The 53,096-nt window shown below is 70.3% G+C and carries 50 protein-coding genes and 1 pseudogene (1 of these 51 running past the window's edge); 22 read left to right on the top strand and 29 right to left on the bottom strand.

Going from position 1 to position 53,096, the window contains the following annotated elements; genetic code table 11:
• Window positions 1-178 precede the first annotated feature (178 nt).
• From tatC to DEJ30_RS07610, 4 genes are all read left to right on the top strand, one after another.
• Window positions 179-931 (top strand): twin-arginine translocase subunit TatC, encoded by a 753-nt coding sequence (gene tatC / locus DEJ30_RS07625; protein ID WP_110860107.1) that lies wholly within the window; start codon window positions 179-181, stop codon window positions 929-931.
• Window positions 928-3,366 (top strand): RNA helicase, encoded by a 2,439-nt coding sequence (locus tag DEJ30_RS07620; RefSeq protein ID WP_110860074.1) that lies wholly within the window; start codon window positions 928-930, stop codon window positions 3,364-3,366. The genes tatC and DEJ30_RS07620 overlap by 4 nt, the downstream gene beginning before the upstream one ends.
• Before the next feature lie 11 nt (window positions 3,367-3,377).
• Window positions 3,378-4,970, top strand: a complete 1,593-nt coding sequence (gene lnt / locus DEJ30_RS07615; RefSeq protein WP_258369861.1) for an apolipoprotein N-acyltransferase — start codon at window positions 3,378-3,380, stop codon at window positions 4,968-4,970.
• Between the two features lie 110 nt (window positions 4,971-5,080).
• Window positions 5,081-5,431 carry an RNA polymerase-binding protein RbpA gene (locus DEJ30_RS07610; protein ID WP_027465636.1) on the top strand — a complete coding sequence of 117 codons (351 nt, stop codon included), beginning with the start codon at window positions 5,081-5,083 and terminating at the stop codon, window positions 5,429-5,431.
• A gap of 372 nt (window positions 5,432-5,803) precedes the next feature.
• Here DEJ30_RS07610 and DEJ30_RS07605 read toward each other — a convergent pair.
• Window positions 5,804-6,685: pseudogene (locus DEJ30_RS07605) on the bottom strand (SPFH domain-containing protein); the annotation flags it as partial.
• 20 nt (window positions 6,686-6,705) lie between these two features.
• A complete protein-coding gene (locus DEJ30_RS07600; RefSeq protein ID WP_110860068.1) occupies window positions 6,706-7,179 on the bottom strand; it encodes an NfeD family protein in 474 nt (157 codons plus the stop codon).
• A 154-nt stretch (window positions 7,180-7,333) separates the two neighbouring features.
• Here DEJ30_RS07600 and DEJ30_RS07595 point away from each other — a divergent pair, with 154 nt between their 5' ends.
• The 5 genes from DEJ30_RS07595 (at window position 7,334) to DEJ30_RS07580 (ending at window position 12,176) form a co-directional block, all read left to right on the top strand.
• Window positions 7,334-8,095: an SDR family oxidoreductase gene (locus DEJ30_RS07595; RefSeq protein ID WP_110860066.1), complete on the top strand. Its 762-nt coding sequence runs from the start codon at window positions 7,334-7,336 to the stop codon at window positions 8,093-8,095.
• A gap of 10 nt (window positions 8,096-8,105) precedes the next feature.
• Complete coding sequence (locus DEJ30_RS07590; protein WP_110860064.1) at window positions 8,106-8,558, top strand: NUDIX hydrolase; 453 nt, start codon at window positions 8,106-8,108, stop codon at window positions 8,556-8,558.
• A gap of 91 nt (window positions 8,559-8,649) precedes the next feature.
• Window positions 8,650-11,043: an excinuclease ABC subunit UvrA gene (locus DEJ30_RS07585; RefSeq protein ID WP_110860062.1), complete on the top strand. Its 2,394-nt coding sequence runs from the start codon at window positions 8,650-8,652 to the stop codon at window positions 11,041-11,043.
• Between the two features lie 143 nt (window positions 11,044-11,186).
• The gene (locus DEJ30_RS18105) at window positions 11,187-11,342 is read left to right on the top strand and encodes a hypothetical protein (RefSeq protein ID WP_163343611.1); all 156 of its coding nucleotides are present in this window, start codon (window positions 11,187-11,189) and stop codon (window positions 11,340-11,342) included.
• A gap of 186 nt (window positions 11,343-11,528) precedes the next feature.
• The gene (locus DEJ30_RS07580) at window positions 11,529-12,176 is read left to right on the top strand and encodes a copper resistance CopC family protein (protein ID WP_110860060.1); all 648 of its coding nucleotides are present in this window, start codon (window positions 11,529-11,531) and stop codon (window positions 12,174-12,176) included.
• A gap of 16 nt (window positions 12,177-12,192) precedes the next feature.
• On the opposite strand, the gene DEJ30_RS07575 is transcribed toward DEJ30_RS07580, so the two are convergent.
• Window positions 12,193-13,224, bottom strand: coding sequence for an alcohol dehydrogenase catalytic domain-containing protein (locus DEJ30_RS07575; RefSeq protein ID WP_110860058.1), 1,032 nt, complete (start codon window positions 13,222-13,224; stop codon window positions 12,193-12,195).
• A gap of 210 nt (window positions 13,225-13,434) precedes the next feature.
• Between DEJ30_RS07575 and DEJ30_RS07570 the strand changes: the two genes are divergently transcribed.
• The gene (locus tag DEJ30_RS07570) at window positions 13,435-13,875 is read left to right on the top strand and encodes a GNAT family N-acetyltransferase (protein ID WP_110860056.1); all 441 of its coding nucleotides are present in this window, start codon (window positions 13,435-13,437) and stop codon (window positions 13,873-13,875) included.
• Between the two features lie 15 nt (window positions 13,876-13,890).
• Here the strand turns inward: DEJ30_RS07570 and DEJ30_RS07565 are convergent, their stop codons facing one another.
• Complete coding sequence (locus DEJ30_RS07565; protein ID WP_110860054.1) at window positions 13,891-14,571, bottom strand: SDR family NAD(P)-dependent oxidoreductase; 681 nt, start codon at window positions 14,569-14,571, stop codon at window positions 13,891-13,893.
• 102 nt (window positions 14,572-14,673) lie between these two features.
• Between DEJ30_RS07565 and DEJ30_RS07560 the strand changes: the two genes are divergently transcribed.
• The gene (locus DEJ30_RS07560) at window positions 14,674-15,507 is read left to right on the top strand and encodes a helix-turn-helix domain-containing protein (RefSeq protein ID WP_181420043.1); all 834 of its coding nucleotides are present in this window, start codon (window positions 14,674-14,676) and stop codon (window positions 15,505-15,507) included.
• On the opposite strand, the gene DEJ30_RS07555 is transcribed toward DEJ30_RS07560, so the two are convergent.
• Window positions 15,494-16,714 (bottom strand): beta-ketoacyl synthase, encoded by a 1,221-nt coding sequence (locus tag DEJ30_RS07555; RefSeq protein WP_110860050.1) that lies wholly within the window; start codon window positions 16,712-16,714, stop codon window positions 15,494-15,496. The two genes, DEJ30_RS07560 and DEJ30_RS07555, sit on opposite strands and share 14 nt — an antisense overlap.
• Before the next feature lie 54 nt (window positions 16,715-16,768).
• On the opposite strand from DEJ30_RS07555, the gene DEJ30_RS07550 reads away from it, so the two are divergent.
• A complete protein-coding gene (locus tag DEJ30_RS07550) occupies window positions 16,769-17,347 on the top strand; it encodes a TetR/AcrR family transcriptional regulator C-terminal domain-containing protein (RefSeq protein ID WP_110860048.1) in 579 nt (192 codons plus the stop codon).
• Window positions 17,348-17,389: 42 nt separating this feature from the next.
• On the opposite strand, the gene dhaM is transcribed toward DEJ30_RS07550, so the two are convergent.
• The 3 genes from dhaM to dhaK all read right to left on the bottom strand — a co-directional run bounded on the left by dhaM (window position 17,390) and on the right by dhaK (window position 19,824).
• Window positions 17,390-18,124 (bottom strand): dihydroxyacetone kinase phosphoryl donor subunit DhaM, encoded by a 735-nt coding sequence (gene dhaM, locus DEJ30_RS07545; protein ID WP_110860046.1) that lies wholly within the window; start codon window positions 18,122-18,124, stop codon window positions 17,390-17,392.
• On the bottom strand, window positions 18,121-18,747 hold the full coding sequence (gene dhaL, locus DEJ30_RS07540; protein ID WP_110860044.1) for a dihydroxyacetone kinase subunit DhaL: 627 nt from the start codon (window positions 18,745-18,747) through the stop codon (window positions 18,121-18,123). Before dhaL ends, dhaM begins: the two co-directional genes overlap by 4 nt.
• Window positions 18,748-18,822: 75 nt before the next feature.
• Window positions 18,823-19,824 carry a dihydroxyacetone kinase subunit DhaK gene (gene dhaK, locus DEJ30_RS07535; protein ID WP_110860042.1) on the bottom strand — a complete coding sequence of 334 codons (1,002 nt, stop codon included), beginning with the start codon at window positions 19,822-19,824 and terminating at the stop codon, window positions 18,823-18,825.
• Between the two features lie 315 nt (window positions 19,825-20,139).
• Here dhaK and DEJ30_RS07530 point away from each other — a divergent pair, with 315 nt between their 5' ends.
• Together DEJ30_RS07530 and glpK are read left to right on the top strand one after the other, a co-directional pair.
• A complete protein-coding gene (locus DEJ30_RS07530) occupies window positions 20,140-20,865 on the top strand; it encodes an MIP/aquaporin family protein (RefSeq protein ID WP_110860040.1) in 726 nt (241 codons plus the stop codon).
• Between the two features lie 80 nt (window positions 20,866-20,945).
• On the top strand, window positions 20,946-22,457 hold the full coding sequence (gene glpK / locus DEJ30_RS07525) for a glycerol kinase GlpK (protein ID WP_110860038.1): 1,512 nt from the start codon (window positions 20,946-20,948) through the stop codon (window positions 22,455-22,457).
• Between the two features lie 119 nt (window positions 22,458-22,576).
• Here glpK and trpD read toward each other — a convergent pair whose 3' ends face one another.
• Window positions 22,577-23,641 carry an anthranilate phosphoribosyltransferase gene (gene trpD / locus DEJ30_RS07520; RefSeq protein WP_110860036.1) on the bottom strand — a complete coding sequence of 355 codons (1,065 nt, stop codon included), beginning with the start codon at window positions 23,639-23,641 and terminating at the stop codon, window positions 22,577-22,579.
• 70 nt (window positions 23,642-23,711) lie between these two features.
• Between trpD and DEJ30_RS07515 the strand changes: the two genes are divergently transcribed.
• The 5 genes from DEJ30_RS07515 (at window position 23,712) to DEJ30_RS07495 (ending at window position 29,094) form a co-directional block, all read left to right on the top strand.
• Entirely contained in the window at window positions 23,712-24,350 is a 639-nt protein-coding gene (locus tag DEJ30_RS07515) for a heme-copper oxidase subunit III (protein WP_027465617.1), read from the top strand.
• Between the two features lie 21 nt (window positions 24,351-24,371).
• A complete protein-coding gene (locus tag DEJ30_RS07510) occupies window positions 24,372-25,181 on the top strand; it encodes a cytochrome c (RefSeq protein WP_110860034.1) in 810 nt (269 codons plus the stop codon).
• Window positions 25,182-25,214: 33 nt separating this feature from the next.
• Window positions 25,215-26,279, top strand: a complete 1,065-nt coding sequence (locus DEJ30_RS07505; RefSeq protein ID WP_027465615.1) for a ubiquinol-cytochrome c reductase iron-sulfur subunit — start codon at window positions 25,215-25,217, stop codon at window positions 26,277-26,279.
• Window positions 26,279-27,967 carry a ubiquinol-cytochrome c reductase cytochrome b subunit gene (locus tag DEJ30_RS07500; RefSeq protein WP_110860032.1) on the top strand — a complete coding sequence of 563 codons (1,689 nt, stop codon included), beginning with the start codon at window positions 26,279-26,281 and terminating at the stop codon, window positions 27,965-27,967. The genes DEJ30_RS07505 and DEJ30_RS07500 overlap by 1 nt, the downstream gene beginning before the upstream one ends.
• Before the next feature lie 167 nt (window positions 27,968-28,134).
• Complete coding sequence (locus DEJ30_RS07495) at window positions 28,135-29,094, top strand: phosphodiesterase (RefSeq protein ID WP_110860030.1); 960 nt, start codon at window positions 28,135-28,137, stop codon at window positions 29,092-29,094.
• A 501-nt stretch (window positions 29,095-29,595) separates the two neighbouring features.
• On the opposite strand, the gene DEJ30_RS07490 is transcribed toward DEJ30_RS07495, so the two are convergent.
• Genes DEJ30_RS07490 through DEJ30_RS07475 form a run of 4 tightly spaced genes read right to left on the bottom strand, consistent with a single transcriptional unit; the run spans window position 29,596 to window position 33,743 of the window.
• Window positions 29,596-31,149 carry a stealth conserved region 3 domain-containing protein gene (locus DEJ30_RS07490; RefSeq protein WP_110860028.1) on the bottom strand — a complete coding sequence of 518 codons (1,554 nt, stop codon included), beginning with the start codon at window positions 31,147-31,149 and terminating at the stop codon, window positions 29,596-29,598.
• A gap of 49 nt (window positions 31,150-31,198) precedes the next feature.
• Window positions 31,199-31,630 carry a DUF6804 family protein gene (locus DEJ30_RS07485; RefSeq protein WP_110860026.1) on the bottom strand — a complete coding sequence of 144 codons (432 nt, stop codon included), beginning with the start codon at window positions 31,628-31,630 and terminating at the stop codon, window positions 31,199-31,201.
• Complete coding sequence (locus DEJ30_RS07480) at window positions 31,630-32,214, bottom strand: GDSL-type esterase/lipase family protein (protein ID WP_071244688.1); 585 nt, start codon at window positions 32,212-32,214, stop codon at window positions 31,630-31,632. The genes DEJ30_RS07485 and DEJ30_RS07480 overlap by 1 nt, the downstream gene beginning before the upstream one ends.
• Window positions 32,211-33,743, bottom strand: coding sequence for an SDR family oxidoreductase (locus DEJ30_RS07475; protein WP_258369860.1), 1,533 nt, complete (start codon window positions 33,741-33,743; stop codon window positions 32,211-32,213). The genes DEJ30_RS07480 and DEJ30_RS07475 overlap by 4 nt, the downstream gene beginning before the upstream one ends.
• Before the next feature lie 43 nt (window positions 33,744-33,786).
• On the opposite strand from DEJ30_RS07475, the gene deoC reads away from it, so the two are divergent.
• From deoC to DEJ30_RS07460, 3 genes are all read left to right on the top strand, one after another.
• Window positions 33,787-34,518 (top strand): deoxyribose-phosphate aldolase, encoded by a 732-nt coding sequence (gene deoC / locus DEJ30_RS07470; RefSeq protein ID WP_083404120.1) that lies wholly within the window; start codon window positions 33,787-33,789, stop codon window positions 34,516-34,518.
• Between the two features lie 195 nt (window positions 34,519-34,713).
• A complete protein-coding gene (locus DEJ30_RS07465; protein WP_110860105.1) occupies window positions 34,714-35,667 on the top strand; it encodes an ROK family protein in 954 nt (317 codons plus the stop codon).
• Between the two features lie 196 nt (window positions 35,668-35,863).
• Window positions 35,864-36,436 (top strand): hypothetical protein, encoded by a 573-nt coding sequence (locus DEJ30_RS07460; RefSeq protein WP_181420042.1) that lies wholly within the window; start codon window positions 35,864-35,866, stop codon window positions 36,434-36,436.
• Between the two features lie 567 nt (window positions 36,437-37,003).
• On the opposite strand, the gene DEJ30_RS07455 is transcribed toward DEJ30_RS07460, so the two are convergent.
• From DEJ30_RS07455 to DEJ30_RS07380, 16 genes are all read right to left on the bottom strand, one after another.
• Entirely contained in the window at window positions 37,004-39,328 is a 2,325-nt protein-coding gene (locus DEJ30_RS07455; RefSeq protein WP_231495664.1) for a bifunctional (p)ppGpp synthetase/guanosine-3',5'-bis(diphosphate) 3'-pyrophosphohydrolase, read from the bottom strand.
• Between the two features lie 69 nt (window positions 39,329-39,397).
• Window positions 39,398-39,745 (bottom strand): rhodanese-like domain-containing protein, encoded by a 348-nt coding sequence (locus DEJ30_RS07450; RefSeq protein WP_110860020.1) that lies wholly within the window; start codon window positions 39,743-39,745, stop codon window positions 39,398-39,400.
• Complete coding sequence (gene secF, locus DEJ30_RS07445) at window positions 39,745-40,749, bottom strand: protein translocase subunit SecF (protein WP_110860018.1); 1,005 nt, start codon at window positions 40,747-40,749, stop codon at window positions 39,745-39,747. Before secF ends, DEJ30_RS07450 begins: the two co-directional genes overlap by 1 nt.
• Entirely contained in the window at window positions 40,749-42,500 is a 1,752-nt protein-coding gene (gene secD, locus DEJ30_RS07440) for a protein translocase subunit SecD (RefSeq protein WP_110860016.1), read from the bottom strand. Before secD ends, secF begins: the two co-directional genes overlap by 1 nt.
• Window positions 42,501-42,591: 91 nt before the next feature.
• Window positions 42,592-42,993, bottom strand: a complete 402-nt coding sequence (yajC, locus tag DEJ30_RS07435) for a preprotein translocase subunit YajC (RefSeq protein ID WP_051596726.1) — start codon at window positions 42,991-42,993, stop codon at window positions 42,592-42,594.
• Window positions 42,994-43,083: 90 nt separating this feature from the next.
• Entirely contained in the window at window positions 43,084-44,127 is a 1,044-nt protein-coding gene (gene ruvB / locus DEJ30_RS07430; protein WP_110860014.1) for a Holliday junction branch migration DNA helicase RuvB, read from the bottom strand.
• Entirely contained in the window at window positions 44,124-44,744 is a 621-nt protein-coding gene (gene ruvA / locus DEJ30_RS07425) for a Holliday junction branch migration protein RuvA (protein WP_110860012.1), read from the bottom strand. Before ruvA ends, ruvB begins: the two co-directional genes overlap by 4 nt.
• On the bottom strand, window positions 44,741-45,388 hold the full coding sequence (gene ruvC / locus DEJ30_RS07420) for a crossover junction endodeoxyribonuclease RuvC (RefSeq protein ID WP_110860010.1): 648 nt from the start codon (window positions 45,386-45,388) through the stop codon (window positions 44,741-44,743). Before ruvC ends, ruvA begins: the two co-directional genes overlap by 4 nt.
• A 2-nt stretch (window positions 45,389-45,390) precedes the next feature.
• The gene (locus DEJ30_RS07415) at window positions 45,391-46,158 is read right to left on the bottom strand and encodes a YebC/PmpR family DNA-binding transcriptional regulator (protein WP_017887357.1); all 768 of its coding nucleotides are present in this window, start codon (window positions 46,156-46,158) and stop codon (window positions 45,391-45,393) included.
• A 119-nt stretch (window positions 46,159-46,277) separates the two neighbouring features.
• Window positions 46,278-46,889 carry a pyridoxal 5'-phosphate synthase glutaminase subunit PdxT gene (gene pdxT, locus DEJ30_RS07410; RefSeq protein ID WP_110860008.1) on the bottom strand — a complete coding sequence of 204 codons (612 nt, stop codon included), beginning with the start codon at window positions 46,887-46,889 and terminating at the stop codon, window positions 46,278-46,280.
• On the bottom strand, window positions 46,879-47,799 hold the full coding sequence (pdxS, locus tag DEJ30_RS07405; protein WP_027465600.1) for a pyridoxal 5'-phosphate synthase lyase subunit PdxS: 921 nt from the start codon (window positions 47,797-47,799) through the stop codon (window positions 46,879-46,881). The genes pdxT and pdxS overlap by 11 nt, the downstream gene beginning before the upstream one ends.
• Before the next feature lie 13 nt (window positions 47,800-47,812).
• Window positions 47,813-48,466, bottom strand: a complete 654-nt coding sequence (locus DEJ30_RS07400) for an HIT domain-containing protein (protein ID WP_258369859.1) — start codon at window positions 48,464-48,466, stop codon at window positions 47,813-47,815.
• Window positions 48,466-50,487: a threonine--tRNA ligase gene (gene thrS, locus DEJ30_RS07395; protein ID WP_110860006.1), complete on the bottom strand. Its 2,022-nt coding sequence runs from the start codon at window positions 50,485-50,487 to the stop codon at window positions 48,466-48,468. The genes DEJ30_RS07400 and thrS overlap by 1 nt, the downstream gene beginning before the upstream one ends.
• A gap of 94 nt (window positions 50,488-50,581) precedes the next feature.
• Window positions 50,582-51,124 (bottom strand): adenine phosphoribosyltransferase, encoded by a 543-nt coding sequence (locus tag DEJ30_RS07390; RefSeq protein ID WP_110860004.1) that lies wholly within the window; start codon window positions 51,122-51,124, stop codon window positions 50,582-50,584.
• 176 nt (window positions 51,125-51,300) lie between these two features.
• Window positions 51,301-51,534 (bottom strand): hypothetical protein, encoded by a 234-nt coding sequence (locus tag DEJ30_RS07385; protein ID WP_146238520.1) that lies wholly within the window; start codon window positions 51,532-51,534, stop codon window positions 51,301-51,303.
• 615 nt (window positions 51,535-52,149) lie between these two features.
• Window positions 52,150-53,096, bottom strand: the 3' portion of a protein-coding gene (locus DEJ30_RS07380) for an ATP-dependent Clp protease ATP-binding subunit (protein WP_110860002.1). Its footprint extends 1,660 nt past the window's final position; 947 of the gene's 2,607 nt are visible here — the last part of the coding sequence; the start codon falls outside the window, past its right edge; it ends in the stop codon at window positions 52,150-52,152.

Here is a 53,096-nt window from a genome sequence, read left to right as displayed (position 1 = left end):
GCCTTCGGCGTCGGTCTTCTGGCGCCCCTGCCGCTTCGCTCGCCCGCCCACCACGCGGCCGCGCCGACCCCAGGCGGACTGTCGGTCCCGACCCCGTAAGATCGACGACATGGCTTCGACGACCGCGCGCGGGCGAGCGAAGCGGCAGGGGCGCCAGAAGACCGACGCCGAAGGCCGCATGTCGCTCGGGCAGCACCTCATCGAGCTGCGCAACCGGCTCTTCCGCGCAGTCGTGGCGATCGTCGTCGGTGCGATCGGCGGCTGGTTCCTCACCCCGTGGGTGCTCGACTCGCTGCGGGCACCGGTGACCGAGCTCGCCAAGGTCGGCGGACACACGGCCGAGCTGAACTTCCCGATGATCACCGGGGCGTTCGACCTCAAGCTGCAGATCGCGATCACCATCGGTGTCGTCATCGCGAGCCCGGTCTGGCTCTACCAGATCTGGGCGTTCATCGTGCCAGCGCTCGTCCGGCGCGAGCGGCAGTACGTCTGGGGCTTCCTCGGCACCGCGATCCCGCTGTTCTTCGCCGGGTGCTACTTCGGGTGGTACATCCTGCCGCACGTGGTCGGCATCCTCGGCAGCTTCGTGTCGAGCCAGGACACCTCGATCGTCGACGCGAAGGCGTACTACGACTTCGTCATCAAGCTCATCGTCGCGGTGGGCATCGCCTTCGTGCTGCCGGTCTTCATCGTCCTGCTGAACTTCGTCGGGGTCCTGTCGGCCTCCGCGATCATCAAGAGCTGGCGCGTCGCGATCCTCTGCATCCTGGTCTTCTGCGCCATCGTCACCCCGAGCGCGGACGTCATCTCGATGTTCCTGCTCGCCGTCCCGATGGTGGTGCTCTACATCGCGGCCTGCTTCATCGCGTGGATCCACGACCGCCGTCTGGCCAAGCGCCAGGCGAAGCTCGACGAGGAGTACGGCCTGTGAGCGGCACGAGTGCGGCCGAGCGGTTCGCCGCGGCCAAGGTGCGCAACCGGTCGCGCAACCTCGAGCTCTTCCGGACGGACCTGCGGTTCGACCTCGACCCGTTCCAGTTCGCCGCATGCGACTCGCTCGACCAGGGCCGCAGCGTCCTGGTCGCCGCCCCGACCGGAGCCGGCAAGACCATCGTCGCCGAGTTCGCCATCTGGCTCGCCATGCGCCAGCCGACGGCGAAGGTCTTCTACACGACGCCGATGAAGGCGCTCAGCAACCAGAAGTACGCCGAGCTCGTCGACGTCTACGGTGAGTCCGAGGTCGGGCTGCTCACCGGCGACACGAACGTGAACCCCCGCGCCCGCGTCGTCGTGATGACGACCGAGGTGCTCCGGAACATGATCTACGCGGACTCGGACCTGCTCGACGACCTCGCCTGGGTGGTCCTCGACGAGGTGCACTACCTCGCCGACCGGTTCCGCGGCGCCGTGTGGGAAGAGGTCATCCTGCACCTCCCGACCGAGGTCCGCCTCGTCTCGCTCAGCGCAACGGTGTCCAACGCCGAGGAGTTCGGCGACTGGCTGCAGACCGTCCGCGGCGACACCGACGTCATCGTCTCCGAAGACCGTCCGGTCCCGCTCGAGCAGCACGTCCTGGTCGGTTCGAAGATGGTCGACCTGTTCGACTCGAGCGGTGCCGCGGCGACGAACCGCGTGAACCCGGAACTGCTCCGGATGGTCGGCGGCGGCGCCCGGAGCGAGCGGAACGGCGGCGGCCACCGTGGCCGGCGCGGTCGTGGTGGCTACCCTGAGCGTCGCGGGCCCCGCACCGAGAAGGTGCACCGCGAGCAGATCGCGCACATGCTCGACGAGCGGATGCTCCTGCCCGCGATCTTCTTCGTGTTCAGCCGCAACGGCTGCGACCAGGGTGTCCGCAACGTCCTGCGCTCGGGCCTGTCCCTGACGACGGTGCAGGAGCGCAACGAGATCCGCGAGACGGCGGAGTACCACTGCCGCACCCTGCTCGACGAAGACCTGGCCGTCCTCGGCTACTGGGAGTGGCTCGAAGGGCTCGAGCGCGGGGTCGCGGCGCACCACGCCGGCCTGCTCCCCGCCTTCAAGGAGGTCGTCGAGAACCTCTTCCAGCGCAAGCTCCTGAAGGTCGTGTTCGCCACCGAGACGCTGGCGCTCGGAGTGAACATGCCGGCGCGCACCGTCGTGCTCGAGAAGCTCGAGAAGTTCAACGGCGAAGCCCGTGTGCCGATCACCCCGGGGGAGTACACGCAGCTCACCGGTCGTGCCGGTCGTCGTGGCATCGACGTCGAGGGGCACTCGGTCATCCAGTGGACCGACGGGCTCGACCCGCAGGCCGTCGCGTCGTTGGCCAGCCGTCGCACCTACCCGCTCAACTCGTCGTTCAAGCCGACGTACAACATGGCCGTCAACCTGATCGACCAGTTCGGCCGGCAGCGCACGCGCGAAGTACTCGAGACGTCGTTCGCCCAGTTCCAGGCCGACCGGTCGGTGGTGGACCTCGCCCGCAAGGTCCGCTCGCAGCAGGAGTCGCTCGACGGCTACCGCGAAGCGATGCAGTGCCACCTCGGCGACTTCACCGAGTACTCGGCGCTCCGCCGTGAACTCTCCGACCTCGAGCGCACGAACGTGCCCGGCGGTCGCGAGGCGTCGCACGGGGCCCGACAGGAACGCCAAGCCGCGATCACGGCGGTCCGCCGCCAGCTGCAGCGCCACCCCTGCCACGCCTGCCCGGAACGCGAGGCCCATGCCCGCTGGTCCGAGCGCTGGTGGAAGCTCAAGCGCGCCAACGACAAGCTCGTCCAGCAGATCCGGTCCCGCACGGGCGCCGTCGCGACGACGTTCGACCGCGTCACCGAGGTCCTGCTCGAGCTCGGCTACCTGGTGGACGCCGGCAACGGTGAAGCCACGGTGGCAGCGGGCGGCCGTCGCCTGCAGCGCATCTACGGCGACCGCGACCTGCTCGTCGCCGAGTGCCTCGAGGCGGGGGTATGGAAGGACCTCACCCCGGCACAGCTCGCCGCCATGGCCGCGACGATCATCTACCAGCCCCGCCGCGAGGACGCGCCCGGCACGGAGCATGCCCTGCCCCGTGGCGCGTTCCGCCCCGCGCTCGACGAGACGCTGACCATCTGGTCGCGCCTCGACGACATCGAGCGCGCGGCGCGCCTGGCCGGTTCGCAGCCGCCGACCCCGGCGATGGCCGTCGGCATGTTCCGCTGGGCCTCGGGCTCGGCCCTCGACGACGTCCTCCGCACCCTCGACCTGCCGGCCGGCGACTTCGTGCGGTGGTCGAAGCAGGTCATCGACCTGCTCGACCAGATCCGGAACGCCGGCGACGACGAGCTCGCCCAGACCGCCCGACGTGCGACGGACGCGGTCCGCCGCGGCATCGTCGCCTACGCGGCGGTCTGACAGGAGGCACGGTGCGGGTTCCGGAGACCAGTGTGCGCGGGCTGCCGGCGCGCGTCGGCCGCGGGGCGGTCGCGACCGGCCCGTTCGCCGCGTTGCCGCTGGGCACCGCGGTGCCGTTGGCCGTCATCGGTGGGATCCTCTTCGCCCTCGCGTTCCCGTCGCCCGGATGGTGGTTCCTCGCCTACCCGGCACTCGCCTGCATGCTGCTCGCGGTGATGGGGCAGCGAGCGCGGCGCGCGGCGTGGATCGGCTACCTCGCCGGCGCGGCGTTCTGGATCCCGGCCATCTCGTGGGCCGGCCGCTACCTAGGCCCGGTCCCGTGGTTCGCACTCGCCCTGCTCGAAGCCGCGTTCTTCGCACTCGGCAGCGTCGCCATCGCCCTGGCGTACCGCTGGGTCGCGCGCGTGGTGCGGTCGACCGCCGGACGCGTGTGGGGCCTCCCGGCCGTCGTCGCCGCACTCTGGACCGGACGCGAGTGGTTCTCGGGAAGCTGGCCGTACGGCGGTTTCGCCTGGGGGCGCGTCGGCCTGTCGCAGTCGCAGGGGCCGTTCACGCACCTGGCGGCGTACGTCGGCGTCCTCGGGCTGACGTTCGTCGTCGTGTACTGCGTCGCGGTCGTGGTGTCGCTCGCGCTCGTGGCACCCCGTGTTCCGGGCATCACGCTCCGACTGCCCGTGCGGGTGGCCACGGCGGGTCTGCTCGTCGCGGCGGTCCTGGCGGTGCCGGCGTGGCCGACCGCGACGAGCGGCACGATCCGGGTCGAGTCGGTGCAGGGCAACGGTCCAGCGGGCTACTTCGACCGTGCGGAGCCCGGCGACGTCCTGGCCGCGCAGGTCGCGGCGACGGACGTGGACGCGAAGGGTGTCGACCTCGTCGTCTGGCCCGAGGCCGGGGCGGAGTACGACCCGCGCCAGCAGCCGGTCATCGCCTCTGCCCTCGACTCGGTGGTGGGGTCGCTCGACGCCCCGATCGTGGCGGGTGCCATCACGCAGACCCCGTCGGGGGTGCTGCACAACACGTCGTTCGTGTGGACCGCCGACGGCTGGCAGTCGTCCTACGACAAGAAGCGCCCGGTGCCGTTCGGCGAGTACGTGCCCGACCGCTGGTTCTTCTCCAAGCTCGCGCCGTCGCTGATCGGACTGCTGCAGCGCGACTACACGCCGGGGACGAAGCCGAACGTCCTGTCGGTCGCGGGGATCCGTGCCGGCATCTCGATCTGCTTCGACATCGTCGACGACGGGCTGACCGCCGACATGGTGCGCGGGGGAGCGCAGGTGATCCTCGCGCAGACGAACAACGCCGACTTCTCGGGCACCGACGAGAACCTGCAGCAGCTCGAGATCGCCCGGATGCGGGCCATCGAGACCGGCAGGTCGCTCGTGAACATCTCGACCGTCGGAGCGTCGCAGGTCATCGACCCGAGCGGCCGCACGATCGACCGGGTGCCGGAGTACACCGCGACGTCGATGGTGACCGACGTGCCGCTCGGCACGTCCACCACCCCCGCGTCGATCCTGTCCGGCTCGATCACGCTCCTGCTCTCCCTCGGCGGGCTCCTCGTGCTCCTCGCCTGCGCACCCTGGGGTCGTCGCACCCGCTCCTGATCGGACTCGCCGCGCCCAGCCACTGGGAACGGACTGTGAATGCGCCGGTACGGGATTGATGGGGCGTGGGACAGTGTTGTGGAGGGCAGACGAGCGAGAGGAGCACACACATGGCTGATCGGAGTCTCCGCGGCATGCGGCTCGGGAGTCAGAGTCTCCAGAGCGAAGAGGGCGTCGAGCTCTCGGATCGCAAGCGTGCGGTCTACCAGACGGATTCGGGTGAGACGTTCGACATCGTCTTTTCCGCTGATGCGGACGTCCCCCAGACGTGGTCCGAGCCCCGCTCCGGTCGCGAGGGCCGGCTGCTCGGTGACGACGGGATCCCCGTCGAGGTCGCCGAAGAGGACGTGAAGGCGCCCCGCACCCACTGGGACATGCTGCTCGAGCGCCGCTCGCGCGAGGAACTCGAGGAGCTCCTCGAAGAGCGCCTGCAGGTCCTCCGCGCACGACGCGGCGCCTGACACCACCGAACACACGACGACGCCCGCCCCGGTTCCCCGGGGCGGGCGTCGTCGTTCGTCCGTGCCGGAGCGTCAGCGCCGACCGGAGCCGTCGCTGGTCCGGTGACCGGAGGCGTCGTCGCCCGGCGTGGGCGGAGTGTCCTCGACCTGCTCGGCGGTCGCGTCGTCGGCGGCCGCGAGGTGTGCGTCGACACTGCGGTTCGACTCGGCCAGGCGCGCGTCGAGGTCGGACTCGGGGACGATGTCTGCGGCGTTGGCATCCGCACGCGGCATCGTGGTGTCCGCGGCTGCGGTGTTCGCCAGGCTCTCGTTCGCGAGCTTCGAGATCCGGGACAGGAAGTCCGTCCCGCCGGCAGCGCCGCCGATCGGACCGGCACCACCGCCACCGCGGCTGGCACTGAAGCCCTTCGCGATGCCGGACAGGGCCTCGGTGAACTCGCTCGGGATCATCCAGAGCTTGTTCGAGGTGCCCTCGGCGATCTTCGGCAGGGTCTGCAGGTACTGGTAGGACAGCAGCTTCTCGTCCGGGTCACCGGTGTGGATGGCCTCGAACACGGTCGCGATGGCCTGGGCTTCACCCTCGGCACGCAGGACCTGCGCCTTCGCGTCACCCTCGGCGGCCAGGATCGCCGCCTGTCGCTGCCCCTCGGCCTCGAGGATCTGGGACTGCTTGGTGCCCTCGGCCTGCAGGATCGCGGCACGACGGCTGCGCTCGGCACGGAGCTGCTGTTCCATGGCGTCCTGGATGGACACGGGCGGCTCGATCGCCTTGAGCTCGACTCGGCCGACACGGATGCCCCACTTGCCCGTGGCTTCGTCGAGGACGACGCGGAGCTGGCCGTTGATGTTGTCGCGGCTGGTCAGTGCCTCTTCGAGGTTCAGGCCACCGACGACGTTGCGGAGCGTGGTCGTGGTGAGCTGCTCGACGGCGCCGAGGTAGTTCGCGATCTCGTACGTCGCGGCACGGGCGTCGGTCACCTGGAAGTAGACGACCGTGTCGATGGAGACCACCAGGTTGTCCTCGGTGATCACGGGCTGCGGCGGGAACGAGACGACCTGCTCGCGCATGTCGAGCAACGGCCGCAGGCGGTCGATGAACGGCACCAGGAGGTTCAAGCCCGGGTTGAGGGTCTTGTGGTACTTGCCGAGTCGCTCGACGATCCCCGCGGTGGCCTGGGGGACGATCCGGATCGCCTTCGCCAGGACGACGATCACGAAGATGACGACGACGAGGATGAGCACGAGCAGTGCGATCGTCCCCGGGGAGATGCTGGTCACGAGGTGGCCCTTTCTGCGAGGCGCACGACCGCGGTCGACCCCTCGATCGACTCGACGACCACAGGGGTCCCGAGTGGCGGTGTGCGGTCGACGGAGTCCGCGGCGAACCGGGCACTCCAGGTCTCGCCGTTGGCCAGGCGCACCTGACCAGGACTGGAGGAGGTGAAGGCGACCGCGACCGTGCCGGGGAGCCCGATGAGCCCGTCGACGTTGGTGCGGTGCGGGTCGGCACCGCGGCCGAGCGCCACGAGCAGGCGCGGTCGGACGAGCGACAGCAGCACGAGGGCGGCGACCGCGGCGACGATGGCGGACAGCCACCACGGGGCGCCGAGCAGCGCGGCGATCAACCCGCCGGCGGCACCCGCCGCGAGCATGATGAAGATGAAGTCGAGGGTGAAGATCTCGACCACGCCCAGGAGCAACACCAGTCCGATCCAGACGGTGCTCTGGATCCAATCGATTCCGTTCACGCGATCTCCCTCCCTCGGTCGCGCGCGGCGGCTCGCTGCGTCGCGACAGCCGGTACAACTCCGTTCAACATATCAGGGCCGTCCGACCCTCGTGCAGGCGATTGGTAGGCTCGGAGCGCCCGACCGGCCGGAACCAGACCTGGAGAACACGACTGTGAGCAACCCCCTCGCCCCCGGATCCCTCACCGACAAGCGCGCCGTCGTCACCGGTTCGTCCCGTGGCATCGGCGCCGACACCGTCGGGTACCTCGCCGAGGCCGGTGCGAAGGTCGTCGTGAACTATCGCAACAAGGCCAAGCGCGCGGAGCAGATCGCCGAGAAGATCGTCGAGGCGGGCGGTTCCGCCCTGGCCGTCGGCGCCGACCTGACCGATCACGCCTCCGTGCAGGCGCTCGTCGACACCGTCGTCCAGGAGTGGGGCGGCATCGACCTGCTCGTGCTCAACGCCTCCGGCGGCATGGAGTCCGGCGTCGGCGAGGACTACGCGCTCCGCCTGAACCGCGACGCGCAGGTCGACATGTTGCAGACCGCCGTGCCGCACATGCCCGCCGGCTCCCGCGTGGTGTTCGTCACGAGCCACCAGGCCCACTTCGTCGAGACCGCCGAGACGATGGACGAGTACGTCCCGGTCGCGAAGAGCAAGCGCGCCGGAGAACTCGCCCTCCGTGAGCTCATCCCGCAGCTCGAGGCCGCCGGCATCGAGTTCGTCGTCGTCTCCGGCGACATGATCGAGGGCACGATCACCGCGACGCTGCTGAACCGCCTGAACCCCGGCGCGATCGAGGGTCGTCGGCAGGAGGTCGGCAAGCTCTACAGCGTGTCCGAGTTCGCGGCCGAGATCGCCCTGGCCGCCGTCGAGCCGATCCCCGCCGACCACACCAAGCTGGTCGGCGACGTCAGCGGATTCGTCGGCTAACGTCGGGCGGGTGACCGCCAAACCCGGCCTGCGCCGCACCTCCCGCATCCTGCTGCTCGACCCAGAGGGCCGCGTGTTCCTGATGGACACGAAGTCGCCGTCGTCCGACGGAGCCCACCGCTGGATCACGCCTGGCGGTGGAGTCGACCCGGGGGAGTCCCACCGCGACGCCGCGATCCGCGAGCTGCGCGAGGAGACCGGGATCGTCATCGACGAACCCGGCGAACCGGTGTGGTCCTGGGACTTCACGGTCGAGTGGGACCTCGCCGACCACGACCGCGGGCACGCCGAGTTCTACGTCGTCCGCACGCGAGGCTTCGAACTGTCCGACGCCGAATGGACCGACGACGAGCGCGTCGACATCCTCGCCTCGCGGTGGTGGACCGCCGACGAACTCGACGCGACCGACGAGGAGTTCGAGCCCGCCGAGCTGCCGGACCTGGTGCGCCGTCACGGCGCCTGAGCACCGCACCACGGCCTGACGGCCGGCCCCGGACCGGACGGGAGGCCCGTGGCGGCTCCGCCACGGGCCTCCCGTCGGTACGCTGACCCGCATGCACACCGATCCGGTCGACGACGAGCCCACCGGCGCCGACGCGCACCCTGCCGACCGGCACGACCGGATCCGGGTGCGCGGTGCCCGCGCGAACAACCTGCGCGACGTCGACGTGGACCTGCCGAAGCGGCGGCTCACGGTGTTCACCGGGGTCTCCGGCTCGGGCAAGAGCTCGCTCGTGTTCGGCACCGTCGCCGCCGAGTCACAGCGGATGATCAACGAGACCTACAGTGCGTTCGTGCAGGGGTTCATGCCCTCGCTCGCGCGGCCGGACGTCGACCTGCTCGACGGCCTGACCACCGCGATCGTCGTCGACCAGGAGCGCATCGGCGCCGACCCGCGCTCCACCGTCGGCACCGCCACGGACGCGAACGCGATGCTGCGCGTGCTGTTCAGCCGACTCGGTCAACCGCACATCGGGGGGCCGAACGCGTTCTCGTTCAACCTCGCCACCGTGACGGCCGGGGGAGCGATCACGGTGCAGAAGGGTGCGGACGCGAAGGCCCAGCAGGTCTCGTTCACACGGCTCGGCGGCATGTGCGCCGAATGTGAGGGTCGGGGGCTGGTGAACGACATCGACCTGACGCAGCTGTTCGACGACACGAAGTCGCTCGGGGACGGTGCGCTCACGATCCCCGGGTACGGGACCGACGGGTGGAACGTGCGGCTGTACGCCGAGTCGGGCTACTTCGACCGGGACACCCCGATCCGCGACTTCACCGAGCAGGAGCGGCAGGACTTCCTGTACCGCGAGCCGACGAAGCAGAAGATCGCCGGCATCAACATGACCTACGAGGGGCTCGTGCACCGGGTCCGTCGGTCGTTCCTGCAGAAGGACCGGGAGGCGATGCAGCCGCACATCCGGGCATTCGTCGACCGTGCGGTGACCTTCACGACGTGTCCGGCCTGCGACGGCACCCGGTTGAACGACACCGCCCGCTCGTCGAAGATCGCGGGCCGCAGCATCGCGGACGTCTGCGCGATGCAGATCACCGATGCCGTCACCTGGCTGCGGGGTCTCGACGACCCCGGGGTCGGGCCGTTGCTCGAGGGGCTCCGCGACCTGCTCGAGTCCTTCGTCGAGATCGGACTCGGCTACCTGTCGCTCGACCGCCCGACCGGCACGCTGTCCGGGGGAGAGGGGCAGCGCGTGAAGATGGTGAAGCACCTCGGCTCCTCGCTCAGCGACGTCACCTACGTGTTCGACGAGCCGAGCACGGGGCTGCACCCGCACGACATCGAGCGGATGAACGAACTGCTCGTCCGGTTGCGCGACAAGGGCAACACCGTCCTGGTCGTCGAGCGCAAGCCCGAGGTCATCGCGATCGCCGACCACGTCGTCGACCTCGGCCCCGGTGCCGGGTCCGGCGGTGGGACGCTCTGCTACCAGGGGCCCGTCGACGGGCTGCGTGCCAGCGGGACCGTGACCGGTCGGCACCTGGACGACCGCGTCACCGTGAAGTCCGAGGTGCGTCGTCCGGGCGGGGCGATCGCGATCCGCGGTGCCTCGGCCCACAACCTGCACGACGTCGACGTGGACGTGCCCACCGGGGTGCTGACCGTCGTCACGGGGGTCGCCGGCTCGGGCAAGAGCACCCTCATCCACGGGTCGCTGGCCCGCCGCGACGACGTGGTCGCCATCGACCAGAGCGGGATCCGTGGCTCGCGGCGGAGCAACCCGGCGACGTACACCGGCCTGCTCGAGCCGATCCGCAAGGCCTTCGCGAAGGCCAACGGTGTCAAGCCCGCACTGTTCAGCGCCAACTCGGAGGGTGCTTGCCCGGCGTGCAACGGTGCCGGTGTCGTGTACACCGACCTCGGCATGATGGCGGGCGTCGCGAGCCCCTGCGTCGAGTGCGACGGCAAGCGGTTCGACCAGTCCGTGCTCGGGTACCACCTGGGCGGGAAGGACATCAGCGAGGTGCTCGGCATGTCCGTCGCCGACGCGCTGGCGTTCTTCGCGGCGGGGGAGTCCGCACTGCCGGCGGCCCACACGATCCTCGCCCGGCTCGCCGACGTGGGTCTCGGGTACCTGACGATCGGACAGCCGCTCACCACGTTGTCCGGGGGAGAGCGGCAGCGGCTGAAACTCGCGACGCACCTCGGTGACCGCAGCGGCGTCGTGGTGCTCGACGAGCCGACCACCGGCCTGCACCTGGCCGACGTCGACCAGTTGCTCGGTCTGCTCGACCGGCTCGTCGACGCCGGTCGGACGGTCGTCGTGATCGAACACCACCAGGCCGTGATGGCGCACGCCGACTGGATCATCGACCTCGGGCCGGGCGCCGGGCACGACGGCGGGCGCATCGTGTTCGAGGGGACGCCCGCCGAGCTCGTGGCGGCACGGTCGACGCTGACCGGGCAGCACCTGGCGGCGTACGTCGGAGCCTGAGCCGGGGGAACCTGTGAGTGGTGCGCGTCGCATCGTGAGCAGCAATGGTCGCGTCCAGCGGATGGACTCGACCATTGCTGCTCACCGGTGTCTCCGGCGCCGAGCTTGCCGCTGTTCAGGAACCCGGGCGTACCGTCCGGCGCATGAGCTACAGCCAGCCTGACCCAGCCGAAGAGACCACGCAGAGCGAGTCGCCGGAACAGCCCGACACCGACCAGGACACCCTGGAGGAACAGGGCGGCGAGCCGGCGGCGCTCGAGATCGACGCCGACGACGTCCCGACGAAGCCCGCCGACTGACGCCGTCGTCTCCCAGTGAGCAGAAGAGGTCGAGTCCGTTCGTCGGACTCGACCTCTTCTGCTCACGCAGGGCTCATCCGATGCACCCACCCGCGCGCCGATAATGCATATTATGTCAACTCAGAGATCACTACCGGGACCGCCCGGCTGACGGGACGCTCGACATCGCTTCCCTAGCGTGGACGCGTGCACGATCACCGAGATGACCAACGCCACTCACCAACCGCGACGCCCCGGGTCCTGTTCGCCGTCGCCCTGTCCGCGTTCCTCGTGCTGGTCGGCGCGACACCTGCCTCCGCGCACGCAGCACTGACCTCGAGTGATCCGGCGGACGGCGCCACGGTGGCCGCCAACCTCGAGCGAGTGACACTCACCTTCAACGAGGCGCCGTTGGCCGGGCTCGAAGCCGGTCTGCGCATCGAGGTTCGCGACGACGGCGGTGCCGACGAGTCCTCCGGAGCGGTGACCGTCGAAGGCACCTCGATGTCGAAGGCGGTGTCGCTCTCGACCGGCCCGCACACCGTCGTCTGGCGGTACGTCTCCCCCGACGGCCACCCGATCGAGGGGCAGCTCGCGTTCACGGTGGAACCGGCCGCATCGCAGTCCGTTCTCCCGCCCACGACCAGCCCGACGGCCGCGCCCGCACCCACGCCGTCCTCGGATCCCACGGCAGCGGCAGCAGCATCGAACACCGGCTCCGGCACCGGCACGCACGCGCACGGGCACGGCGGCCAGGCGCTCCTGTTCGGGGTCGTCGCGATCCTGGCGGTGCTGGTCATCGGCGCGGTCGTGCTCCGCATCCGCCGCGGCGCAGACGCGCGGACCGAGGGCTGACGGAAGCGCCCGAGCCTCAGAACACCGCGACGGTCATGCCCGACGACGTTGCCGGTCGGTCCATCGCGACGAGCGCCTCGGGCAGGTCGTCGAAGCCGATCGTGCGGCCGATCGTCTGCTCCGGACGCAGTCGCCCGGCCACGACGGCGTCGAGCATCGCGCCGTACTCCCCGACCGGTGCGCCGTGGCTGCCGAGCAGCTCGAGTTCGTCCGCGATGACCCGGCCCATCGGGATCGCCGGAGCGGCTTCGTCGTCGAGGAGCAGCCCGACCTGCACGTGTCGGCCGCGCGGACCAAGGGACGCCACGGCGGCGACGGAGGTGGCGCGGCTGCCGTAGGCGTCGAGCGAGACGTGCGCTCCACCGCCGGTGCGGGATCGGACCGCGGTGACGGCATCGGTGTCCATCAGCACGGTGTCGGCGCCCAGCGCGGCGGCACGTTCGAGTGCGGCCACGGAGACGTCGACGGCGACCACGTGCGCGCCGGCGGCCACGGCGACCATGACCGCCGAGAGCCCGACTCCCCCGCACCCGTAGACCACGACCCACTCCCCTGCGGCCACGCGCCCTCGGGCGTGCAGCGCGTGGAACGCGGTGCCGAACCGGCAGCCCAGTGCCGCCGCCACCGCGAAGTCCACGGCGTCGGGCAGTGCGACGAGGTTGAGGTCGGCGTGCGGGACGACCAGGGAGTCCGCGTACGAGCCCTGCAGGTCGAACCCGGGCTGCTGCTGGGCGGTGCACACCTGCGTGGCGCCGTCGAGGCATTCGGCGCAGGTCCCGCAGGCGAACACGAACGGGGCCGTGACGCGGTCGCCGACGGTGAAGCGCTGGACGCCCGCACCGATCGCCGCGACGACGCCGGCGAACTCGTGGCCGGGCACGTGCGGCAGCCGGACCGAGTCGTCGTGCCCCTTCCACGCGTGCCAGTCGCTGCGGCACACACCGGTGGCAGCCACCCGGACGACGACGCCGTGGTCGGGCGCGACCGGTTCCGGCAGGTCGACGATCGAGGGGACGGAACCGAACTGGGCGTACTGGACGGCGCGCATGCGGCCATCCTGACAGAAGACGGACGACGGACGCCGGACGGCGGACGAGGGGCGGCGGACCAGCGCGACCAACCGCCCGACGCGACCCGTGCGTCGGGGTCCCCACGGGCCTCCAGGTCGACAGCCACCCGTCCAACCGACCACGCGAGCGGTCCACCCCGACCCGATCGGCCGTTGCGCCGGGGGCGCGTCCGCCGGTTGACTCGTCGCGTGACCGATCTGCGCTTCTCCGCCGACCCCGACGACCTGGACGTCGACCGCGTGCACCGCTGGCTGAGCGAGGAGTCGTACTGGGCCCGTGGGCGTGACCGGGCGACGCAGGAGGCGATCGTCGCCGGCTCCCGGAACTTCGGCGTGTACGACGCGACGACCGGCGAGCAGCTCGGCTACGCGCGGGTGATCACCGACGGCGTGACGTTCGGGTGGCTCGCCGACGTGTTCGTGGACCCCGACGCCCGGGGCCGCGGCGTCGGGGTCGCACTCGTGCGCGGCGTGACCGAGGCGGTCGAGCCGCTCGGCTTGAAGCGCTTCGCCCTGTTCACCGCGGATGCCCACGGGCTGTACGAGCGGTTCGGGTTCCGCCCGCTGCCCGACCCGGACGGCTGGATGATGCGGCCCGGGCCGGGGTTCGGCGCCGACGTGCACGACTGACGCCAGCGCTGCCACTCAGTACTCGATGCGGCCCTCGCGGTTGTGGAACTCCCCCGTCGGCCCGTCGGTGCCGATCGTCGCGAGCATGACGGTGGCGTCGGTGCCCTCGGTGATCGTCTGGTGTCCGCCGAACCCGTTGAACTCCGTCGCGGTGTAGCCCGGGTCGCTCGCGTTCACCCGGAACCCGGGCAGGTTCTTCGCGTACTGCACGGTCAACGCGATCACGGCCGCCTTCGACGCCGCGTACGGCACCGCCGGGACCCCGTACTCGTCGTGCCCCGGCGTCGTCAGCCAGCGCGGGAACCCCACCCCCGACGAGACGTTCACGATGACGGGTGCTGCCGAGCGTCGCAGCAGGGGCAGCGCGGCCTGGGTCACCCGGACGATGCCGGTGACGTTGGTGTCGAGCACGGTCGCCATCGCGCTCGCGTCGAGGTCGTCGACCCCGAACGAGGTGCCGAGGATCCCGGCGTTGTTGACGAGGACGTCGAGCGCGGGGATCGTCGCGATCGCCGCGTCGATGCTGGCCTGGTCGGTGACGTCCAGCTGCACGACGTGGGCGCCGAGTGCGCGAGCGTCGTCGCCGCTCGCCGGGTCGCGCATGCCGGCGTAGACGGTGTGGCCGGCTTCGAGCAGTCGGCGTGCGGTCTCGAGTCCGAGGCTGCGGTTGGCCCCGGTGATCAGTGTCGTTGTCATGCGTCCAGCCTGCCCCCGCCGGCCAGGGTCCCCCAGGCACGGTGCGACGGTGGGACCGGCAGTACCAGGACGGACAGGAGGCGCGGGGCGATGATGGTGGACATGAGCGAGTTCGCGAACGTGTTGCGTTCCTGGCGTGACCGGGTGCGCCCCGAGGCGGTCGGCCTGCCGGCCGGCCCCGGCAGACGGACCCCGGGCCTCCGCCGTGAGGAGCTCGCCGCGCTGGCGGGCGTGAGTGTCGACTACGTCGTCCGCCTCGAGCAGGGCCGGGCGACGAACCCGTCACCGCAGCTGCTCGCCGCCCTCGCGACGGCGCTCCGGCTGTCGTCCGAGGAGCGGGACCACCTGTGCCGGGTGGCCGGCGTCGCCCCGCCGTCGCGTCAGGTGGTGCCGCGGCACATCACGCCCGGCGTGCAGCGGCTGGTGGACCGGCTCGGCGACGTCCCGCTCGCGGTGTTCACGGCGACCCACGACATCGTGCTCTGGAACGAGCTGTGGGCCGCGGTGAACGGCGACCCCTCTCGGTACGTCGGACTCGAGCGCAACCTGGTGTGGCGGCACTTCATGCAGGAGCACGACGGGGTGGACTGGGACGACGAGCACCAGGAGGAGTTCTCGAGCGACCTCGCCGCCGATCTGCGGCAGGCCTACGGCCGCTACCCGGCGGACCGTGACCTGGCGGACCTGGTCGAACGGCTGCTGCGGGAGTCTCCGGAGTTCGCCCGCCGCTGGGAGACCGGCCGGATCGCCGAGCACCGTGCGAGCCGCAAGGTCGTGCACACGCCGGTCGGGCCGGTGGAGATCGACTGCGACGTGCTGAGCGTGCCGGGCGGTGACCTGCGGATCGTCGTCTACACGGTCGTGCCGGGCTCCGAGGACGCCGCGAAGCTCGACCTGCTCCGGGTCACCGGCCTGCAGGAGCTCACGCCGCGGTGAACACCAGCGACGCGTTCTGACCGCCGAACCCGAACGAGTTGTTCAACGCCGCACGGAGCGGCGCCGTCCGGGCGGTGCCGGAGACGACGTCGAGGTCCACCGCGGGGTCGAGCCGGTCGAGGTTCAGGGTCGGTGGCACGGTCCCGGTCTCGAGCGCCCGCAGGGTCAGGATCGCCTCGACCGCGCCGGCGGCGCCGAACATGTGCCCGATCGCGCTCTTCGGTGCGGTGACCAGCGCGCCGGTCCCCACCGCACGACTGACGGCGGCCGCCTCGCCGACGTCGCCGACGGGGGTGCCCGTGGCGTGCGCGTTCACGTGGTCGACGTCGCCGCCGGTGAGTCCCGCCATCCGGATCGCGGCGCGCATGGCCCGCTCCTGCTCGCTGCCGTCCGTCAGCGGTGCGGTGATGTGGTGCGCGTCCGAGGTGATCCCCCACCCGGCGAGCGTGCCGTGCGACCGCTGGCCTCGGGCGGCGGCGTGGTCGGCACGCTCGAGCACGACGATGCCGGCGCCCTCGCCGAGCACGAAGCCGCGGCGGTCGGCGTCGAACGGCCGTGACAGGGTCGTCGGGTCGTCGCCGTCGGGCTTCGCGAGTGCCTGCGACTGGGCGAACGACGCCATCGTCACCGGGGTGACCGCGGCTTCGGTGCCGCCGGTGATGACGACGTCGGCCTCACCGGTGGCGATGAGTCGCGCGGCGGTGGCGATGGCCTCGGCACCCGAGGCGCAGGCCGACACCGTCGTGTAAGCGCCGCCCCGCGCCCCGTACGCGATGCTGATCTGCGCGGCGGCACCGTTCGCCATGAGCATCGGCACCGTGCGCGGTGAGACCCGCCGGGCACCGGACGCACCGAGCACGTCGTGGGCGTCGAGGAGCGTCTCCACTCCCCCGATCCCGGTGCCGATCACCACGGCGAGGCGGTCGCCCTCCACCGCGGGGGCACCGGCGTCGGACCAGGCTTCGTCCGCGGCGACGAGCGCCAGCTGCTGACTGCGGTCGAGGCGGTTCGCGCGGACGCGCCCGAGCGACCCCTCGGCGTCGAGTGCGGCATCGGCCCCGACCCGGATCGGCACCTGTTCCCAGAGCGCTCCGTCACGGTGCAGGGCTCGGACGCCGGAGCGACCGGCCACCAGGGCGTCCCAGAGCGGCGCGACGCCGTGGCCGAAGGGTGAGACCGCGCCGTAGCCGGTGATGACGATGTCCACGGGAACTCCTCTTGTACGTTGAACAAGTTGAGTTGTACCACGTACAATTCGGACATGGCAACCACGGTGGACGGCTCCGGCACGGCACGCGGCGCGGCGACCCGGGCGAAGATCCTCGCCGCGACGGCCGGACTGCTGAGCGCGGGTGCTCGGAGCATCACCGTCAGCGAGATCGCCCGGGCCGCTGGCGTCTACCCGAACCAGATCACGCACCACTACGGCTCGAAGGACCGCCTGGTGCTCGACGCCGCGTTCGCGCTGTTCCTCCGCGACACCACGCGACTGCAGGCGGCCGGCCGTCGTGCCCGCTCGCCGGGGTCGTTCCGCCAGGTCCTCGCCCGCACCGCCCTCGCGATGCCGTCGACCCCGCTCGTGGTGCGCGCGCTCGGGGCCGCCGGGGACGACCCGGCGCAGCGTGAGCGCGTGCGTCTGCTGCTCGCCGTGCTGTTCCGGCAGTCCGAGCGCTACCTGGAACGCGTCGTCGCCGACCAGGGCTGGACGAGCCCGAGCGGCGTCGCCCGTGACGCCCGCACGTTCTGGAGCGCCGTGTTCGGTGCCACCCTGCTCGCGGACGCCGGGGTCACCGGCGGCCCCTCGGACCTCGACCTGGCGGGGACGATTTCGATCCGTTGACCGGAGCGGACACCGCCGCCGGGGTCTCCCCCGGCGGCGGTGTCACTCGCCGAAGCCGGACCGGACCAGTTCCACCAGGGCGTCGACCGCGGCCCGGGCGTCCTGCCCGGTCGCGTCGATCGACACCGTCGCCCCCTTCGGCAGCGCCAGGGCCATGATCGCCAGCAGGCTCTTCGCGTCCACGCCGTTGACGTGCACGCTCGCGTCGTACTTCGCCGCCGTCTTCACGAACTCCGCGGCGGGCCGGGCGTGGAGCCCGGTCTCGTTCACCAGCTCGACCGACGCGCTGACGCGGTCGGAGCCGGCCGCGTCGTCGACGGGGGCAGCCCCGTCGGCCGGCCCCGTGCCTCCAGGCTGGTCGCCAGACGGATCGGAGGCGCTGCTCGCGTCCGCCTCGGAAGCCGCGGCCGATGCCGCGGCGGCCAGGACCGCGTCGGCGTCACCGCCGGTCTGGGCGGCGACCGCGGCGGCCACCGTCCCCTCGACCAACGGGGCCTGCGACACGTGGACGCGAGCACGGACGTCGTCGTCCAGGAAGTCGAGCGCGGTGTCGGTCGTCAGGTAGGCGGAGCCGAGGTCGCACAGCACCACGACGGCGTCCGCCTCGGCGAGCTCCTCGATGCCGGCGGTGATCGCCTCGAACGAGGTGCCGATCCCGCCGTCGTCCGTGCCGCCCGCGGCGACGAGCGGCACGTCCGCAGCCATCTGCCGGGCCAGCTCGACGGTGCCGGTCGCGATCGCCGCGCTGTGCGAGACGACCAGGATGCCGACGGTCACGCTGCGTCCACCGCTGCGCGCAGGATGTACGCGGTCGACTGCGCACCGGGGTCGCGGTACCCGATCGCGCGGTCGCCGAGGTAGCTCGCACGGCCCTTGTGGGCGACGAGCGGCTCGGTGTCCGCCGCACCCTGCGCGGCGGCGTCGGCTGCTGCGGCGAGCACGGCCTTCGGGTCGTCGCCGGCACCGGCCGCCGCAGCTGCGGCGTCGACCGCGGGGCTCCACGCGTCGACCATCGTCTTGTCGCCGACCGCGGCCTTGCCGCGGGACACGACCCCGTCGCGGGCGGCGGTGAGGACGGCGACGAGGGTGTCCGCGTCGAGCTCGGCCGCGTCACCGGCGGCCTGCGCCGCCTTCAGGTAGGCGGTGCCGAAGAGCGGGCCGGCCGCCCCGCCCACGGTCGAGATGAGCTTCGTCGCGATGGTCTTGAGCACGGCACCCGGGGTGTCGAAGGACCCGGAGTCGACGGCCTCGAGCACGGCCCGGAACCCGCGGTCGAGGTTCTCGCCGTGGTCGCCGTCCCCGATCTCACGGTCGAGCGTGACGAGCTCGGCGCGGTGTTCGTCGATCGTCGCGGCGGTGCGACGGACCCATTCGATGGCCCATGCGGTGTCGAGCGCCAATGCGGTTCCCTTCGTGTGTCCGGCCCGGGAGGCCAGGTTTCGTGGTCCGGTGGTCGAGCGGCCGTCCTCGATCGCTCAGCGTCCCCAGCGCATTGCCGGGGTCTCCACCGGGGCGTCCCAGAGGGCCGTGAGTTCGTCGTCGAGCACCGTGACGGTGAGCGAGAACCCCTGCATCTCGAGGGACGTGACGTAGTCGCCGACCAAACTACGCGTGACCCGGTAGCCGCGGTCGGAGAGGACCTCGGCGGCGCGTCGGTACGCGATGTAGAGCTCGGACAGCGGGGTGCCGCCCATGCCGTTCACCAGGAGCAGCACCGACGACCCGGCCGGGGCGTCGAGGTCGGTCAGGATCGGTTCGAGCACGCGGTCGACCAGCTCGTCCGCCGGTGCCATCGCGATCCGCTCGCGGCCCGGCTCGCCGTGGATGCCGATGCCGAGCTCGACCTCGTCGTCGGCCAGCACGAACGACGGCTCCCCCGCGTGCGGGACGGTGCCCGACGCCAGCGCGAGCCCCATCGACCGTGTGACGTCGTTGACGTGCCGGGCCACGGCGGCGACCGCGTCCAGGTCGTCCCCGCGCTCGGCGGCGGCGCCGGCGCACTTCTCCACCACGACGGTCCCGGCGACACCGCGGCGGCCGGCGGTGAACAGGGAGTCCTGCACCGCGACGTCGTCGTCCACCACGACGGACTCGACGCGGACGTCGTCCATCGCCGCGAGCTCGGCGGCCGTCTCGAAGTTGAGCACGTCGCCGGTGTAGTTCTTGACGATGTGCAGCACGCCCGCACCGCCGTCCACGGCCTTCGTCGCGGCGACGATCGGATCGGGCGTCGGGCTCGTGAACACCGGGCCGGGCACCGCGGCGTCGAGCATGCCGTACCCGACGAAGCCGGCGTGCAGCGGCTCGTGACCACTGCCACCGCCGCTGACGATCCCGACCTTGCCGGAGACGGGCGCGTCGGCGCGGTGCAGGTGGATCGGGTCCTCGACCAGGACGACGTGTCCGGCGTGTGCCCGGGCGAATCCCCGGACGGTCTCCTCGACCACGGCCTGCGGGTCGTTGATGAGCTTCTTCATGCGGTGCCTCCACGGGTACGAGGTCGAACCGTGGCGGTCACACCGCGCGTCGTCGACCGGAGTGCGCCCAATCTACATCGACGACACGGGCAGCCGTCCGCTCCCCGTGCACGTTCGTGCAGCGCCCCGAGGACGCGTCACCGGCTCGGGATCGTGCAGGGGACACTCGTCCTGCACGTTCGTGCACGATGTCGCACTTCGCCCACGAATTCATCGCCGGGCCGGGAACCGCATCACTATGGTTGGCCTCAATCACTCAACGGGGAGTGCGGCGCAGCACGGCCGGACCCCCACCTCACGCACTGGAGGTCACCGATGGACGACATCGGCGTCAAGTTCCTGTCCGAGCTCGTCGGTACGGCGATGCTCATCATCCTGGGTGGCGGCGTCGTCGCCGCCGTCTCGCTGGCGAAGTCGAAGGGCTTCGGAGCCGGGTTCCTGATGGTCACGATCGGTTGGGGCTTCGCGGTCTTCGCCGGTGTCACCGTGTCCTACAAGTCCGGCGGACAGCTCAACCCCGCGGTCAGCCTCGCGCAGGCGATCCTCGGCAACATCACCGTCGGTGAGATGTTCCTGTTCTGGCTCGCCCAGCTGATCGGCGCCGTCATCGGTGCGGTCATCGTCTGGCTCGCCTACAAGCAGCACTTCGACGAGGAGCCCGACGCGGCCGCCAAGCTCGGCGTCTTCTCGACCGGCCCCGCGATCCGTTCCTACGGCTGGAACCTCGTGACGGAGATCATCGGCACCTTCGTGCTGGTCTTCGTCGTCATCGCGTTCACGAACGGTCAGACCCCGTCGGAGCTCGGCGCGATCCCCGTCGCGTTCCTCGTGATCGCGATCGGTGTCAGCCTCGGTGGCCCCACCGGCTACGCCATCAACCCGGCTCGTGACCTCGGTCCGCGCATCGCCCACGCCCTCCTGCCCATCAAGGGCAAGGGCTCGAGCGACTGGGCCTACGCCTGGGTGCCGGTCGTCGGACCGCTGATCGGTGGCGCCATCGCCGCCGGCCTGTCCGTCGCCCTGCTGCCCGTCGTCAGCTGACCCACCCCCACCCCGAAGGCGTGACCGGCCGTTCCGCACGACCGACCGCGCACCGCACCGAACACCCGTAAGGAGCACCAATGGCCGACTACATCGTCGCCATCGACCAGGGCACGACCTCGACCCGAGCAATCGTGTTCGACCACTCCGGTTCGATCATCTCGACCGGGCAGAAGGAACACGAGCAGATCTTCCCGCGTGCCGGGTGGGTCGAGCACGACCCCGCCGAGATCTGGGACAACACCCGCGAGGTGATCGGTCAGGCACTGTCGCGTGCCGACATCACGCGCCACGACGTCGCAGCCGTCGGCATCACCAACCAGCGCGAGACCGCGGTCGTCTGGGACAAGACCACCGGCAAGCCGATCTACAACGCGATCGTCTGGCAGGACACCCGCACGCAGGCGCTCGTCGACAAGCTCGCCGACGGCGACACCGACAAGTACAAGGCCATCGTCGGCCTGCCGCTCGCGACCTACTTCGCCGGCACCAAGATCATGTGGATCCTCGAGAACGTCGAGGGTGCTCGTGAGAAGGCCGAGGCGGGCGACCTGCTCTTCGGCACCACCGACACCTGGGTCCTCTGGAACCTGACCGGTGGCGTCGACGGCGGCGTCCACAAGACCGACGTCACGAACGCGTCCCGCACGCTGTTCATGGACCTCGAGACGCTGCAGTGGCGGGACGACATCCTCGCCGACTTCGGCGTGCCGAAGTCGATGCTCCCCGAGATCGTCAGCTCCTCCGAGGTCTACGGCCACGTCGAGTCCTCGAGCCTGCTGCGCGAGGTCCCGATCGCCGGCATCCTCGGCGACCAGCAGGCCGCGACCTTCGGTCAGGCCGCGTTCGACCAGGGCGAGTCGAAGAACACCTACGGCACCGGCAACTTCCTGATCTTCAACACCGGTACCGAGATCGTCCGCTCCGAGAACGGCCTGCTCACCACCGTCGGCTACAAGCTCGGCGACCAGGAGACGCACTACGCCCTCGAGGGTTCGATCGCCGTCACGGGCTCGCTCATCCAGTGGCTCCGCGACAACCTCGGTCTGATCGGCAGCGCCCCGGAGGTCGAGGCCCTGGCCAAGACCGTCGAGGACAACGGTGGCGTGTACTTCGTGCCGGCGTTCTCCGGGCTCTTCGCGCCGTACTGGCGTCCCGATGCCCGCGGCGCGATCGTCGGTCTGACCCGCTACGTCAACAAGGGGCACATCGCGCGTGCCGCGCTCGAGGCGACGGCGCTGCAGACCCGCGAGGTGCTCGACGCGGTCAACGCCGACTCCGGTGTGGACCTGACCGAGCTCAAGGTCGACGGTGGCATGACCGCGAACAGCGAGCTCATGCAGTTCCAGGCCGACATCCTCAACGTGCCGGTGGTCCGTCCCGTCGTCGCGGAGACGACGGCGCTCGGTGCGGCCTACGCCGCCGGCCTCGCGGTCGGCTTCTGGGCCAACCTCGACGAGCTCCGTGCCAACTGGCAGGAGGACAAGCGCTGGGAGCCCCAGCTCGACGCCGCCGAGCGCGAGCGCACGCTCCGCCTGTGGAAGAAGGCCGTCACGAAGACCTTCGACTGGGTCGACGAGGACGTGCAGTAACGAAGCGGGCGCACGCTCACCGCGTGCACTGAACGCACCGACGGGAGGCCCGGTGCCGGTTCCTGGAACCGGCACCGGGCCTCCCGTGCATCGCGTCTCCTGCGTGCCGTCCGTAGCGTCTACTGCGCGTCGGTCGCGGTCGGGACCGCGACCCAATCAGCCAGTTTGCGCGCACCGGCGCCCGAGTCGATCGCCTCGGCGGCGACGACCAGCTGCTCACGGAAGCGCTGCAGGACCGGCCGGTCGGACTCGTTCGGGTCCTGCGCCAGCCGGAACGAGACGAGGCCGGCCGCGGCGTTCAGCAGGACGATGTCGCGGACGGGTCCGGTCTCCCCCGCGAGCACCCGGTGGACGACAGCGGCGTTGTGCTCGGGGTCGCCGCCGAGCAGGTCTTCCGTCCGGGCTCGGGCGATGCCGAGGTCGCGTGGGTCGAGGTCGTGCTCGGTCACGCGGCCGCCGGTGACCTCCCAGATGTGGCTGTGCCCGGTGGTGGTCAGCTCGTCGAGTCCGTCGTCGCCGCGGAACACGAGCGCCGTCGCCCCGCGCGTCTGGAACACGCCCGTGATGATCGACACGAGGTCGAGCTGGGCGACACCCACGGCATTGGCCTCGCACCGCGCGGGGTTGACGAGCGGGCCGAGGAAGTTGAACACCGTCGGCACGCCGATCTCGCGCCGGACCGGGCCCGCGTGGGCGAAACCGGGGTGGAACGCGTTGGCGAAGGCGAAGGTCAGGCCGACACGCCGGAAGGTGTCCGCGACACGCGCGGCGTCCATCGTGAGATCGAGTCCGAGGGCGGCGAGCACGTCGCTCGACCCGGACTTCGACGAGCTGGCCTTGTTGCCGTGCTTGACGACGGGGACCCCGGCGGCCGCGATCACGATCGCCGCCATGGTCGAGATGTTCACGGTGCCGACGACGTCGCCACCGGTCCCCACGATGTCGAGCGCCATCGGGTCGACGTCGAGCGGAACCGCGGCGTCCAGGATCGCGTCGCGGAACCCGACGACCTCGTCGACGGTCTCGCCCTTCGCGCGGAGCGTCACGGCGAAGGCCGCGATCTGTGCCTGGGTGGCGCGCCCGTGCACGATCTCCTCCATGGCCCATGTGGACTGCCTGATCGTCAGGTCCTCGCGCGCCATGAGCGCGCTGATCACCGCTGGCCAAGAAAGTGCGTCAGGCATGGGTCGATCGTAGTGAATTCGAGAGACCCGCCAGTCGCCTGCGAAAACACTGTCAGTGGTTTCGGTCATAATGGAGGACGTGACTAGCACCTCTCTCTCCAGATCAGCCAGCGGTCCGGCCCTCAACAGGCCGAACGCCGTGGCCGTGGGGACGATCGTGTGGCTGGGCAGCGAGGTCATGTTCTTCGCCGGCCTGTTCGCGATCTACTTCACGCTCCGCAGCACGTCCCCTGAGCTCTGGGCGACCGAGACCGCGAAGCTCGAGGTGCCCTTCGCCTCCGTGAACACGATCATCCTGGTGCTGTCCAGCTTCGCCTGCCAGTTCGCCGTGTTCGCTGCGGAGCGCTTCCAGGTGCACCGGACGAGCTGGAACCCGCGCCACTGGGGCATGACGGAGTGGTTCTTCGTCACCTACGCGATGGGTGCGATCTTCGTCTGCGGCCAGATCTTCGAGTACGCCAACCTCTGGCACGAGGGCGTGACGCTCTCCTCCAGCGCCTACGGCTCGGCGTTCTACATGACCACCGGGTTCCACGGGCTCCACGTGACCGGTGGCCTCATCGCCTTCCTGCTGACGCTCGGCCGCGGTTTCGCTGCCAAGAACTTCGGCCACAAGGAAGCGACCACCGCCATCGTCGTGTCGTACTACTGGCACTTCGTCGACGTCGTGTGGATCTTCCTCTTCGCCGTCATCTACCTTCTCAAGTAGGAACTGGACACCCCCCAGCACATGTTCAACAGAACCAAGTCCAAGAAGGGCCGCCGTTCACCGATGGCGACCGTGTCGCTCATCGTCGTGGGTCTCATGACCACCGGTGGCGCGTACGCACTGTTCAGCTCCACGGCGAACGCCGACGACAGCACGAGCACCGTCGCCGCCTCGAGCCAGTCGCAGGTGAACGAGGGCGAGAAGCTCTTCGCCTCGAACTGCGCCACCTGCCACGGTCTCTCCGCCCAGGGCACGAGTGAAGGCCCGTCCCTCATCGGTGTCGGGTCCGCGTCGGTCGACTTCCAGGTCGGCACCGGCCGCATGCCGATGGCCGCTCAGGGTCCGCAGGCTGAAGAGAAGCCCGCGCAGTTCACGGACGAGCAGGTCGACGCGCTCGCGCAGTACGTCGCCTCCCTCGGCCCCGGCCCGTCGGTCCCGTCCACCGAGCTCACCAACGGCGAGGAGGGCGACGCTGCCGAAGGCGCCGAGCTGTTCCGCATCAACTGCGCCATGTGCCACAACGTGGCCGGCGCCGGTGGTGCACTGACCGAGGGCAAGTACGCCCCGAGCCTCGAGACGGTCTCCGGCAAGCACATCTACGAGGCCATGCTCACCGGCCCGCAGAACATGCCGGTCTTCAACGACCTGAACCTGACGCCGGAGCAGAAGGCCGACATCATCACGTACCTCAAGTACGTGCAGGACAACAAGTCCCCCGGTGGCTTCGCACTCGGCTCCCTGGGGCCGGTCGCCGAGGGTCTGTTCATCTGGATCTTCGGACTCGGCGCGGTCGTCGCGATGACCGTCTGGCTGACCGCGAAGTCCAACTGATCGTCCGTGTCGAACGACACTGAAGGGAACACCATGGCAGAGCACGACGACGAGACGCTGAACTCGTCCTCGGCTGTCGAGAAGCACGGCACGACCACCTCCCCCGGGATCGCGGTCCTCCCCGTCGACCCGTTCGAGAACCCGGGCGAGCCGCCGCACCGCCCGCGTCGCACCGACGTCGACCCGAAGAAGCAGCGTCTGGCCGAGCGCCAGGTCGCCGCCTACTTCTACCTGTCGATCGTCGGCAGCGTCCTGTCGATCGCGGCGTACGTCGCCTTCCCGATCGACCCGAGCGACTTCGGGACGGTCCGCACCGCGAACCTCTTCTTGGGCCTGTCGATCGCCCTCGCGCTCCTCGCCCTCGGCCTCGGCGCCGTCTACTGGTCGAAGTCCCTCGTCGTCGACCGTGAGATCACCGAGCTCCGTCACGGCACCCGCGGCACCGACGCCACCCGCGCCAAGGCGGTGGAGGCGTTCCAGCTCGCCGACAAGGAGTCCGGCTTCAGCCGTCGCAAGCTGATCCGCAACTCGATGATCGGTGCCCTGGCCGCGTTCCCGCTCCCCGGCATCGTCCTGGTCCGTGACCTCGCTCCGGCCGAGGACCCCAACGAGCTGCTCCGCCACACCTTCTGGAAGCAGGGCCTGCGCCTGACGAAGGACCCGACGGGTCTGCCGATCAAGGCCTCGGACGTCACCATCGGTTCGGTGTTCCACGTCATCCCCGAGGGCATGCTCGAGTCCGAGCACATGCTGGAAGAGAAGGCGAAGGCCTCCGTCCTCCTGATGCGTCTCGACCCGAAGGACCTCAACCCGTCCAAGGGCCACGAGAACTGGGGCTACGACGGCATCGTCGCGTACTCCAAGATCTGCACCCACGTCGGTTGCCCCGTCGCGCTCTACGAACAGCAGACGCACCACCTGCTGTGCCCGTGCCACCAGTCCACCTTCGATGTCTCGAACAACTGCGAGGTCATCTTCGGTCCGGCAGCACGCCCCCTCCCCCAACTTCCGATCGCGATCGACGACGACGGCTACCTGGTTGCCCAGAGCGACTTCCACGAGCCGGTCGGACCGTCCTTCTGGGAGCGTGAACGCTGATGACCAGCACCACCACCACCGCACCGAACACGTCGACGAACAAGCCGGCGCCGGAGCGCGGATCCCGCATCATCGGCGGGGTCGCCAACTACATCGACGAGCGCACCAGCATCTCGGGCCTCGTCAAGGAAGTCGGCCGCAAGATCTTCCCGGACCACTGGAGCTTCATGCTCGGCGAGGTGGCGCTGTACAGCTTCGTCGTCGTGCTGCTCTCCGGGACCTTCCTGACGTTCTTCTTCCAGGCGTCCATGACCGAGGTCGTCTACAACGGCTCGTACGTCCCGCTCAAGGGCGTGGCGATGTCGACGGCCCTGCAGTCCACGCTCGACATCTCGTTCGACATCCGCGGCGGGCTCTTCGTCCGTCAGGTCCACCACTGGGCGGCCCTGCTGTTCGTGGCGTCGATCATGCTGCACATGGCCCGCGTGTTCTTCACCGGTGCCTTCCGCAAGCCGCGTGAACTCAACTGGGTCTTCGGCTTCCTGCTCTGGGTCCTCGCCATGGCCGAGGGCTTCACCGGCTACTCGCTCCCCGACGACCTGCTCTCCGGAAACGGTCTGCGGATCATCGTCGGCATGATCGAGGGTGTCCCGGTCATCGGCGTCTGGATCGCCTACCTGCTGTTCGGTGGCGAGTTCCCGGGGACCGACATCGTCGGCCGCCTGTACACGCTGCACATCCTGCTGCTGCCGGCGATCCTCGTCGCGGTGCTCGGTGTCCACCTCGTGCTCGTCGTGATCAACAAGCACACGCAGTTCGCCGGTCCGGGCAAGACCAACGAGAACGTCGTCGGTGTCCCGATCCTCCCGGCGTTCGCCGCGAAGGCCGGTGGGTTCTTCTTCATCGTCGCGGGCATCCTGGCCCTCATCGCGTCGCTGTTCACGATCAACCCGATCTGGAACTACGGCCCGTACGACCCCTCCCCGGTGTCCGCCGGTACCCAGCCCGACTGGTACATCGGCTTCGCCGACGGCGCGCTCCGACTGGTCCCGCCGCACTGGGAGGTCGTGTGGTTCGGCTACACGGTGTCGTTCAACATCCTGGCGCCGATCGCGGTCCTGGTGCTGCTCATTCTGGCGATCCTGCTGTACCCCTTCATCGAGGCGTGGGTCACGGGCGACAAGCGTGAGCACCACATCCTCGACCGCCCGCGCAACGCCCCGACGCGCACGGCGTTCGGTGCTGCTGGCATCACGCTCTACGCCAGCCTCTGGGCAGCAGCCTCGTCGGACATCATCGCGACGCACTTCCTGGTGTCGATCGAACACGTGATCCACGTGATCCAGGCAACGACGGTCCTCGGTCCGTTCGTCGCCTTCTGGATCACGAAGCGTGTTTGCCTCGCACTGCAGAAGAAGGACCGCGAGATCGTCCTGCACGGCTACGAGTCGGGCCGCATCGTGCGGCTCCCCCACGGCGAGTACATCGAGGTGCACGAGCAGCTCGACGAGTACGAGCGTTGGAAGCTCCTGCAGTTCAACGAGTACAAGCCGCTGATGATCCGCCCGAACGCCAAGGGCAAGATCACGGGTCTGCAGAAGGTACGCGCCGGCGTCTCCCGCTTCTTCTTCGAGGACCGCATCGAGCCGGTCTCGAAGGCAGAGCTCGAGGCAGCGCACGCCGCGCACCACGGCCCGAACCTCGAGGGTGGCCACCAGGCTCCCCAGGTCGGCCCCGGCGATCACTGATCGGTAGCGCACGAAGCAACCCCCGTCACGGAGTGGCGGGGGTTTCTTCGTCCACAACGCGAAACGCCGCCCCCAGTTCACGGCTGGTTCACTCTCGCGTGCTGGACTCGTCCAGGACGGTGTGGCAACGTGTTGCACCACGCATCCGCCAACGGAATGAGACCCCGATGGACAGCCGGACGGCCGAACACCCCAGGCCGAACCACTTCCTCCTCCACCTCAGCGACACGCACCTCGTCTCCGGGGACCGCGACCTGTACGGCGATGTCGACTCCGCCGCTCGACTCACGCAGATCGTCGCCGACATCGAAGCGTCGGGCACGCGTCCCGAAGCGATCGTCGTCACCGGCGACGTGGCCGACAAGGGCGAGCCGGGCGCGTACGCCCGTGTCCGCGAGATCCTCGAGCCGGCCGCGCAGCGCATCGGTGCACAGGTCATCTGGGCGATGGGCAACCACGACGAGCGCGGCGCGTTCCGTCAGGAGCTCTTCGGCCTGCAGCCCACCGATCGCCCGGTCGACTTCGTCTACGACGTCAACGGTCTCCGCGTGATCACCCTCGACACGAGCGTCCCGGGTCACCACCACGGCGAGGTCTCCCCCGAGCAGCTCGACTGGCTCGCCGAGGTCCTGTCCGAGGCTGCGCCGCACGGCACCATCCTGGCGATGCACCACCCGCCCGTGCCGAGCGTCCAAGACCTCACCGTCCTCGTCGAGTTGCGCGACCAGCAGGCCCTGGCCGAGGTCGTCGAGGGCAGCGACGTCCTCGCCATCATCGCCGGTCACCTGCACTACTCGACCAGTGCCGTGTTCGCCGGCATCCCGGTGTCCGTCGCCAGCGCCACCTGCTACACCCAGGACCTGACCGAGTACCAGGGCGGCACTCGCGGCCGTGACGGTGCGCAGTCGTTCAACCTCGTGCACGTCTACGGGCGCAACGTCGTCCACTCGGTGGTGCCGATCGGGCACTACGCCACCGTCGGACAGCCCGTCTCCGCGCTCGAGACCGAGGCGAAGCTCGCCGCGCACGGCGTGACGATTCCCGCGGCCGTCGAACCGGCACCGGTCACCTCGAGCATCCCGGTGTTCACGCTCGACTCGGTGCCCGTCTCCCCCGTCCACCGGTAGCGCCGCGCACTTCGAGTGCAGGAGAGGTCGCGTCCGTCATGCGGACCCGACCTCTGCTGCTCACCCCGCGCGGGCGCGTGCGGTCACGACTCCCCTTCACTCCGAGGCGAGTGGTCATGTTCCGTCGCCCGACGGCGCCGCAAGCAACAGTTCGTGACCGCTCGGCGGGCAGCCAACGGGGTGTCCTGACCGCGCGCCGGGGTACGTCCCGACGGCACGCCGGACGGCCGGGAGGCCCGTGGCGGGGCCGACTCGCGCCTCCCGGCCCGCGGAGTGGTCGCGACACACCGCCGGTGCTGCGGCGCGTGGTCACGTTCCGTCGTTTGCTGGCGGCGCAGGCGACGGCCTGTGACCGCTCGGCGTGTGGGTGGCGGGGAGTCGTGACCGGTCGAGGCCGGTTGAGGCCGGCTGAGGCCGGCGAAGGGTCCGAACCCGGTGGCTGGGGTCCGGCGCCGGGCTCGCAGGCTTGCCCGGAGCGCCCCAGCAGGACGCTGGCGCGTCCTAAGCGCTGGGGCGCTCCCACGGCGCGGGGAACGGGAAGTAGCGCTCCAGGAAGTCCGTCACGCGCTGCGTGCGCTCCTCGTCGCTGACCTCCGGGAAGCTGCCGTCGTTGAGGCAGAAGAAGTCGGCGTTCCGCTTCTTCAGCAGCTCGTCGAGCGACCGGAGCCCCGACTGCATCGTGGTGTCGATGTAGCGGACGTCGGCGGTCTCCTGCACGATGGCTCGACCGGTGAGCAGCGAGTAGTAGTGGTACAGCGAGTTCGTCACCGAGATGTTGTCCGCGGCACGGAAGCGCGAGGCTGCCGTCGACGCGAACTCGTCGGCGAACTCGTGCTCCATCTCGGTCATGATCGAGGCGCGCAGGGGCGTCGGGGCGTGCTCGAGGTGCCGGGTGGTCACCGCGCCGAAGCGCTGCTGCAGCAGGCGACGGTTCACGCGGGCGGAGTTCTCGAAACCGCTGCGTGCGGGGTTGTTCGACCCGAGCCCGATGCGGGTGGTGGCGAGGATGAACTTCGTCACCGACCCGGGGCTGAAGAACATCGACGGGTCGGTCAGGCGACCGAAGAACATGTCGTCGTTCGAGTAGATGAAGTGCTCGCTGATGCCCGGGATGTGGTGCAGCTGCGACTCGACGGCCTGCGAGTTGTGGGTCGGCAGCACGGACGGGTCGGCGAAGAACTCCTCGCTGCGGACGATGCGGACCTTCGGGTGCTCGGCGAGCCAGTGCGGCGCCGGGGAGTCCGTCGCGATGTAGATCTGGCGGATCCACGGCGCGAAGGTGTGCACCGAGCGGAGCGCGTACTTCAGCTCGTCGATCTGGCGGAACCGGGCCGGGGCGTCGTCGCCCTCGCCCAGGACGGCGTTCGACTGTGCGGCCTGGCGGGCGCGCTGGTACTCGATGGCGTTGCCGTCGACCCACGAGAAGACGATGTCGATCGGGAAGCGGATGTCCGAGACGTGGTCGTCGAACATGTGCTCGACGGTGCGCCAGGTGCGGCCGTAGCGTTCGATGTCGACGAGGACGAACTCGTCGATCGGGAGGCTCCGACGCATCAGGGCGTTCTCGACGGGAGCGAGGACCTCGGTGTCGGTGACGCGCCAGAACTCGAGCTGGACACTCGTCTCGGCGCCGTAGCGGAGGCGTCCGAGAGGTTCGAGCCGTGGGCGGAACACGCGGAGCACCGGTTCTTCGACGGAGCCGAGTCCGTCGTCCTGCACGAGTACGGCCGGCTTTCCCGGGGGCTTCGCGTAGAAGGGCTCGTTGACGGCCGCGGACATCACGGCGCTCTCGGCGCGCTGGCGGTCACGCTCGTCGAGGGCGATCACCGGGCGCTGGTCGTTGCCCCGGATGAGCAGGTGGTCGACGTCAGCCTCGGTGAGCGCGTCGTCGAGGAACAGCAGGTCCTCGATCATCGACTGCTGCGGCGTGAGGTGTCCGTTGATCAGGGTCAGTCGCCCCTTGCGGACGACGACGTCGGATCGGTCGAGACCGCCGGAGGACGGTCGAGGGTTCAGCAGAGGACTCTCGGTCACCGGCTCGGTCTCGTCGTTCATCCATGCCCTTCGGGTCGTGCGGTCGGGTCCTGTACCCGACCTGCCGATCCTACCGTCCGTCCGACTCGCGGGGCACCTTGACGACGATGCCCACCACGATGAACAGCGCGGCGGCCACCAGCTGCAGCGCCGCCCACACCTGTCCGGGGATCGGCACCGTGACGAGCGGGTTCCAGCAGACGGCGACGGCGGCCATGAGCAGGGCGGCCCACCAGACCTTCCCGCGCACGCTGAAGACGAGCACGATCAACGCGAGCACGGTGACGCCCCAGCGGGCGAAGACGAAGCCCGACGAGTCGACGATGGCGACGCAGGCCAGCAGCACGACCGCCGCGATCATCGACGGCGCCAGTGCCGGGCGGGTGAAGGGCGGCGTGGCACGGGCACCGTTGGCCGGTGCGACGGGTGCGGGTCGAGGGGACCCTGCGGGCACGCCGTGCTGGGACGACCCCACCGGGGGTCGCCCCTTGCGTGCGGCCATCAGTCCGAGGAACCGTCGAGGTCGATCGCCTGGATCGACCGCGACATCGGTGGCAGGTCGCGGACGCGCTCGAGCGCCGGCACCAGCTCCCCGACCAGCGCGCGGTAGCCCTCTTCGGTCAGGTGGAGGCCGTCCTCGGTGAAGCGGGCGTCCAGGTGGTCGCCGTCGGCCAGGGCGGGCCAGGCATCGAGGTACTGCGCGTGGCAGGTGGCGACGAACTGACGGAGGTGCCGGTTGGCCTGCTCGATCTTCGTGGCGTACTCGGCCTGCCGGGGCAGGATCGACACGAGCAGCAGACGCACGCCCGGCAGCTCGCGGCGGAGCGTGACCAGGATGGTCTCGACGTTGCGGACCACGTGCTCGGCGCTGGCGCGGTGGTTGCCGAAGTCGTTCGTGCCGATGAGCAGCACGATCACCTCGGGCTGTTCGGCGACGACGGCGTCGAGGCGCGTCAGGACGCCGTCGGTCGTGTCGCCGCCGATGCCCTGGTTCAGCGTGTGCTCGTCGGGGAGCCACGTGTCCCAGTCACCCTGTTCGGTGATGCTGTCCCCCAGGAAGAGGACGGGGCTGCGGTCGTCGGTCATGCTGCCTCCTCGTGCGCCGGCTCGGGGGTCTCGGTCTGCTGCGTCCGGTTGCGCTGCGTCGACTCGGTGTGGTCGGACTCCCGCTCGGCGGCGGCGGTGATGCGCTCGACCATACCGGGGAAGATGATGCCGTGGAACGGCAGGATGCCGTACCAGTACAGCCGGCCGGCGAGTCCCTGCGGGAAGTAGATCGCCCGCTGGTGGTAGTCGCTGCCGCCGTCGGGGTTCGGTGTGACGGTCATCTCGAGCCACGCACGGCCGGGCGACTTGAACTCGGCACGGAGCCGCAGGTACCGGCCGCGCTCCAGCCGTTCGACGCGCCACCAGTCGAGCGCGTCGCCCTGCTCCAGGCGCTGCTGGTCACGACGCCCGCGGTTCAGGCCGACACCGCCGGCGATCTTGTCCATCCAGCCGCGGGCGACCCAGGCGAGCGGGAACGAGTACCAGCCGTTCTCGCCGCCGATCGACTCGACGACGCGCCAGACGTCCTCGGCGGAGGCACTGGAGTGCCGCTTCCGGTCGTCGACGTAGACGGTGTGCCCGGCCCAGTCGGGGTCGTTCGGCATCGGGTCGGCCGAGGCGCTCGAGAGCGTCGCGCTGCGCCAGCTCGTCTGGACCTGACCGGCGCGCATCTTGTTGAGCGCGAGGCGGACGGCCCGACGGTACGAGGTGAGCCCGCCCTCGGGCTGCGGCACGACGTCGTCGATGTCGTGCTCGCGCTGCACGCACTCGAACTGCAGCGACTCGATGATCGGCGTCGCGAGCTTGCGCGGGATCGGGGTGACGGCGTTGAACCAGTGTGCGGCGAGGCGCGGGGTGAGCACCGGCAGGACCGTGATCGGGCGCTGGGGCAGCTTCGCCTCGACCGCGTAGCCGTTCAGCATCTGGCCGTACCGCAGGACGTCGGGGCCGCCGATGTCGAAGGTGCGGTTGACGTCGGCGGGGACGTCGAGCGCGGCCACCAGGTAGTACAGGACGTCGCGGACCGCGATCGGCTGGATGTGGTTGCGGACCCAGCGCGGCGCGGGCATCCACGGCAGGACGTCGGTCAGGTGCCGGATCATCTCGAACGAGGTGCTGCCCGAGCCGATTACGACCCCTGCCTGGTACGCCACCGTCGGCACGCCCGAGCCGAGGAGGATCTCCCCCACCTCCTTGCGGCTGCGGAGGTGCTTCGACAGCTCGCCGTCCGGGTGCAGCCCGCCCAGGTAGACGAACCGGCTGACGCCGGCCGCCTTCGCCTCGCGCGCCATGGTCTCGGCGGCCTCGCGCTCGGCCGACTCGAAGTCGCCGTCGGCCCCCATCGCGTGGGCCAGGTAGTAGACCGCCTCGATCCCGTCGACGGCGGCGCGCACCGCCTCGGCGTCCTGGAGGTCGCCCTGCGCGACGTCGACCTCACTGCTCCACGGGACGTCCTGGAGCTTCCGGGGATTGCGCACGAACACCCGGACGGAGTGGCCGGCTTCGAGGAGACGAGGGACGAGACGACCACCGATGTACCCGGTGGCGCCGGTGACGAGGACCTGCATGCCCTGCACGCTACGCGGCACGCCTGACGGGTAGGCTTGCCGGGTGGACAACGCAGCCTTCCCCGTCACCGTCGATGCCGTCCGCGGCCTCATCGACCACGCGATCCTGAAGCCCGAACTCACCCGCGCGGACGTCGACGCCCAGCTCGACGAAGCCGCCGCCCACCGCGTCTTCAGCGTCTGCGTCCGTCCGAGCGACGTCGCCCACGCCGTCGAGCGCCTCACGGGCACCGGCGTCGGCGTCGGCACCGTGATCGGCTTCCCGCACGGCACCACGTCCACCGCGGCGAAGGTCGCCGAGTCGCTGCAGGCCCTGGCCGACGGCGCGTTCGAGCTCGACATGGTGCAGAACATCGGCGCCGCGAAGTCGGGCGACTGGCAGCGCGTCGAGCAGGACGTGCGCGCGGTCGTCGACGCCGCCGGCGACACCGTCGTCAAGGTGATCCTCGAGACCGCGTTCCTGACCGACGACGAGATCGTCGCGGCGTCGCGTGCGGCACAGACCGCCGGCGCCGCCTTCGTGAAGACCTCGACCGGGTTCGCGGGCGGCGGCGCGACGGCCGAGCACATCGCCCTCATGCGCCGCACGGTCGGTGCCGACACCGGCGTGAAGGCCTCCGGCGGCGTCCGCGGGCTCGACACCCTGCTCGAGATGGTCGAGGCGGGCGCGAACCGCATCGGCACGAGCGCTTCGGCCCGCATCCTCGACGAGGTCGCGCACCGCGCCGAGACGGGCGCCGCGTCGGCGCTCGGCGACGACACGACGTCCTACTGAACCGACCGGGCTGAGCCGACCGGGCTGAGCCGACCGGGCTGAGCCGACCGGGCTGAGCCGACCGGGCTGAGCCGACGCGTCCAGCCCACCTGTCCCACCCAGCACGACCACACCACGACCAGGCCGGTGCCCACCGGACGCGGCGACGCGTCGGCGACCCGCACCGTGCCTCCAGACCGCCGCATCGGAGCGCGCATGTCCAGCACCGCACCCCAGTCCCCCGCCCTCGCCCTGGCCGTCGACCTCGGCGGCACGAAGGTCGAGGCCGCGCTCGTCACCGACCAGGGCGTCGTCCTGCCGGCGACCCGGTTCCGGAGCCCCACCGGGCCGCAGCGCACCTCGGACGAGCTGCAGGCCGCCGTCGACGAGGTCGTCACGGCCGCGCTCGGCGCGCTGCCCGCCGACGCGACGCTCGTGGGCGTCGGCGTCGGTTCCGCCGGGCCCGTCGACGAGGAGCACGGCCTCGTCTCCCCGCTCAACATGCCGGTCTGGCGTGGCCACCCGCTGCGCGACCGGATCGCGGCGCTCGTGCCGGACGACGTCCCGGTGACGCTCCGCATGGACGGCCTGGCGATCACCCTCGCCGAGCACTGGGTCGGCGCGGCCCAGGGCTACGAGCACGTCATGGGGATGATCGTCTCCACCGGCGTCGGCGGCGGGCTCATCCTGCACGGTCGCACCGTCAGCGGACCGACGGGCAACGCCGGCCACATCGGCCACGTCGAGTGCGGCGGCTACGACGACCCCTGCGCCTGCGGGGGCACCGGGTGCCTCGAGGCGATCGCCAGCGGCCCGAAGACCGTGGCCTGGGCACGTCGTCAGGGCTTCGCGGGCACGACCGGCGAGGAGCTCTCGGCCGCGTACGCCGCCGGCGACGAGATCGCCGTCGCCGCGGTCCAGCGGAGCGGCCGTGCCCTCGGGCAGGCCATCGCCGCCGCCACGAGCCTGGTCGACCTCGAGATCGTCGCCATCGGCGGCGGGTTCTCGCACGTCACGCCGGACCTGTTCGAGTACGCCCGGCAGGCCGTGGCGGAGCGCGTGGAGTTCGGGTTCGTCACGAAGGTGCAGATCGTGCCGACCGGGTTGTCCCAGGACGGTCCGCTCATCGGTGCCGCGGCGCTCGTGCACCGCGCCGACGTCCTGCGCTGAGCGCGCGCGTCGCGTCCGGCCGCGTCCGATCCGGCGCGCGGCCGTCGGCTGGGTGCGTCGTGGACGCGACCCACGCCGTGGACGTGACCGGCGACCGCCTGGAGGCGCGGTGCGGGCCCGCCACGAGCCTCCCGGCCGGTCCGTCGCTTGTCCACAGGCCTGTCGGTCGCGCGCGCAGGTCGGGCAGGATGTGCGGGTGCCCCGCCTGCGACTGCTGACCAGTGACGACTGGCCGGATCCCGAGCTGCGTGCGGCGGTCCTGGCCGGCGAGCTGGTCGCCGTCGGTCCGTGCTGGGCCTCCCCTGCCGAACCGCAGACGCCGTCGTTGCGCGCCGCCGCTGCCGCATGGGTCCTGCGGGACGCGCGCCTGATCGCCTGCACCCTGACCGCCGCGTGGATCTGGGGTGCGGTGTCCCGGCCGCCGGCGCCGCTCGAGGCCTGCATCCCGCCGCAGGTCCGCGTGCACGTCGGTCCGGACGTCCGCCTGCGGGAGGTCCGCATCGACGTCGACGACACCGTCGAGCTGTCGCGGCTGCGGGTCACGCTGCCGGCGCGGACCGCGGTCGACCTGCTCCGGACGCCGGGGCCGACGGCCGGTGCGTTCGGGGTGGCCGAGGCGACGGCCGTGCACGGGCTGCTCGCGATCGGGGCGGTCACCGCTGCCGAGCTGCAGGCGCGCCTGAGGTCCCTCGGGACGATCCCCATGGTGCGGCAGGCCGAGCGTCGGTTGCGGGGGCTGCCGGATGCGGCTGGGGGCGCTGGCCGCTAGTGCGTCGCGGGTGCGTTCGCCGAGTGGTCACGACACCCCGCTCGCGTTCGCCGAGTGGTCGCGGACTGTCGGTTGGCAGGGTCGCAGTCGACGGTTCGTGACCGGTCGACGGTGCCCGTGCGACGAGTCGTGGCCGGTCGACGGCCGACGGTCGACGGGCGGGAGGGGAGGCGCCGGGCGGGGCTGCCACGGGCCTCCGGTCCGGCGCGTGCGAGCGGTCAGGGCACCCTGCTCGCGTTCGCCGAGTGGTCGCGGACCGTCGGTTGGCAGGGTCGCAGTCGACGGTTCGTGACCGGTCGACGGTGCCCGTGCGACGAGTCGTGACCGGTCGACGGGCGACGGGCGACGGGCAGGAAGGGCCGGGAGGCGCCGGGTGGGGTTGCTACGGGCCTCCGGTCGGAGCGTGCGAGCGGTCAGGGCACCCCGCTCGCGGTCGCCGAGTGGTCGCGAACTGTCGGTTGGCAGGGCCGCAGTCGACGGTTCGTGACCGGTCGACGGTGCCCGTGCGACGAGTCATGACCGGTCGACGGGCGACGGCCGACGGACGGGCCGCGCGGGGCCCTGCCGCTAGCCGGCGCTGACGCGGTAGACGTCGTAGACGGCGTCGATGCGTCGCACCGCGTTCAGCACGCGGTCGAGGTGGATGGTGTCGCCCATCTCGAACACGAACCGGCTCAGCGCGAGACGGTCGGACGAGGTCGACACCGTCGCGGACAGGATGTTCACGTGGTGGTCGGTCAACACACGGGTGACGTCGCTGAGCAGGCCCGACCGATCGAGCGCCTCGATCTGGATCTGCACCAGGAACACCGACTTCGACGACGGAGCCCACTCGACCTCGATCATCCGGTCGGGTTCGTTCATGAGCGACTTCACGTTGGTGCACGACGACTGGTGCACCGAGACGCCCTGGCCACGGGTGATGAAGCCTACGATCTGGTCGCCCGGCACCGGCGTGCAGCACTTCGCGAGCTTGACGAGGATGTCGGGCGCACCGCGGACCAAGACGCCGCTGTCGCTCGTGCGCAGCTGACGACTGGTGACCTGGCGCGGGAACGCGAGTTCGGGCTCGTCCGTCTCGGTCTCGGTCTGGACGTTGCCGAGGACCTTCTCGATCACCGACTGCGTCGAGACGTGGCCTTCGCCGATGGCGGCGTACAGGGCGGAGACGTCCTCGTACCGCATCGACGAGGCGACCTCGGCGATGCTGTCCTGGCTCATGATGCGCTGGAGCGGCAGGTTCTGCTTGCGCATCGCTCGGGCGATGGCGTCGCGACCCTGCTCGATCGCCTCTTCGCGGCGCTCCTTGGTGAACCACTGCTTGATCTTGTTGCGCGCGCGGGGGCTGCGGACGAACTGCAGCCAGTCCTGCGAGGGGCCGGAGTCGGGGTTCTTCGACGTGAAGATCTCGACGACGTCGCCGCTGGACAGCTGGCTCTCGAGCGGGACGAGGCGGCCGTTGACCTTCGCACCCATCGTGCGGTGGCCGATCTCGGTGTGCACCGCGTAGGCGAAGTCGACCGGAGTGGCTCCGGCGGGGAGACCGATGACCTTGCCCTGCGGCGTGAAGACGTAGGTCTCCTTGGCACCGATCTCGTAGCGAAGGGAGTCGAGGAACTCGCCCGGGTCGCTGGTCTCGGCCTGCCAGTCGGTGATGTGGGCGAGCCACGCCATGTCCTGGTCGTCCGTGGTCGACGAGGTACCGGCGTCACGGCCGGCAGCGCGCTGCTTGTACTTCCAGTGGGCGGCGACACCGAACTCGGCGCGCTGGTGCATCTCGTGCGTACGGATCTGGATCTCGACCGCACGACCCTGCGGTCCGAGCACCGTGGTGTGCAACGACTGGTACAGGTTGAACTTGGGGGTCGCGATGTAGTCCTTGAAGCGACCGGGCAGCGGGGTCCAGCGGGCGTGCACCGAGCCGAGCATGGCGTAGCAGTCGCGCACGGTCGGCACGAGCACGCGGATGCCGACGAGGTCGTAGATCTCATCGAACTCACGACCCCGCACGATCATCTTCTGGTAGATCGAGTAGTACTGCTTCGGCCGGCCCATGACGTCGCCGCGGACCTTGGCGGCCTTCAGGTCCTTCTTCAGGGTGCCGATGACGTTCTGGACGAACTGCTCGCGCTTCGGCTGGCGTTCCTTGACCAGGCTGTCGATCTCGACGTAGAGCTTGGGGTGCAGGACCGCGAACGACAGGTCCTCGAGCTCGAGCTTGATCATCTGGATGCCGAGCCGGTGCGCGAGCGGCGCGTAGATCTCGAGCGTCTCCTTCGCCTTGCGCGTGGCGGAGGCCGACTCGACGAAGCCCCACGTGCGGGCGTTGTGCAGGCGGTCGGCGAGCTTGATGACGAGGACGCGGATGTCCTTCGACATGGCGATGACCATCTTGCGGACGGTCTCGGCCTGCGCGCTGTCGCCGTACTTGACCTTGTCGAGCTTGGTGACGCCGTCGACCAGCATCGCGATCTCGTCGCCGAAGTCGGCCCGCAGCTGGTCGAGCTGGTAGTCGGTGTCCTCCACCGTGTCGTGCAGGAGCGCGGCCGCGATGGTGATCGTGCCGATGCCGAGGTCGGCCAGGATCTGCGCGACCGCGACGGGGTGCGTGATGTACGGCTCACCGGACTTGCGCTTCTGACCGTCGTGCGCGCGCTCGGCGACCGAGTACGCACGCTCGATGAGTGTCACATCGGCCTTGGGGTGGTGCGAGCGGACCGTGCGGATCAGCGTGTCCACCGCGCCGGCCGGCTGGGCGCGCGAGAACAGGCGCGGCAGCAGCGAGCGGAGGGAACCGAGGTTGCCGGTGGTGTTCGGACCGATCGGGCTCGAGGGCCGCGGGGCGGAACCCGGGCGGCTCGGCGCGGACGGCTCTTCGCGGGTGTCCGTCATGATGCGCCTCCCAGGACTCGGTCCGAGAGCTCGATCCGAGCTCGATCCGACAAGACTACGCGTCCCCGGTCAGTGCCCGTGACGCGGTTCGCCCTGGGCGTCGCGCTCCACCGGCGCCCCCGCCTGCTCCCAGGCGAGCATGCCGCCGGAGAGGTTGACGGCAGGCACGCCCGACTGCTCGAGCGCCGCGACGATGCGCGACGACCGGCCGCCGGAGTGGCAGACGATGATGGCCGGCTGGTCGCCGCCGTCGATCTCCTGCCAGCGGTCCACGAACTCCGACATCGGCACGAGCGTGGCCTGGGGAGCGTGGACCTCGTCCCACTCCCCCTGCTCGCGGACGTCGAACAGCCGGGCTCCGGCGTCGATGCGGCGCTGGGCCTCGGCGACGTCGATCTGCTGGATCTCGATGGGCATCAGACGTTCGCCTCTGCCGCGTCGACCTCACGCCGGCGCTTCTCGGCCGCCTGGGTCTTCTTGGCGTCCGACTCCTTGATCTTCGGTTCGTTCTCGCGCAGCTGCGCGTACATCGGCGACGCGATGAAGATCGTCGAGTAGGTGCCGACGATGATGCCGATGAACAGCGCGAGCGAGATGTCGCGCAGGGTACCGGCGCCGAGCACGTACGACCCGATGAAGAGGATCGCCGCGACCGGCAGCAGCGCCACGACCGAGGTGTTGATCGATCGGACGAGGGTCTGGTTCACCGCGAGGTTGACCGACTGCTTGAACGTCCGGATCGATTCCTGCGCGGTGTTCTCGCGCACCTTGTCGAAGACCACCACGGTGTCGTAGAGCGAGTACCCGAGGATCGTCAGGAACCCGATCACCGCCGCGGGCGTGACCTCGAGCCCGACGATGCCGTACACGCCGGCGGTGATGAGCAGGTCGTGCAGCAGCGCGGCCATCGCGGACAGCGACATCTTCCAGGTGCGGAAGTACAGCGTCATGAAGACCGCGGCGAGGGCGAGGAAGATCACGAGACCACGGATGGCCTGCGCGAGCACGTCGGCACCCCACGTCGCGCCGATGAAGGTCGCGGCGACCTGGCTCTCCGGGACGTCGTAGGCCTTCGCCAGGGCGTCCTGCACCTCGGTCGTCTGCCGGTCGGTGAGCTGCCCGGTCTGCACGCGGATGCCGTGCGTGCCGAGTTGCGAGACGCGCGGGATCGACTCCGGGACGACGTCCTCGACGGTCTCGGTGGCGAGGTTCTGGTCGAGCGTCTTGACGTCGGAGATCGTGAACTCCGAGCCGCCGGTGAACTCGATGCCGAGCTGGTACCCGCCACGGAGCCACGGGGTGACGAGCGAGATCACGATCATCGCGAGGGCGATGAGGTACCAGGTCTTCCGGCGCCCGATGATGTCGTACGACCGCTTCCCCGTGTACAGGTCGCTGCCGAACTGGCTGAAGCTGGCCATCAGTCGTCCTTCCCGTCCGGCGTCGAGCCGTTGTCGCCGGAGGCCTGCTGGGCCTTCCGCTCCGCGATCGTCTGTCGGCGCTGTGCCTCACCGGCACTGCGCTGGCGCTTGCCGTCCACGACGGGTGCGCGGAACTGTGCGCGCCCCCGGTAGACGGCACCGAGAGCTGCCGGGTCGAGACCACTGAACCGGTGGCCCTCGCCGAAGAACCGGCTGCGGGCGATGAGCTGCATCATCGGGTGGGTGAAGAGCGCGACCACCACGATGTCGATGAGGGTCGTGAGGAGCAGCGTGAACGCGAAGCCCTTCACGTCGGCGACCGCGAGCACGTAGAGCGTGACGGCGGCGAGGAAGTTCACCGCGTCGGACGCCAGGATCGTGCGGAGTGCACGCTTCCAGCCGGACTCGACCGCGCTCTCGAGGGCACGGCCGTCGCGGAGTTCGTCACGGATGCGCTCGAAGTAGACGATGAACGAGTCCGCCGTGATGCCGATCGCGACGATCAGACCCGCCACACCCGCCAACGAGAGGCGGTAGTCGACACGCCACGACATGATCGCGATCACCAGGTAGGTGAGCACCGCGGCGATCCCGAGCGACAGCACGGTGACGAACGCCAGGGCCCGGTACTGGATGACCGAGTAGATGATCACCAGGATCAGACCGATCAGACCGGCGACGAGGCCACCGATGAGCTGCGCGGTGCCGAGCGTCGCCGAGATGTTCTCGTTCGACTGCACCTGGAAGTTGATCGGCAGCGCACCGTACTTCAGCTGGTCGGCCAGGGTCTTCGACGACTCGGCCGTGAACGACCCGGTGATCTGTGCCTTGCCGTTCGTGATCGCGGAGTTCGTCGTCGGCGCGGTGATGACCGAACCGTCGAGCACGATCGCGAACTGGTTCTGCGGCTGCTGGAGCGAGACGAGACGGTTCGTGACGGTGCGGAAGTCCTTCGAGCCCTCGCCGTTGAACGTCAGGTTGACGGCCCACTGGCCCGTCGACGTGCCCTGCGAGTCCGTGGCGAGACCGGAGGTGGCGTTGCTGATGTCGGCACCGGAGACCTCGACCGGTCCGAGGATGTACTTCCCCGCGCCGTCCTGGTCACAGGTGACCAGGGGCTCGTCGTCGGGCGCCGTGGTGACGTCGTCCGGAGCCGCGCAGTTGTAGTTGGTGTACAGGTCCTGCAGCTTCGGCGTGACCCAGTTCAGGTCGCTCGCGTTGGTCGGCTTCGCGCTCGGCGTCGCGGCGAGCGAGGCCGGCGGCGAGTACGGCGTGGCCGATGCGGTGCCCTTGCCGTCGTCACCGACGGCGGAGTTCGTCGCGGCCTCGGTGAAGAGCACCGGACGGAAGGTCAGCTTGGCCGCTGCCTCGATGCGGTCGATCGTGGCCTTGTCGGGGCGACCCGGGATCGAGACGACGATGTTGTTCGCGCCCTGGGTGTTGATCTCCGACTCGGAGACACCGGTGGCGTCGATGCGCTGGCGGATGATGTTCACCGCCTGCTGCAGCTGCTGCGAGGTGACGGAGTCGCCCTCGGTGTTCTGCGCTGCCAGGGTCAGCTGCGTGCCGCCCTGCAGGTCCAGAGCCAGCTCGGGGACCCAGCTCGCGCCCTGGTACCACTTGTCGGTGTCGTCCTTCGAAGAGCCGGCGAGGATCGACGCGGCGGTGTTCACGCCGGCGAGGATCGCCATCAGGATCACCAACCAGGTGAGCGAGCGCAGCGCCTTCTTGACGGGTGTCGATCGTGCCACCGGTCGTCTCGTCTTTCTGTTCAGGACCGTCGGCACACCGTGCGACGGCAGAGGGAGGCCGCCGGGTCAGACGACCCGGCGGCCGAGGGCGTCAGTCGTCGGACTTGCGCTTCGTGGCGTCGGTCTCGTCGACACGGTCGGTGTCGACCCGCTCGCCGTAGACCGGCTCACCGTTGAGCTCGGCCACCGGCTTCGGCTCGTCCTCGGTGGTCGTGGTGGTCTCGACGTCCGACGCGTTGTCGTCGACGACGCGCGACAGGGTCTGACGGTGCACGGTGACGATGGTCCCCGGTGCGATCTCGACGTCAGCGGTGACCTTCTCCTCGTTCACGGAGAGGAGCGTGCCGTAGAGGCCGAAGGACAGCATGACCTTCGCGCCCGGGACCATCTTGTCCACGAGTTCGGCCTGCTGCTTCTTGCGCTTGCGGCTGTTGTAGAACATGAAGGCCGCGAACGCCACGACGATGACGATGAGGATGACTTCTTGACCCATGATGCGTTGCCTTCTCTGGTTGCTCGGTTTCGGGCCGTAGCAGTCTAGGGCACGCCGGTGTCCGTGGCATGTCACCCGACTGATCGGCGGTCAGACGGTGGATTCCGGGTCGTCGAAGAGCCCGGGCTGCCCGCCGTCGCCCTGCCCCGGGGTGAGGCCGAGGTGTCGCCAGGCCCGCGGTGTCGCGATGCGCCCGCGGGGGGTGCGGGTCACGAGTCCGACGCGGACGAGGAACGGTTCGACGACCGACTCGATCGTCTCGGATTCCTCGCCGACGGAGACGGCCAGGGTGTTCAGGCCGACCGGACCCCCGTCGAACCGCGTCAGCATGGTCTCGACGACGGCACGGTCGAGGCGGTCGAGGCCGAGTTCGTCGACGTCGTACAGGTCGAGCGCACCCTGGACCGCGGCCATGCCGTCGGAGGTGCGGTGCACGAGGGCGTAGTCGCGCACCCGGCGGAGCAGGCGGTTCGCGATGCGCGGGGTGCCACGGGAGCGTCCGGCGATCTCGCGCAGGGCGGTCCGGTCGATGTCGAGTTCGAGCAGGTGGGCCGCTCGGATCAGGACCTGCTCGAGCTCGTCCTTCTCGTAGAACTCGAGGTGGGCGGTGAACCCGAAGCGGTCGCGCAGCGGGTTCGGCAGCAGGCCGGCCCGGGTGGTGGCGCCGACGAGCGTGAACGGTGCGAGGTCGAGGGGAATGCTCGTGGCACCGGCACCCTTGCCCACCATCACGTCTATGCGGAAGTCCTCCATCGCCAGGTAGAGCATCTCTTCTGCCGAGCGGGCCATGCGGTGGATCTCGTCGATGAACAGCACTTCGCCCGGCACCAGCGACGACAGCACGGCGGCGAGGTCTCCGGCGTGCTGGATCGCCGGGCCGCTCGACATGCGCAGCGGTCGCCCGGTCTCGTGCGCGACGATCATCGCGAGCGTGGTCTTGCCGAGGCCGGGAGGACCCGCCATCAGGATGTGGTCCGGCGTGCGCTCCTGCATGCCCGCGGCCTTGAGGAGCAGGTCGAGCTGCCCACGGACCTTGCGCTGCCCGACGAACTCGTCGAGCGAGCGGGGACGGAGCGCGCCTTCGAACGCGAGTTCTTCCTGCGATTCGGCGCCGGCGGACGTGATGCCGCTCACCGGCCGGCTGCCGCGGGTCGGAGCGCACCGAGGGCGGCGCGGAGCAGAGCCTGGGTACCCATCGCGGCGGCACCGGGCTCGTTGGCGACGGCGTCGTCGACCGCGGCCTGTGCCGCGTCTTCGCGCCAGCCGAGGCCGATGAGCGCCGAGACGACGTCGACCGCGGCGGGGTGGACTGCGGTCCCCCGTGCGGCGGCGACCACGGCAGCCTGCTCGAAGGCCACGAGCTTGCCGGAGAGCGCGACGATGATGAGCTTGGCGGTCTTCGGGCCGATGCCGGAGACCTTGCGGAACGCGCCGTCGTCCTCGTTCGCGACGGCGTTCGCGATCTGCGCCGGATCCATGTGGGCCAGGACGCCCATCGCGGACTTCGGACCGACACCTGATACCCCACGGAGCAGGTCGAACACCTGCAGCGCGTCGGTCGACTCGAAGCCGAAGAGCAGGTGCTCGTCCTCGCGCACGATCATGGCGGTCCGCACGAACACCTCGGACCCGTGGCGCATCGTGAGCGCGTGTGCGGGGGTCACGGTGACGGCGTACCCGACTCCCCCGACCTCGATCACCACGGCCGAGCCGGCGATGTCGATGCAGGTGCCCCGGAGACTCGCGATCATGTTCCGAGCCTAGGGCCGCCCACCGACGACGCCGACCTGCCACGCTGCGGGCGTGCTGCGGCGGCGGCCGCGCGGGCCAGCGGCGAGTCGACGGTGCCGCCCTGGGCGTCCCGCCAGGCGCGCTGTGCGGGGGTGAGGTTCGTGGCACGCGAGCCGGCGGCGTCGGGTGATCCGAGCCTCCAGGCATGGCACACGGCCAACGCGAGCGCGTCGGCGGCGTCGGCCGGCTTCGGGGCCTCGGCGAGCCCGAGCACGCGCGCGATCATGGTCTGCACCTGACGCTTGTCGGCGTTGCCGTAGCCGGTGACGGCGGCCTTGACCTCGGACGGCGTGTGCAGCCCGACGGGCAGGCCGCGGGCGGCCGCGGCGTGCAGCGCCAGGCCGGCCGCCTGCGCGGTGCCCATCACGGTGCGGACGTTCGCCTGTGCGAACACCCGCTCGACGGCGACCGCATCGGGGTGGTGCTCGTCGATCTCGGCGGCGATGCCGTCCGCGATGCGGAGCAGCCGCTGCTCGAGCGGCATGTCCGGCGGGGTGCGCACGACCGTCACGTGGACGAGTCGTGCGCGCCGGTTCGGCGCGACCTCGACGACGCCGACGCCGCACCGGGTGAGCCCGGGGTCCACCCCGAGCACACGGAGCACGGTTACTCGCCCTCGTCCTCGTCGAGCTCGGCCTGGACGTCCGCGGGGATGTCGAAGTTCGAGTAGACGTTCTGCACGTCGTCCGAGTCCTCGAGCGCGTCGATCAGGCGGAACACCTTCCGGGCGGTCTCGGCGTCGACCGGCACCTTGAGGCCCGGGACGAACTCGGCGTCGGCGGAGTCGTAGTCGATGCCGGCGTCCTGCAGGGCTGTGCGGGCGGCGACCAGGTCGCTCGCCTCGGTGATGATCTCGAAGCCGCCGCCCTGGTCGATGACGTCCTCGACCCCGGCGTCCAGCACCGCGGTCATCACGGTGTCCTCGTCGAGGCCGTCCGTCTTCGTGACCGAGATGACGCCCTTGCGCGAGAAGTTGTAGGCGACGCTGCCCGGGTCGGCCATGGTGCCGCCGTTGCGCGACATCGCGGTCCGGACCTCGGCCGCAGCACGGTTCTTGTTGTCCGTGAGGCACTCGATGAGCATCGCGACGCCGTTGGGGCCGTAGCCCTCGTACATGATCGTCGTGTACTCGATGGTCTCGCCCGTGAGACCCGCACCGCGCTTGACGGCGCGGTCGATGTTGTCGTTGGGGACCGAGGTCTTCTTCGCCTTCTGCACGGCGTCGACCAGGGTCGGGTTGCCGGACATGTCGGCACCGCCCATCTTCGCGGCGACCTCGATGTTCTTGATCAGCTTGGCGAACGACTTGGCACGGCGCTGGTCGATGACCGCCTTCTTGTGCTTGGTCGTTGCCCACTTGGAATGCCCGGACACGGTTCTCCTTGCGTATTGCGGAAAGTCCCGCTCAGTTTAGCGGCCCTGTGGGCCGAACACCGGCCTGGAGGCGCGGCGCGGCTTCCGTCCCGCCGGTGCGGCGGGCGGGCGGTCACGCCTCAGGCGCTGCGCACCAGGTCGAGGAACCGGCGGTGGAAGCGGTCCTCGCCGGCGACCTCGGGATGGAACGCGCTGGCGATGACGTTGCCCTGCTGCACCGCCACGACCTGCCCGTCGGGCAGTACGCCGAGGACGTGGACGTCGTCGCCGCGCTGCTCCACCACGGGGGCCCGGATGAACACCGCGTGCACCGGGGCCTCACCGAGGTCGGGCATCGGGATGTCGATCTCGAACGAGTCGTTCTGCGCACCGAACGCGTTGCGGCGCACGGTGGTGTCGAGCACGTCGAGGGTCCGCTGACCGCTGATGCCGTCGGTGATCCGCGACGACAGCATGATCATGCCGGCGCAGGTGCCGTAGGTGGGCAGGCCACCGCGGATCGCGTCGGCGAGGGGATCGGCGACGCCGAACGCGCGGGACAGCTTGTCCATCACGCTCGACTCGCCCCCGGGGATCACGACACCGTCGAGGGTCTCGATCTCCTCTGCCCGACGGAGCGGCACCACGTCGGCGCCGAGCTCGGTCAGCGAGGCGATGTGCTCGCGGAAGTCACCCTGCAGCGCCAGGACCCCGATGCGGGGCCGAGCGCCGGTCGTCGGACTACCAGCCACGCTCGGCGAGGCGGTGCGGTGCGGGGACGTCGGCGACGTTGATGCCGACCATCGCCTCGCCCAGACCACGGGAGACCTCGGCGATGACCCTGGGGTCGTCGTGGAACGTCGTCGCCTTGACGATCGCGGCGGCACGGGCCGCCGGGTCGCCGGACTTGAAGATGCCGGACCCGACGAAGACACCGTCGGCGCCGAGCTGCATCATCATCGCGGCGTCGGCCGGGGTGGCGACACCACCGGCGGTGAAGAGGACGACGGGGAGCTTGCCGGTGCGGGCGACTTCCTGCACGACGTCGATCGGGGCCTGGAGCTCCTTGGCGGCGACGTAGAGCTCGTCGTCACGCAGGTTGCGGAGCGCCGCGATCTCCTTGGTGATGGTGCGGATGTGCTTGGTGGCCTCGGACACGTCACCCGTGCCGGCCTCGCCCTTGGAACGGATCATGGCCGCGCCCTCGGTGATGCGACGGAGCGCCTCGCCCAGGTTGGTGGCACCGCAGACGAAGGGGGTGGTGAACTTCCACTTGTCGATGTGGTTCACGTAGTCGGCCGGCGACAGCACCTCGGACTCGTCGATGTAGTCGACGCCGAGCTCCTGCAGCACCTGCGCCTCGACGAAGTGACCGATGCGGGCCTTCGCCATGACGGGGATCGACACCGCGGCGATGATCTCCTCGATCATCGAGGGGTCGGACATGCGGGCGACGCCGCCCTGCGCACGGATGTCGGCGGGGACGCGCTCGAGGGCCATGACGGCGGTCGCGCCGGCTTCTTCCGCGATGCGGGCCTGCTCGGCGTCGACGACGTCCATGATCACGCCGCCCTTGAGCATCTCGGCGAGGCCGCGCTTGACGCGGTCGGAGCCGGTGATCGAGGTGCCAGGGGTGCCGGAGGTGCTGGTGCTGTCGCTCATGATGCCGACCAGTCTAGTGCGCCCGGGGCCACCCGTCGGCGACGAGTCGACGCGTCTCGCCGAGCAACTGCGACATCGACTTCGTGCGGGCGATGATCGGGAAGAAGTTCGCGTCCGACTGCCACCGCGGAACGATGTGCTGGTGCAGGTGTGCGGCCACTCCGGCACCGGCGACCTCGCCCTGGTTCATGCCGATGTTGAAGCCGTCGCAGTGCGAGACCTCGCGCAGCACCCGCATCGCGGTCTGCGTCAGCTCGCCGATCTCGCGCAGTTCGTCCGGCGTCGCCTCGTCGTAGAGCGGGACGTGCCGGTACGGGCAGACGAGCAGGTGCCCGTTGTTGTACGGGAACAGGTTGAGCAGCACGTAGGCGTGCTCGCCCCGGGCCACGATCAGGGCGTCCTCGTCGGACATCCGCGGGGCTTCGCAGAACGGGCAGTCGTCGTCGTGCCCGCGACCCCGGCCTTCGCGGCCCGCGTCGATGTAGGCCATCCGGTGCGGGTTCCAGAGCCGCTGGAACGCGTCCGGGACGGCTGCACCGGTGGCCGCGTCGCGGATCACCAGCGGATCGGTGTCCGCGCCTTCGGAGCGTGCGGCGGTGGTGGGACCGGCCACGTCGTCGACGTGACCGGTCCCCGCGGCCTGCTCCGGGCCTCCCGACGGTGCCATCAGACCTGCGCGCGCTCGCGGATCGCGGTGAGGATGCGGTCCACGGCCTCGTCGACGGGCACCGCGTTGTCCTGGCGGCCGTCGCGGAAGCGGAAGCTGACGGCACCGGCGTCGCGGTCGTCGCCGCCGGCGATGAGCTGGAACGGCACCTTCGCCTTGGTGTGCGTGCGGATCTTCTTCTGCATGCGGTCGTCCGAGTGGTCGACCTCGGCGCGCACGCCGTTCGCTCGGAGCTTCGCGATGACCTCGTCGAGGTAGTCGCCGTACTCGGCCGCGACCGGGATGCCGACGACCTGGACGGGCGACAGCCACGCCGGGAACGCACCCGCGTAGTGCTCGGTGAGCACCCCGAAGAAGCGCTCGATCGAGCCGAAGAGCGCGCGGTGGATCATCACCGGACGCTGGCGGGAGCCATCGGCCGCGGTGTAGTCGATACCGAAGCGCTCCGGCAGGTTGAAGTCGAGCTGCACGGTCGACATCTGCCAGGTGCGACCGATGGCGTCGCGGGCCTGCACCGAGATCTTCGGGCCGTAGAACGCGGCGCCGGCGGGATCGGGCACGAGTTCGAGACCGGACTCCTCGGCGACCTCGCGCAGAGTGTTCGTCGCGACGTCCCAGACCTCGTCGTCGCCGACGTACTTCTCCGGGTCCTTGGTGGAGAGCTCGAGGTAGAAGTCGTCGAGGCCGTAGTCGCGCAGGAGCGAGAGCACGAACTCGAGGGTCGTGGTCAGCTCCTCCTTCATCTTCTCCTGCGTGGTGAAGATGTGTGCGTCGTCCTGGGTCATCCCGCGCACGCGGGTCAGCCCGTGGATGACGCCCGACTTCTCGTTGCGGTAGACCGTGCCGAACTCGAACATCCGGAGCGGCAGGTCACGGTAGGAACGGGGCTGCGACCGGTACGCCAGGATGTGCATCGGGCAGTTCATCGGCTTGAGGTAGTAGTCGGCACCCTGACGCGTGACGTTGCCGTCCTCGTCCTTCGCCTCGTCCATGTGCATGGCCGGGAACATGCCGTCCTTGTACCAGCCGAGGTGCCCGGAGGTCTCGAACAGGTCGCCCTTGGTGATGTGGGGCGTGTAGACGAAGGAGTAGCCGTTCTCCTCGTGCCGACGGCGCGAGTAGTCCTCCATCTCGCGGCGGATGATGCCGCCCTTCGGGTGGAAGATCGCCAGGCCGGAACCGATCTCGTCGGGGAACGAGAACAGGTCGAGTTCGGCGCCGAGCTTGCGGTGGTCGCGCTTGGCGGCTTCCTCGAGGCGCACCAGGTACGCCTTGAGCTGGTCCTTGTCGGGCCAGGCGGTGCCGTAGATGCGCTGCAGCTGCGGGTTCTTCTCGGAGCCGCGCCAGTACGCAGCGGCGACGCGCATGAGCTTGGCGGCGTTGCCGATCCACCGGGTGTGCGGGACGTGCGGGCCGCGGCAGAGGTCCTGCCAGAGCACCTCGCCCGACTTCGGGTCGACGTTCTCGTACACGGTGAGCTCGCCGGCACCGACCTCGACGCTCTCGCCGGAGTCACCGTCGGTCGCCGCACCCTTGAGGCCGATGAGCTCCTGCTTGTAGGGCTCCCCCGCCATCAGCTCGCGTGCCTGCTCGTCGGTGACGACCACGCGACGGAAGCGCTGGGCCTGCTTGACGATGCGGTCCATGCCCTTCTCGATCGCCTTGAGGTCTTCGGGGGTGAAGGGCTCGGCGACGTCGAAGTCGTAGTAGAAGCCGTCGGTGACGGGCGGCCCGATGCCGAGCTTGGCGTCCGGGTTGATCTGCTGCACGGCCTGCGCGAGCACGTGGGCGGCCGAGTGCCGGAGGATGTCGAGCCCGTCCTGCTCCTGCAGGGTGACGGCCTCGGCGGTCTCGCCGGCCTGCACGTCCGCTGCGAGGTCCTTCAGGACACCGTCGACGCGGATCGCGACGACGCCGCGCTCACCGTCGAAGAGCTCGGTGCCGGTCGTGGTCGTCGTCGCGGTCCGGGGCTCGGGTGCCTGGGGAAGCTCGGCGGGCGCGGGTGCGACTGACTCGGTCACGATGATGGGACTCCTCGATCGAAATGGTGCGTCAAGACTAGTGCGAGACGTGCTCGCGTGCGGACGCCCGCGGGGACCGTGCGGTCGCCCGCGCTCAGGCCGGCACGGCGCCGAGCGTCGCGACGGGCAGCCGGGGCTCGAGACGCTCGCGCCCGTCCAGGCCGTCGAGCTCGAGCAGGGCGGCGAAGCCGATCGCCTGGTACCCGGCCCGTTCGAGCAGCGTGATGGTGGCGGCTCCGGTGCCCCCGGTGGCCAGGACGTCGTCGACGACGAGCACCCGCGTGCCCGCGGGCAGCTGGCCCGGGCGAAGTTCGAGTTCGGCCTCGCCGTACTCCAGCGCGTACTGCTCGCTGAGGACCTCGCCGGGGAGCTTGCCCGCCTTGCGCACGGTGAGCACACCGACCTGGTGCTGGGCGGCGATGCCCCCGGCCAGCGCGAAGCCGCGGGCCTCGATGCCGGCGACGGCGTCGAACCCGGCTCCGACCGCGAACGGTGCCGCGAGTGCTTCGCACACGCGCCCGAACGCGACGGCGTCGGAGAACACCGGCGTCACGTCACGGAAGAGCACCCCCGGCTTCGGGAAGTCCGGCACGAGGGCGGTGAGGCGTTCGACGAGTGCAGCTGCGGTTTCGGTCACCCGCCAACGGTACGGGAGGCCCGGAGTGCGTCCGGACGCCCCGCACGGTGCGAGGGGTGCCCGGCATGGTGCGAGGTTCCGGACGTGGTGCCACCCCGAGGGGCGGTCACGGTGGACGGAACCTCGCACCGAGCGTGCGTGCGGCGCGGCCGGCGCAGGCACCGGTGTGCCGCCGGTCAGCGCCACATCCGCATGGCGGCGCCCTGGGTGATCCAGTCGGCTTCGCGCTGCTGGCGTTCGCGCTCGAGGCGGGCCAGCGTGGCGAGGTCGACCTCGGGCCGCTCCTTGCGGGTGCGTCGGCTCCAGATGATCAGCGACATCCCGACTCGGAGTGCGATGCGGTCGGCGAGTGAGACCCGGCGGCGCACCGCGCGGGTATCGGGTGGACGGGTGGTGGTCTTCGTGGACACGGTGTTCCCCTTCAGGGCACGGCAGAGCTGCCCGGGTGTCGGGCATGACGAATCCGCCCGGGTTGCGGGCAGCAGGAATTGAATGCGTGAGAATGCACTCCGGGATGGTCCGGAAATGTTCGGACAACGATCGCGGAATGCTCGTCGACCCCGAGAGCGTCGCACTGTCCACCGACATTCTTCCGGCGTCGTCCGCGCAGATCGGACGGCACGCATCAACGGGCCGTCGAGCCGTTCAGCAGACGAACGAACCGGTGCTGCGCGAGCCTGATCGGCTCAGCGCACGGTGCCCGGAGGCACAGGTGTCAGGAGAGTGGGACGCCCCGGGTCAGCGGACGCGGAACGGGGTACCGACGCGTCCACGGATTCCACGGAACGGAGTGGTCGTTGTGATCATCATGGGTCGGCCCCCTTTCGGTCTCGAGCTGGCGGAGTCGTCCGGGTCGAATGTTCGACCGTTCGCGACGAGTGAACACTATCGGCACCGCAATTCGGAGCGCAACCCCTTTTCCGGAAAACGTCCGGAATTGCATTCCCGAACACCGTGGCGGTCCGTGCACGCCGAAGGCCCGGTACCGAATCGGTACCGGGCCTTCGTGTGCGCGTGCGACCGGACTAGACCGCCGCGTGCTCCGCGACGCTCGCCGTCAGGGAGTCGCCCTCGACGTCGATCCGCACGGTGTCACCCGCGGTGACCCCGCCCTCGACCACGAGGGTCGCGATGCGGTCGTCGACCTCGCGCTGGATGAGCCGACGGAGCGGGCGGGCGCCGTACTCCGGCTCGTACCCGTGCTCGGCGAGCCAGTCGACCGCCGCGTCGGACACCGACAGGAGCATGTCCTGTGCGACCAGCCGGAGCGCCGTGTCCTGCAGCAGCAGGGACACGATCGACGTGATCTGCGACCGGTCGAGCTTGCGGAACAGCACGATTTCGTCGATGCGGTTGATGAACTCGGGACGCATCGCCTCGCGCAGCTTGCCCATCACGCGAGCCCGCAGGTCGTCCTCGGCGTATCCGTCCGTCGCACCGACCGGGGAGAATCCGAGCGCTCCCGAGCGGGAGGCCAGGAACTCCGAGCCGATGTTCGACGTCATGATGACGACGGTGTTCCGGAAGTCGACCGTCCGCCCCTGCCCGTCGGTGAGCCGGCCGTCGTCGAGGACCTGCAGCAGCAGGTTGAAGACGTCCGGGTGGGCCTTCTCGACCTCGTCGAGCAGGATCACCGAGTACGGGTTGCGGCGGACACGCTCCGTGAGCTGGCCGGCCTCGTCGTAGCCGACGTACCCGGGAGGGGCACCGACCAGACGGGAGACGGTGTGGCGTTCGCCGAACTCGCTCATGTCGAAGCGGAGCATGGCGGACTCGTCAGCGAACAGCGACGACGCCAGGGCCTTCGCGAGTTCGGTCTTGCCGACGCCCGTCGGGCCGAGGAACAGGAAGCTGCCGACCGGACGGCGCGGGTCACCCATGCCGGTCCGGCTGCGCCGCACCGCCTTCGCGATCGCCCGCACGGCGTCGTCCTGGCCGACGACGCGGTCGTGCAGCTCGGACTCGAGTGCGG

It is taken from the genome of Curtobacterium sp. MCPF17_003, from assembly GCF_003224385.1.
Taxonomy (GTDB): Bacteria; Actinomycetota; Actinomycetes; order Actinomycetales; family Microbacteriaceae; genus Curtobacterium; species Curtobacterium flaccumfaciens.
This window is presented reverse-complemented; position numbering and strand designations above follow the sequence as displayed.

Coding starts and splice junctions, on each gene's coding strand:
- glpK (WP_110860038.1), top strand. CDS start 20,946: ATGGCCGACTACATCGTCGCCATCGACCAGGGCACGACCTCGACCCGA.
- dhaK (WP_110860042.1), bottom strand. CDS start 19,824: ATGAAGAAGCTCATCAACGACCCGCAGGCCGTGGTCGAGGAGACCGTC.
- DEJ30_RS07550 (WP_110860048.1), top strand. CDS start 16,769: ATGGCAACCACGGTGGACGGCTCCGGCACGGCACGCGGCGCGGCGACC.
- DEJ30_RS07575 (WP_110860058.1), bottom strand. CDS start 13,224: ATGCGCGCCGTCCAGTACGCCCAGTTCGGTTCCGTCCCCTCGATCGTC.
- DEJ30_RS07585 (WP_110860062.1), top strand. CDS start 8,650: ATGCACACCGATCCGGTCGACGACGAGCCCACCGGCGCCGACGCGCAC.
- DEJ30_RS07490 (WP_110860028.1), bottom strand. CDS start 31,149: ATGAACGACGAGACCGAGCCGGTGACCGAGAGTCCTCTGCTGAACCCT.
- secF (WP_110860018.1), bottom strand. CDS start 40,749: ATGGCCAGCTTCAGCCAGTTCGGCAGCGACCTGTACACGGGGAAGCGG.
- DEJ30_RS07400 (WP_258369859.1), bottom strand. CDS start 48,466: ATGGCACCGTCGGGAGGCCCGGAGCAGGCCGCGGGGACCGGTCACGTC.
- DEJ30_RS07560 (WP_181420043.1), top strand. CDS start 14,674: ATGAGCGAGTTCGCGAACGTGTTGCGTTCCTGGCGTGACCGGGTGCGC.
- DEJ30_RS18105 (WP_163343611.1), top strand. CDS start 11,187: ATGAGCTACAGCCAGCCTGACCCAGCCGAAGAGACCACGCAGAGCGAG.
- DEJ30_RS07515 (WP_027465617.1), top strand. CDS start 23,712: ATGGAGGACGTGACTAGCACCTCTCTCTCCAGATCAGCCAGCGGTCCG.
- DEJ30_RS07530 (WP_110860040.1), top strand. CDS start 20,140: ATGGACGACATCGGCGTCAAGTTCCTGTCCGAGCTCGTCGGTACGGCG.
- DEJ30_RS07565 (WP_110860054.1), bottom strand. CDS start 14,571: ATGACAACGACACTGATCACCGGGGCCAACCGCAGCCTCGGACTCGAG.
- DEJ30_RS07465 (WP_110860105.1), top strand. CDS start 34,714: ATGTCCAGCACCGCACCCCAGTCCCCCGCCCTCGCCCTGGCCGTCGAC.
- DEJ30_RS07450 (WP_110860020.1), bottom strand. CDS start 39,745: ATGCCCATCGAGATCCAGCAGATCGACGTCGCCGAGGCCCAGCGCCGC.
- DEJ30_RS07510 (WP_110860034.1), top strand. CDS start 24,372: ATGTTCAACAGAACCAAGTCCAAGAAGGGCCGCCGTTCACCGATGGCG.
- DEJ30_RS07495 (WP_110860030.1), top strand. CDS start 28,135: ATGGACAGCCGGACGGCCGAACACCCCAGGCCGAACCACTTCCTCCTC.
- DEJ30_RS07480 (WP_071244688.1), bottom strand. CDS start 32,214: ATGACCGACGACCGCAGCCCCGTCCTCTTCCTGGGGGACAGCATCACC.
- DEJ30_RS07500 (WP_110860032.1), top strand. CDS start 26,279: ATGACCAGCACCACCACCACCGCACCGAACACGTCGACGAACAAGCCG.
- DEJ30_RS07455 (WP_231495664.1), bottom strand. CDS start 39,328: ATGACGGACACCCGCGAAGAGCCGTCCGCGCCGAGCCGCCCGGGTTCC.
- trpD (WP_110860036.1), bottom strand. CDS start 23,641: ATGCCTGACGCACTTTCTTGGCCAGCGGTGATCAGCGCGCTCATGGCG.
- ruvA (WP_110860012.1), bottom strand. CDS start 44,744: ATGATCGCGAGTCTCCGGGGCACCTGCATCGACATCGCCGGCTCGGCC.
- tatC (WP_110860107.1), top strand. CDS start 179: ATGTCGCTCGGGCAGCACCTCATCGAGCTGCGCAACCGGCTCTTCCGC.
- DEJ30_RS07610 (WP_027465636.1), top strand. CDS start 5,081: ATGGCTGATCGGAGTCTCCGCGGCATGCGGCTCGGGAGTCAGAGTCTC.
- pdxS (WP_027465600.1), bottom strand. CDS start 47,799: ATGAGCGACAGCACCAGCACCTCCGGCACCCCTGGCACCTCGATCACC.
- DEJ30_RS07485 (WP_110860026.1), bottom strand. CDS start 31,630: ATGGCCGCACGCAAGGGGCGACCCCCGGTGGGGTCGTCCCAGCACGGC.
- DEJ30_RS07475 (WP_258369860.1), bottom strand. CDS start 33,743: ATGCAGGTCCTCGTCACCGGCGCCACCGGGTACATCGGTGGTCGTCTC.
- DEJ30_RS07505 (WP_027465615.1), top strand. CDS start 25,215: ATGGCAGAGCACGACGACGAGACGCTGAACTCGTCCTCGGCTGTCGAG.
- yajC (WP_051596726.1), bottom strand. CDS start 42,993: ATGGGTCAAGAAGTCATCCTCATCGTCATCGTCGTGGCGTTCGCGGCC.